Annotated in this window: 50 protein-coding genes, 4 tRNA genes, 1 pseudogene and 1 riboswitch; of the genes and pseudogenes, 37 read left to right on the plus strand and 18 right to left on the minus strand. The window is 59.7% G+C overall.

Annotated features, from left to right (window positions below; genetic code table 11):
* The 5 genes and pseudogenes from FJD34_RS06605 to FJD34_RS06625 all read right to left on the minus strand — a co-directional run.
* Positions 1-367 (minus strand): annotated as a pseudogene (locus FJD34_RS06605) (ribonucleotide-diphosphate reductase subunit beta); the annotation flags it as partial.
* Between the two features lie 479 nt (positions 368-846).
* Positions 847-2,130 carry an ABC transporter substrate-binding protein gene (locus tag FJD34_RS06610; protein WP_032861590.1) on the minus strand — a complete coding sequence of 428 codons (1,284 nt, stop codon included), beginning with the start codon at positions 2,128-2,130 and terminating at the stop codon, positions 847-849.
* 39 nt (positions 2,131-2,169) lie between these two features.
* Positions 2,170-3,435 carry a DUF1479 domain-containing protein gene (locus tag FJD34_RS06615; protein ID WP_090291776.1) on the minus strand — a complete coding sequence of 422 codons (1,266 nt, stop codon included), beginning with the start codon at positions 3,433-3,435 and terminating at the stop codon, positions 2,170-2,172.
* 139 nt (positions 3,436-3,574) lie between these two features.
* The gene (locus tag FJD34_RS06620) at positions 3,575-4,435 is read right to left on the minus strand and encodes a helix-turn-helix domain-containing protein (protein WP_032861588.1); all 861 of its coding nucleotides are present in this window, start codon (positions 4,433-4,435) and stop codon (positions 3,575-3,577) included.
* Positions 4,436-4,583: 148 nt separating this feature from the next.
* Positions 4,584-4,853 (minus strand): DUF2790 domain-containing protein, encoded by a 270-nt coding sequence (locus FJD34_RS06625; RefSeq protein ID WP_032861587.1) that lies wholly within the window; start codon positions 4,851-4,853, stop codon positions 4,584-4,586.
* 394 nt (positions 4,854-5,247) lie between these two features.
* Here FJD34_RS06625 and acs point away from each other — a divergent pair, with 394 nt between their 5' ends.
* From acs to astE, 14 genes are all read left to right on the plus strand, one after another.
* Positions 5,248-7,203 (plus strand): acetate--CoA ligase, encoded by a 1,956-nt coding sequence (gene acs / locus FJD34_RS06630; RefSeq protein WP_029294430.1) that lies wholly within the window; start codon positions 5,248-5,250, stop codon positions 7,201-7,203.
* Positions 7,204-7,829: 626 nt separating this feature from the next.
* Complete coding sequence (locus FJD34_RS06635; RefSeq protein WP_090291774.1) at positions 7,830-8,615, plus strand: ABC transporter substrate-binding protein; 786 nt, start codon at positions 7,830-7,832, stop codon at positions 8,613-8,615.
* A gap of 91 nt (positions 8,616-8,706) precedes the next feature.
* Complete coding sequence (locus tag FJD34_RS06640) at positions 8,707-9,396, plus strand: ABC transporter permease (RefSeq protein ID WP_029294434.1); 690 nt, start codon at positions 8,707-8,709, stop codon at positions 9,394-9,396.
* On the plus strand, positions 9,393-10,091 hold the full coding sequence (locus tag FJD34_RS06645; protein ID WP_032861585.1) for an ABC transporter permease: 699 nt from the start codon (positions 9,393-9,395) through the stop codon (positions 10,089-10,091). The genes FJD34_RS06640 and FJD34_RS06645 overlap by 4 nt, the downstream gene beginning before the upstream one ends.
* Position 10,092: 1 nt before the next feature.
* Positions 10,093-11,205, plus strand: a complete 1,113-nt coding sequence (locus FJD34_RS06650; protein ID WP_090291772.1) for a succinylglutamate desuccinylase/aspartoacylase family protein — start codon at positions 10,093-10,095, stop codon at positions 11,203-11,205.
* 27 nt (positions 11,206-11,232) lie between these two features.
* Positions 11,233-11,997 carry an ABC transporter ATP-binding protein gene (locus tag FJD34_RS06655; RefSeq protein ID WP_029294441.1) on the plus strand — a complete coding sequence of 255 codons (765 nt, stop codon included), beginning with the start codon at positions 11,233-11,235 and terminating at the stop codon, positions 11,995-11,997.
* Between the two features lie 218 nt (positions 11,998-12,215).
* Entirely contained in the window at positions 12,216-13,196 is a 981-nt protein-coding gene (gene argR, locus FJD34_RS06665) for a transcriptional regulator ArgR (protein ID WP_032861583.1), read from the plus strand.
* A 233-nt stretch (positions 13,197-13,429) separates the two neighbouring features.
* Positions 13,430-14,650 (plus strand): aspartate aminotransferase family protein, encoded by a 1,221-nt coding sequence (locus FJD34_RS06670; RefSeq protein WP_032861581.1) that lies wholly within the window; start codon positions 13,430-13,432, stop codon positions 14,648-14,650.
* 160 nt (positions 14,651-14,810) lie between these two features.
* Positions 14,811-15,830 carry an arginine/ornithine succinyltransferase subunit alpha gene (gene aruF / locus FJD34_RS06675; protein ID WP_032861580.1) on the plus strand — a complete coding sequence of 340 codons (1,020 nt, stop codon included), beginning with the start codon at positions 14,811-14,813 and terminating at the stop codon, positions 15,828-15,830.
* 52 nt (positions 15,831-15,882) lie between these two features.
* Positions 15,883-16,908 (plus strand): arginine N-succinyltransferase, encoded by a 1,026-nt coding sequence (astA, locus tag FJD34_RS06680; RefSeq protein WP_032861579.1) that lies wholly within the window; start codon positions 15,883-15,885, stop codon positions 16,906-16,908.
* Positions 16,905-18,374 carry a succinylglutamate-semialdehyde dehydrogenase gene (gene astD, locus FJD34_RS06685; protein WP_162276357.1) on the plus strand — a complete coding sequence of 490 codons (1,470 nt, stop codon included), beginning with the start codon at positions 16,905-16,907 and terminating at the stop codon, positions 18,372-18,374. The genes astA and astD overlap by 4 nt, the downstream gene beginning before the upstream one ends.
* A 152-nt stretch (positions 18,375-18,526) precedes the next feature.
* Positions 18,527-19,873 (plus strand): N-succinylarginine dihydrolase, encoded by a 1,347-nt coding sequence (gene astB, locus FJD34_RS06695; protein WP_065943573.1) that lies wholly within the window; start codon positions 18,527-18,529, stop codon positions 19,871-19,873.
* Between the two features lie 23 nt (positions 19,874-19,896).
* Positions 19,897-20,187: a hypothetical protein gene (locus tag FJD34_RS06700; RefSeq protein ID WP_003214319.1), complete on the plus strand. Its 291-nt coding sequence runs from the start codon at positions 19,897-19,899 to the stop codon at positions 20,185-20,187.
* A 12-nt stretch (positions 20,188-20,199) separates the two neighbouring features.
* Positions 20,200-21,204: a succinylglutamate desuccinylase gene (gene astE / locus FJD34_RS06705; protein WP_032861576.1), complete on the plus strand. Its 1,005-nt coding sequence runs from the start codon at positions 20,200-20,202 to the stop codon at positions 21,202-21,204.
* Between the two features lie 69 nt (positions 21,205-21,273).
* On the opposite strand, the gene FJD34_RS06710 is transcribed toward astE, so the two are convergent.
* Positions 21,274-21,783 (minus strand): 6,7-dimethyl-8-ribityllumazine synthase, encoded by a 510-nt coding sequence (locus FJD34_RS06710; RefSeq protein ID WP_032861575.1) that lies wholly within the window; start codon positions 21,781-21,783, stop codon positions 21,274-21,276.
* 115 nt (positions 21,784-21,898) lie between these two features.
* A riboswitch (FMN riboswitch) is annotated at positions 21,899-22,068 on the minus strand.
* A gap of 296 nt (positions 22,069-22,364) precedes the next feature.
* On the opposite strand from FJD34_RS06710, the gene ltaE reads away from it, so the two are divergent.
* From ltaE to mgtE, 8 genes are all read left to right on the plus strand, one after another.
* Entirely contained in the window at positions 22,365-23,369 is a 1,005-nt protein-coding gene (gene ltaE / locus FJD34_RS06715) for a low-specificity L-threonine aldolase (RefSeq protein WP_032861573.1), read from the plus strand.
* A 146-nt stretch (positions 23,370-23,515) separates the two neighbouring features.
* The gene (gene alaS, locus FJD34_RS06720) at positions 23,516-26,134 is read left to right on the plus strand and encodes an alanine--tRNA ligase (protein WP_032861572.1); all 2,619 of its coding nucleotides are present in this window, start codon (positions 23,516-23,518) and stop codon (positions 26,132-26,134) included.
* A 97-nt stretch (positions 26,135-26,231) separates the two neighbouring features.
* On the plus strand, positions 26,232-27,473 hold the full coding sequence (locus tag FJD34_RS06725; protein WP_032861571.1) for an aspartate kinase: 1,242 nt from the start codon (positions 26,232-26,234) through the stop codon (positions 27,471-27,473).
* A gap of 183 nt (positions 27,474-27,656) precedes the next feature.
* Entirely contained in the window at positions 27,657-27,845 is a 189-nt protein-coding gene (gene csrA, locus FJD34_RS06730) for a carbon storage regulator CsrA (protein WP_003178872.1), read from the plus strand.
* A 62-nt stretch (positions 27,846-27,907) separates the two neighbouring features.
* Positions 27,908-27,998 (plus strand) — tRNA-Ser (locus FJD34_RS06735).
* 108 nt (positions 27,999-28,106) lie between these two features.
* Positions 28,107-28,183, plus strand: a tRNA-Arg gene (locus tag FJD34_RS06740).
* A gap of 72 nt (positions 28,184-28,255) precedes the next feature.
* Positions 28,256-28,332, plus strand: a tRNA-Arg gene (locus FJD34_RS06745).
* A gap of 380 nt (positions 28,333-28,712) precedes the next feature.
* Entirely contained in the window at positions 28,713-30,155 is a 1,443-nt protein-coding gene (mgtE, locus tag FJD34_RS06750; protein WP_032861570.1) for a magnesium transporter, read from the plus strand.
* A 157-nt stretch (positions 30,156-30,312) separates the two neighbouring features.
* Here the strand turns inward: mgtE and FJD34_RS06755 are convergent, their stop codons facing one another.
* The 3 genes from FJD34_RS06755 to FJD34_RS06770 form a co-directional block, all read right to left on the minus strand.
* Positions 30,313-30,639, minus strand: a complete 327-nt coding sequence (locus tag FJD34_RS06755; RefSeq protein ID WP_029294475.1) for an Arc family DNA-binding protein — start codon at positions 30,637-30,639, stop codon at positions 30,313-30,315.
* 412 nt (positions 30,640-31,051) lie between these two features.
* Positions 31,052-31,231: a PA3371 family protein gene (locus tag FJD34_RS06765; protein WP_090291770.1), complete on the minus strand. Its 180-nt coding sequence runs from the start codon at positions 31,229-31,231 to the stop codon at positions 31,052-31,054.
* Between the two features lie 11 nt (positions 31,232-31,242).
* Positions 31,243-31,467 carry a hypothetical protein gene (locus FJD34_RS06770; RefSeq protein ID WP_032861566.1) on the minus strand — a complete coding sequence of 75 codons (225 nt, stop codon included), beginning with the start codon at positions 31,465-31,467 and terminating at the stop codon, positions 31,243-31,245.
* Positions 31,468-31,796: 329 nt separating this feature from the next.
* Between FJD34_RS06770 and FJD34_RS06775 the strand changes: the two genes are divergently transcribed.
* A tRNA-Arg gene (locus tag FJD34_RS06775) sits at positions 31,797-31,873 on the plus strand.
* Between the two features lie 373 nt (positions 31,874-32,246).
* Positions 32,247-33,626, plus strand: a complete 1,380-nt coding sequence (locus FJD34_RS06780) for an MFS transporter (RefSeq protein WP_090291768.1) — start codon at positions 32,247-32,249, stop codon at positions 33,624-33,626.
* Between the two features lie 62 nt (positions 33,627-33,688).
* Here FJD34_RS06780 and FJD34_RS06785 read toward each other — a convergent pair whose 3' ends face one another.
* The 4 genes from FJD34_RS06785 to flgA all read right to left on the minus strand — a co-directional run bounded on the left by FJD34_RS06785 (position 33,689) and on the right by flgA (position 36,279).
* Positions 33,689-34,438: a flagellar brake protein gene (locus tag FJD34_RS06785; RefSeq protein ID WP_032861564.1), complete on the minus strand. Its 750-nt coding sequence runs from the start codon at positions 34,436-34,438 to the stop codon at positions 33,689-33,691.
* Positions 34,439-34,533: 95 nt separating this feature from the next.
* Positions 34,534-35,001 carry a flagella synthesis protein FlgN gene (locus FJD34_RS06790; RefSeq protein ID WP_032861563.1) on the minus strand — a complete coding sequence of 156 codons (468 nt, stop codon included), beginning with the start codon at positions 34,999-35,001 and terminating at the stop codon, positions 34,534-34,536.
* Between the two features lie 48 nt (positions 35,002-35,049).
* Positions 35,050-35,367 (minus strand): flagellar biosynthesis anti-sigma factor FlgM, encoded by a 318-nt coding sequence (flgM, locus tag FJD34_RS06795; RefSeq protein WP_032861562.1) that lies wholly within the window; start codon positions 35,365-35,367, stop codon positions 35,050-35,052.
* A gap of 141 nt (positions 35,368-35,508) precedes the next feature.
* Positions 35,509-36,279 (minus strand): flagellar basal body P-ring formation chaperone FlgA, encoded by a 771-nt coding sequence (gene flgA / locus FJD34_RS06800; RefSeq protein ID WP_032861561.1) that lies wholly within the window; start codon positions 36,277-36,279, stop codon positions 35,509-35,511.
* Positions 36,280-36,360: 81 nt separating this feature from the next.
* Between flgA and FJD34_RS06805 the strand changes: the two genes are divergently transcribed.
* The 7 genes from FJD34_RS06805 to FJD34_RS06835 all read left to right on the plus strand — a co-directional run bounded on the left by FJD34_RS06805 (position 36,361) and on the right by FJD34_RS06835 (position 42,641).
* The gene (locus FJD34_RS06805; RefSeq protein WP_065943568.1) at positions 36,361-37,293 is read left to right on the plus strand and encodes a chemotaxis protein CheV; all 933 of its coding nucleotides are present in this window, start codon (positions 36,361-36,363) and stop codon (positions 37,291-37,293) included.
* Positions 37,294-37,336: 43 nt separating this feature from the next.
* Positions 37,337-38,164, plus strand: a complete 828-nt coding sequence (cheR, locus tag FJD34_RS06810) for a protein-glutamate O-methyltransferase CheR (RefSeq protein WP_032861559.1) — start codon at positions 37,337-37,339, stop codon at positions 38,162-38,164.
* A 317-nt stretch (positions 38,165-38,481) separates the two neighbouring features.
* Positions 38,482-38,889, plus strand: a complete 408-nt coding sequence (gene flgB / locus FJD34_RS06815) for a flagellar basal body rod protein FlgB (protein ID WP_032861558.1) — start codon at positions 38,482-38,484, stop codon at positions 38,887-38,889.
* Positions 38,890-38,892: 3 nt separating this feature from the next.
* Positions 38,893-39,336 carry a flagellar basal body rod protein FlgC gene (gene flgC, locus FJD34_RS06820; protein WP_032861557.1) on the plus strand — a complete coding sequence of 148 codons (444 nt, stop codon included), beginning with the start codon at positions 38,893-38,895 and terminating at the stop codon, positions 39,334-39,336.
* Between the two features lie 16 nt (positions 39,337-39,352).
* Positions 39,353-40,084, plus strand: coding sequence for a flagellar hook assembly protein FlgD (gene flgD / locus FJD34_RS06825; protein WP_032861555.1), 732 nt, complete (start codon positions 39,353-39,355; stop codon positions 40,082-40,084).
* A 31-nt stretch (positions 40,085-40,115) separates the two neighbouring features.
* Entirely contained in the window at positions 40,116-41,435 is a 1,320-nt protein-coding gene (gene flgE / locus FJD34_RS06830; protein ID WP_032861554.1) for a flagellar hook protein FlgE, read from the plus strand.
* A 177-nt stretch (positions 41,436-41,612) separates the two neighbouring features.
* Complete coding sequence (locus tag FJD34_RS06835) at positions 41,613-42,641, plus strand: hypothetical protein (RefSeq protein ID WP_090291766.1); 1,029 nt, start codon at positions 41,613-41,615, stop codon at positions 42,639-42,641.
* An 86-nt stretch (positions 42,642-42,727) separates the two neighbouring features.
* Here the strand turns inward: FJD34_RS06835 and FJD34_RS06840 are convergent, their stop codons facing one another.
* Positions 42,728-45,619, minus strand: coding sequence for a ribonucleoside-diphosphate reductase subunit alpha (locus FJD34_RS06840; RefSeq protein ID WP_065943566.1), 2,892 nt, complete (start codon positions 45,617-45,619; stop codon positions 42,728-42,730).
* Positions 45,620-46,424: 805 nt separating this feature from the next.
* On the opposite strand from FJD34_RS06840, the gene FJD34_RS06845 reads away from it, so the two are divergent.
* Together FJD34_RS06845 and FJD34_RS06850 are read left to right on the plus strand one after the other, a co-directional pair.
* Positions 46,425-47,150, plus strand: a complete 726-nt coding sequence (locus FJD34_RS06845; protein WP_029300726.1) for a response regulator — start codon at positions 46,425-46,427, stop codon at positions 47,148-47,150.
* Entirely contained in the window at positions 47,147-48,757 is a 1,611-nt protein-coding gene (locus tag FJD34_RS06850) for an ATP-binding protein (protein WP_032861551.1), read from the plus strand. Before FJD34_RS06845 ends, FJD34_RS06850 begins: the two co-directional genes overlap by 4 nt.
* A gap of 98 nt (positions 48,758-48,855) precedes the next feature.
* Here FJD34_RS06850 and FJD34_RS06855 read toward each other — a convergent pair whose 3' ends face one another.
* A complete protein-coding gene (locus FJD34_RS06855) occupies positions 48,856-49,572 on the minus strand; it encodes a 4'-phosphopantetheinyl transferase family protein (RefSeq protein WP_090291764.1) in 717 nt (238 codons plus the stop codon).
* Positions 49,573-49,719: 147 nt separating this feature from the next.
* On the opposite strand from FJD34_RS06855, the gene FJD34_RS06860 reads away from it, so the two are divergent.
* Both FJD34_RS06860 and FJD34_RS06865 read left to right on the plus strand, forming a co-directional pair.
* Positions 49,720-50,397, plus strand: a complete 678-nt coding sequence (locus tag FJD34_RS06860; protein WP_032861548.1) for a response regulator transcription factor — start codon at positions 49,720-49,722, stop codon at positions 50,395-50,397.
* Positions 50,394-51,740, plus strand: a complete 1,347-nt coding sequence (locus FJD34_RS06865; protein ID WP_032861547.1) for an ATP-binding protein — start codon at positions 50,394-50,396, stop codon at positions 51,738-51,740. The genes FJD34_RS06860 and FJD34_RS06865 overlap by 4 nt, the downstream gene beginning before the upstream one ends.
* A 55-nt stretch (positions 51,741-51,795) precedes the next feature.
* On the opposite strand, the gene FJD34_RS06870 is transcribed toward FJD34_RS06865, so the two are convergent.
* Positions 51,796-52,794, minus strand: a complete 999-nt coding sequence (locus FJD34_RS06870; protein ID WP_090291762.1) for an AraC family transcriptional regulator — start codon at positions 52,792-52,794, stop codon at positions 51,796-51,798.
* A 334-nt stretch (positions 52,795-53,128) separates the two neighbouring features.
* Here FJD34_RS06870 and FJD34_RS06875 point away from each other — a divergent pair, with 334 nt between their 5' ends.
* Positions 53,129-54,460 (plus strand): dicarboxylate/amino acid:cation symporter, encoded by a 1,332-nt coding sequence (locus FJD34_RS06875; RefSeq protein WP_057439678.1) that lies wholly within the window; start codon positions 53,129-53,131, stop codon positions 54,458-54,460.
* A 150-nt stretch (positions 54,461-54,610) separates the two neighbouring features.
* Positions 54,611-55,792 (plus strand): CaiB/BaiF CoA transferase family protein, encoded by a 1,182-nt coding sequence (locus tag FJD34_RS06880; protein WP_090291760.1) that lies wholly within the window; start codon positions 54,611-54,613, stop codon positions 55,790-55,792.
* 113 nt (positions 55,793-55,905) lie between these two features.
* On the opposite strand, the gene FJD34_RS06885 is transcribed toward FJD34_RS06880, so the two are convergent.
* Together FJD34_RS06885 and FJD34_RS06890 are read right to left on the minus strand one after the other, a co-directional pair.
* Positions 55,906-56,400: a SprT family zinc-dependent metalloprotease gene (locus FJD34_RS06885; protein ID WP_032861595.1), complete on the minus strand. Its 495-nt coding sequence runs from the start codon at positions 56,398-56,400 to the stop codon at positions 55,906-55,908.
* 129 nt (positions 56,401-56,529) lie between these two features.
* Positions 56,530-57,132 carry a Yip1 family protein gene (locus FJD34_RS06890; RefSeq protein ID WP_032861542.1) on the minus strand — a complete coding sequence of 201 codons (603 nt, stop codon included), beginning with the start codon at positions 57,130-57,132 and terminating at the stop codon, positions 56,530-56,532.
* Positions 57,133-57,196 lie beyond the last annotated feature (64 nt).

The raw sequence follows: 57,196 nt of genomic DNA on the forward strand, positions 1-57,196 counted from the left end.
CCTCTTGCGGCATCCAGTGGTTGGCGCAGCCGTCGAGGTATTTCTGCCAGGCCCAGTCGTACTTGAACGGCACGAGTTGGTTGAGGTCGGCGCGGCAGTTGATCATGCGTTTTTCGTCAACGGCGACCCGGGCGGAAGCGCCTTCGAGCTCGGCGAGGCCTTCGGCGACGTCGAGTTTGTCCAGGGCAGCCTTGGCCCGCACGATGGCGGCGGAGTCATTGGCGGTCACGGCGCGGGCTTCGATGGCGGCGGCAGCGCCGGCACCGTCGAGGCGGTCCATGTTGGCTTCGGTGGCGTGGCCGGCGTTGGCGCCTTTAGCGGCTACTTCGCCTTCTTCTTCTTTGTCGAATTCGTCCCAGCTCAGCATGACGTGTCGTCTCCTGCGTGAGGGCCAATGGTGCCCGTGTGAAACCGGATGGTTGGGTGTTCACACGGCCCAGGGGCCGCGGTGGATCTTTAAGGAATCGTTTGTTGCAACAGCTCGCGCAGGCATTAAACGCAATGGGCTACGGGTGTTCTGCTTGAGGCCTGAGGGGCGGAGCGACGGTGTCGTACTCCTGCGGGGCCTCAGGTCTGGCTCGTGATCCCATGTAAAGGGATATTGCAGGCCCGATTTACCCGCGCATTATAGGGAAAAATTTGGCTTTGTGTTGCGGCGGATGGCCTCAGTCGAAGGTCAAAATGACGGCATTTGAGGCCAGAGCGCGAGTTTACGGGGGTTTATCAGGCTAGGATTTTTTTGACAGGCGATAGCCGGCGTTTCTGAAGGCCCGGCCTTAAACAATCGGAGTGTGGATTGGACACAAAGCCCTTGCGCCAAACGGCGCAAGGAGCGGGCGGCCAACGCTACTGGGCAGCCGCTTTGATACTGGCAAACAGCTGGCTGCCCGCTTTGGCCGGATCGGCGTTTTTGTCGCTCATAAAATGGCTGATCACATCGAAGACCGCGCCTTGCACAGCCTGCGAGGTGGACATATTGAATGCCATGCTGGGCGCCAGGGTGCCGGCTTTTTCAGCGTCGGCAAAATCCTTGGCCGAAGCCTGGGCGCAGCTATCGAACTGGCTCATGTCCAGGCCCTTGACCACTGGGATAGAGCCTTTGTTCTGATTGAAGATGTACTGGAATTGCGGCTCCAGCGCGATCTTGGCCAAGTCATCGCGCGCAGCATTATTGCCGGGCGTGTCATTTTTGCTCGACAGCTTGAACATGGCCAGCGAGTCGATGGTGTAGCTGTAGACCCCTTGTGAACCGGGGAAGGGCACGCATTCGTAGTCGATGCCAGCCTTTTTGCCGGCCGCCGTCCATTCACTCTTGGCCCAGTCGCCCATGATCTGCATGCCGGCCCGACCGTTGATGACTTTGGCCGTTTCGAGATTCCAGTCCTGCCCGGCGCCGTCGGGGTCCATATAGGACTTCAATCTGCGCAGGGCGCTAAACACGTCTGTCATTTTTGCGCCGGTCAATGTGGCTTCGTCATGGTCAATGAAGGCTTTCTTGAAGCCGTCTGCGCCGAGGATACTCAGCACCAACCCTTCAAATACCGTGGTGTCCTGCCAGGGTTGGCCACCATGGGCAATCGCGATAAAACCCGCCGCCTTGAGTTTGTCGCCTGCGGCATACAGTTCTTCCAGGGTGGTGGGGGCTTTGGCGACCCCGGCTTTTCTGAGTACCTCGGGGTTGGTCCATAGCCAATTGATGCGGTGGATATTCAGCGGCACGGCAACATAGTGCCCGTCATATTTCATGAGACTGGCGATGCTTTCGGGCAGCAGGCTATTCCAGTTGTTCGCCTTGGCCACCTCGTCGATGCTGGTCAGCAAGCCCAAGTTGCCCCATTCCTGGATATCCGGGCCCTTGATCTGCGCGGCAGAGGGCGGGTTGCCGGACACGGCGCGGGTCTTGAGTACGGTCATGGCGGCTGCACCACCGCCACCGGCCACGGCACTGTTTTGCCAGGTGAAACCATCTTTTTCGATCAGTTGCTTGAGCACGTCCGCCGATTTGGCTTCCCCGCCCGAGGTCCAGTAATGCACGACTTCAACGCTGCCTTTGCTCTCGGCGCCATGGGCGGCGAATGTGCAGAGGCTGGCGAGGGAGATGGCAACGGCAAGGTGATTGAGGGTTTTCATGGGGTGACCCTTTTTGTTTTTGTGGTGAGAAGGAGGAGGTTATTCCAGCCCCAGTCCTTTGCGGCCAAAGGCGTTCAGTTGCGATTTCATGAAGCGATCGTTCCAGTGTTTTTCGTAGTCCTCACGGGGGAAGTCATCTGGCGAGATGCCTTGTTCGAATGCCCGCAGTACATCCTTGGCATAACGCAGGTTTTTCGGACACATGGGCGCGGCAGGTACGTACATCACGTTGCCCCAGCCCTGTTGGTTTTCAACGGGGGCGACGCTGTGGACTACATCGCAGTGCCACCACACCGAATCGCCGGCCTGCACGTCCGGGATTGGCGTCATGCCCTGGACCAGCAGCGGGTGCCATTGCTCCAGGATGGGCAGCACCTTGCCCGGCGCAACGCCGCACAGTTCATCTTCGGGGACGTCTTCCAATAGTGGGCGCAGCAGCAAGTAGGCCATGGCCTTGGGGATCGGCAGGGTATGCAGCACGCCTTGATCGGCGCTCATGTCACACAACGCGGTCCAGCCCTGGAAGGTACGGAAGGCCGAACATTTGGTGCCCGGGTAGGCATATTCATCGACTTCGGTGCGATAAGCGGCGTCCCACGGGTCGTAGGACTTGAAGTCGTTGTGGTAAATCTTTTCGAACACTTTCAGGTAGGCCGGGTGCAGCCAGCGTTCCAGCGCTCCGGAATCGGTGTGCGGGCCCAGGCCCTTGGACGTGGTGCCGGGCGGGCGACGTCGTACGCGATCCGGATACAGGGCGTTGGTATCTGGGTCGAACCACTGCTGGCCATGGGAGTCGACCGTCCACAGGCGGTTCAGGAATGACTGGGCGCTGCCCATGCGTTCGTGCTGGCGCAGTTGCATCTGGGCGTCGGACCAGTAGATCGGGAAAATTTCCGGGCGCGAGGCCTCAAGGTTGCCGAAAAAGTTGTCGCCAGGCCCGCGGTAAACCGCGTCGAACAGGTTGTTATCCAGGTAATCCAGCAGGCTTTTGTCCCACCCCAGCACTTGCTGCCTGGGGAAATGATTGCGGATAACCAGGCAGCCTCGGCGCTTGATCAGCGCGCGTTGTGCTTCGCTGACCTGGCCGTTGGCGATGGTGGCGAAGTCGAGTTCGGGCCAGGCGGAGCCGGTCAGGGCTTGCTGGGCCTTGATCGAAGCAATTTCCGTGGCGATAAAGGTGCTGACTTCGGCAAATAGCGCCGGCACGTCGCCGATCTGCGCGCGCAGCGCCTTTTTCATGGCGACGATGTTGCGCTTGTGGTCGGCTGGCAGTTCGGCGCTTGCGAAGGTCTGGTAGTTGCTCATGGGCTGGCCTGCATTTTTATTATTCATGCAGGTATGGAATCACTTTGGCCTGCCTGAGCGGCAGCCTCATTTGCAGCGTTGAGTAATACGATTGTGGCGTTTATTTAAGGTGAGGCAGAAGAATCAGGCTGGTCCGCTGTTACTGGAAGTGATGCCCGTGCCGGCCACGGAAGTCTGAAGGTGTCATGCCTTTGTGGGCCTTGAACTGCCGGTTGAACAGGGCCTGGGACGCGTAACCCACCTGTTCGGCGATGGTGCTGACGGCCAGGTTGCCTTGCATCAGCAGGGCACAGGCGTGTCCGATGCGTAGCCGGACGATGTAGTCCAAAGCTGTGCATCGTGTGTGTCGACGGAACATGCGATGGAAGGCCGAAACGCTGACGCAGGCCATTTGTGCCAGCTCAGGAATGCTCAGGGGCTGGGCATAGTGGCCGTGCAGGTAGTCCAGGACCCGGCGGATGCGCGCATCTTCAATAATATGAGGCGTGTTTTGCACGGCGATACGCTGCGCTGCGACATCCCGCGACAGGGTGTTGAGCACGGTCAACAGCGAGATCAGGCGCTGGGAAGCGTCTTGCTCCACCATGGCCTCGATCACCGGGCGCAGTGCGCGCGAGGTAGCGTCACTGAAACTCAGTGCATGCTGCGCGGCCGTGAGCAAGGCACGGGTCGCGGCCATTTCCGGGAATAGTTTCACCAATGAATCGGCCCAGGCTTCGGAAAACCAGATGACCAGGGCGATGTGCGGTTTGGCCGGGTCGATCGTCTCGGCCGAAGACCAGCTATGGGGAACGTTCGGACCCACCAGTACCAGGTCGCCATCATCGTACAGCGCCACGTCATTGCTGATATAGCGGTGCCCACGGCTGTTGAGGGTGAGGGTCAGTTCGTACTCGGGGTGGTGATGCCATTCAAACGGGATCGCCTGCGCCAGGCGCCTGTTCAACAGGGTCCAGGAGGTATTGGCCTCGGTGGGGATTTTCTCGAAACTGGCTCTCATGAACCTATCCTGCCTTGCGGCGGAGGTGGCGACGCCACAATCGTAGCATTCGGTTCAAGCGAGAGGGGAGGAGCGAATACCTGACTTTGCCGCAAGAACGATTCCTTGCGGCGAACAGTGCCTGGATAGTTTTTAACTAACTAAGTCATTAACCGTTAGAGCAACCATTGCCCATGACTTTGTAATTAAGAATATGCCGCTGGCCTTGGTGGTCTTCATATTCCATGCGAGCTGGAACAACTTCGCAAACATTCGGGATGGAACTCATGGACACGACCTTGGCAATATCCAGGTCAGTGGTGTAGGTGTATTCCTCAACAATAGCGGTGCTCTGGCTGGCTACGTCAGTCGGGATCTCGTCGGCCAGGGCTGCGGTAGCGCACAGGCTGGCAAGGGCCATAACTAATAAAGCTTTCATTTCCAATTTACCTTTTTACAGTCGAAGGGGGGGCACGGGGCCCTTGTGAGGCCACGTGTGTAACTTGAGTAGAGAGTTCGGATTAACGTGCCTTCGTGGGGGCTGTAACTTGGTTAATCGCGGTGCCTGGTTGGCGAGGTTGATTTTAGGCGCCTGGGTTATATTCATATACCCGTACTTTTGATAAACACTTTTGGTGGTTTTCGTAACAATCCACGACAGAGGTTTTTTCCTGCACAGCAAAACGCGCTACAGGCCACGGGCCAGAGCGTTTAAAGGGCATATCAGGGCAATTTGTAGGGGCTTGTTACTACCATCGTCGAATGGTTCTATAGGCCTGCCCCGGCTACAACAGGGCCATACAACAACAACTATAGTCACCGAGGTAAGAAAGATGAGTGCGGCTTCCCTGTACCCCGTTCGCCCCGAAGTAGCAGCCAACACGCTGACTGACGAGGCGACCTACAAGGCCATGTACCAGCAGTCGGTGGTCAACCCCGACGGCTTCTGGCGCGAACAAGCCAAGCGTCTTGACTGGATCAAGCCTTTCACCACGGTCAAGCAGACCTCGTTCGACGACCACCATGTCGATATCAAGTGGTTTGCTGACGGTACCCTCAACGTTTCCTACAACTGTCTGGACCGTCACCTCGCCGAGCGCGGCGACCAGGCAGCGATCATCTGGGAGGGCGACGACCCTTCCGAGAGCCGCACCATCACCTACCGCGAGCTGCATGAACAAGTCTGCAAGTTCGCCAACGCCCTGCGTGGCCAGGATGTGCATCGCGGCGACGTGGTGACCATCTATATGCCGATGATTCCCGAAGCCGTGGTCGCCATGCTGGCCTGCACCCGCATCGGTGCGATTCACTCGGTGGTGTTTGGCGGTTTCTCGCCAGAGGCCCTGGCCGGTCGCATCATCGACTGCAAATCCAAAGTGGTGATCACCGCCGACGAAGGTATTCGTGCTGGCAAGAAGGTGCCGCTCAAGGCCAACGTCGACGACGCGCTGACCAACCCGGAAACCAGCAGCATTCAGAAAGTCATCGTGTGCAAGCGCACCAATGGCCAGATCAAGTGGAACCAGCATCGCGACATCTGGTACGAAGACCTGATGAAAGTGGCGGGCACCGTCTGCGCGCCAAAAGAGATGGGCGCCGAAGAAGCGTTGTTCATCCTTTATACCTCCGGTTCCACCGGCAAGCCCAAGGGTGTGCAGCACACCACCGGCGGCTACCTGTTGTACGCGGCCCTGACCCACGAGCGCGTGTTCGACTACCGCCCGGGCGAAGTCTACTGGTGCACCGCCGACGTCGGCTGGGTCACTGGCCACACCTATATCGTCTACGGCCCGCTGGCCAATGGCGCGACCACGCTGCTGTTCGAAGGTGTGCCGAACTACCCGGATATCACGCGGGTGGGGAAAATCGTCGATAAGCACAAGGTCAACATCCTCTACACCGCACCGACCGCGATCCGCGCGATGATGGCTTCCGGCACCGCCGCCTGCGAAGGCACCGATGGCAGCAGCTTGCGCCTGTTGGGTTCGGTGGGTGAGCCGATTAACCCGGAAGCGTGGGACTGGTACTACAAGAACGTCGGCCAATCCCGTTGCCCGATTGTCGATACCTGGTGGCAGACCGAAACCGGCGCAACCCTGATGAGCCCATTGCCGGGGGCCCACGCCCTCAAGCCGGGTTCGGCGGCACGTCCGTTCTTCGGCGTGGTACCGGCGTTGGTGGATAACCTGGGCAACATCATCGAGGGCGCCGCCGAAGGCAACCTGGTGATCCTCGATTCGTGGCCGGGCCAGGCGCGTACGTTGTATGGAGACCATGACCGGTTCGTCGACACCTACTTCAAGACCTTCCGCGGTATGTATTTCACTGGCGACGGTGCGCGTCGCGACGAAGATGGCTACTGGTGGATCACCGGCCGCGTGGATGACGTGCTCAACGTTTCCGGGCACCGCATGGGCACCGCCGAGATCGAAAGCGCCATGGTTGCCCACCCGAAAGTCACCGAAGCGGCCGTGGTCGGTGTGCCGCACGACATCAAGGGCCAGGGCATCTATGTGTATGTCACCCTGAAAAACGGTGAGGAGCCGACCGAAGCGCTGCGCCTGGAACTGAAGAACTGGGTGCGCAAGGAGATCGGCCCGATTGCTTCGCCGGATGTGATCCAGTGGGCGCCCGGTTTGCCGAAGACCCGTTCGGGGAAAATCATGCGCCGCATACTGCGCAAGATTGCCACCGCCGAGTATGACGGGTTGGGTGATATCTCCACCTTGGCCGATCCAAGCGTGGTGCAGCATTTGATTGATACCCACAAGACCATGAACGTCGCGTAAGCGGGTTTGTGGGACCAAGCCCCATTCGGTGTAGGCCGGGTGGGGCTTTTTTGTGGGAATTTGAATATGAAATAGGATCGATGTGGGAGCTGGCTTACCTGCGATAGCGGTGGGTCAGTTTCAAATGGGGTGGGGTAGCTGACAGACCGCTCTCAGCGCCAAGCCAATAAATATCGGTTTATCTCGTAGGGCATTTCTGAATGTTACCCAGCGGTGCAAATGTGTAACCTTGCGCCCAAACATGAGGCAAAGTGCTACATCAGCGCCCTGAAAACACCCGTTTTAGACACCCGGCAAAATAAGATCAAACGCTACACTTGCCGGAATAGAAGGGTTTGCGAATAATAGGCCCGCAATTTGCAGCGTTAATAGGTTTAATATCTTTTGTCTCTGCATAAAAAGCAGAGGCTGTCAATGTGTTGGAGTCGCTTTCTCGGTGCTTCTGTAAATTGTTGTCGCATTGAGGAAATATCGGCTTCCGGCCTGTCGTTAGAATGCCGATCACTCGCTCGTCGTCGCCGTGTTGAACTGGTGTAGGACGCAGCACCGCTATTCGGTTTCACTCAGTCGCATCGTGGGCCATGGCTCATACTGCTGTTTTTGTCCTATACCGATGGAGTCCCAAGATGAAGAAACTCGTGCTGTTGGGCGCCCTGGCGCTGTCCGTGCTGTCCATGCAGGCCTTCGCTGAAGAGAAGCCGCTGAAAATTGGTATCGAAGCAGCCTACCCTCCGTTTGCCTCGAAGGCGCCGGACGGCAACATCGTCGGTTTTGACTACGACATCGGCAACGCCCTGTGCGAAGAGATGAAGGTCAAGTGCACCTGGGTCGAGCAAGAATTCGACGGCCTGATCCCGGCCCTCAAGGTGCGCAAGATCGACGCGATCCTGTCGTCCATGTCCATCACTGATGACCGCAAGAAGTCCGTGGACTTCACCAACCGCTACTACCTGACCCCGGCACGCCTGGTGATGAAGGACAGCGTGACCGTCAGCGACAGCCTGGTTGAGCTCAAGGACAAGAAGATCGGCGTACAGCGCGGTTCGATCCACGATCGTTTCGCCAAGGAAGTCCTGGCGCCTAAAGGTGCGACCATCGTTCCTTACAGCACGCAGAACGAAATCTACCTGGACGTGGCTGCCGGTCGCCTTGATGGCACCGTGGCTGATGCGACCCTGCTCGAAGACGGTTTCCTGAAGACCGACTCAGGCAAGGGCTACGCGTTCGTAGGTCCTGCGTTCACCGACGCCAAATACTTCGGCGACGGCATCGGTATTGCGGTACGTAAAGGCGACAAGGCCAACCTGGACCGCATCAACGCGGCCATCGCCGCGATCCGCGCCAATGGCAAGTACAAAGAAATCGAGAAAAAGTATTTCAACTTCGATATTTACGGCGCTGACGCCAAGTAAACCTTCGCAGTTGTCTGTCCAGAATGGCGCAAGCACCAGGGTCTCTGAAGTTTGCGCCATTTTTTCATCCGCCTTTTCGAGGACCTGAATCATGTTGAAAGGCTACGGGGCCGTTATCCTCGATGGCGCATGGTTGACGCTTCAGCTCGCCTTGTCGTCCATGGCCTTGGCCATTGTTCTGGGTCTGATCGGGGTCGCATTGCGCCTGTCGCCGGTACGCTGGCTGGCTTGGCTGGGTGACCTGTACTCCACGGTGATCCGCGGGATCCCCGACCTGGTGCTGATCCTGCTGATTTTCTACGGCGGCCAGGACCTGCTCAACCGCGTCGCGCCGCTACTGGGCTACGACGACTATATTGACTTGAACCCCTTGGCCGCCGGTATCGGCACCCTGGGTTTCATCTTTGGCGCGTACCTGTCGGAAACCTTCCGTGGTGCGTTCATGGCCATCCCCAAGGGCCAGGCCGAAGCGGGCATGGCCTATGGCATGAGCCCGTTCCAGGTGTTTTTCCGGGTGATGGTGCCGCAGATGATTCGGCTGGCAATCCCCGGTTTTACCAACAACTGGCTGGTATTGACCAAGGCCACTGCGCTGATTTCGGTGGTGGGCCTGCAAGACATGATGTTCAAGGCCAAGCAGGCGGCAGATGCCACCCGCGAACCTTTTACCTTCTTCCTCGCGGTGGCGGCGATGTACCTGGTGATCACCAGCGTCTCGTTGCTGGCCCTGCGTTATCTTGAGAAGCGCTACTCGGTAGGCGTAAAGGCGGCTGATCTATGATCTTCGACTACAACGTCATCTGGGAGGCCATGCCGCTGTACCTTGGCGGCCTGCTGACCACCCTCAAATTGCTGTTGATCTCGCTGTTCTTCGGCTTGCTCGCCGCCGTGCCCCTGGGGCTGATGCGGGTTTCCAAGCAGCCTTTGATCAATGGCGCGGCCTGGCTCTATACCTACGTGATCCGCGGCACGCCGATGCTGGTGCAGTTGTTCTTGATCTACTACGGCCTGGCCCAGTTCGAAGCGGTGCGCGAGAGTTTCCTCTGGCCATGGCTGTCCAGCGCGACCTTCTGTGCGTGCCTGGCCTTTGCCATCAACACCAGCGCCTACACCGCCGAAATCATCGCCGGCAGCCTCAAGGCCACGCCCCATGGCGAGATTGAAGCAGCCAAGGCCATGGGCATGTCGCGCTACAAGCTGTATCGCCGGATCCTGCTGCCATCGGCCCTGCGCCGGGCGCTGCCGCAGTACAGCAACGAAGTGATCATGATGTTGCAGACCACCAGCCTGGCCTCCATCGTCACCCTGATCGACATCACCGGCGCCGCGCGTACAGTGAACGCGCAGTACTACTTGCCGTTCGAAGCCTATATCACCGCCGGCGTGTTCTACCTGTGCCTGACGTTCATCCTGGTGCGCCTGTTCAAGCTGGCCGAGCGTCGCTGGTTGAGCTACCTGGCGCCACGGAAGCATTGATATGGAACGCATCGATCACGTACTGCCCTGGGGGCACCTGGGTTGCGAGCGCCAGCTGACGGTATTCCGTTTCGGTCACGGCGAGCGCAAGGCGTATATCCAGGCCAGCCTGCATGCCGATGAGTTGCCGGGGATGCGCGCGGCCTGGGAGCTGAAAAAACGCCTGGCCGAACTGGAGCAGCAGGGTGCCCTCAACGGGGTGATCGAGCTGGTGCCGGTGGCCAACCCGATGGGCCTGGGCCAGTTGCTGCAAGGCGCGCACCAGGGGCGTTTCGAGGTGGGCACGGGCAAGAACTTCAACCGCGATTTCGTTGAGTTGAGCGAGCCGGTTGCACGACTGCTCGAAGGCCGCCTGGGCGATGATCCTCACGCCAATGTGCGCATGATCCGCCAGGCAATGACCGATACGCTCAATGCACTGCCCGAGCCGAGCAGCCAACTGCAAGGCATGCAGCGGGTATTGCTCGGCCATGCCTGTACTGCCGATATCGTCCTCGACTTGCACTGCGACGCCGAAGCCGCGCTGCACATGTACGCGCTGCCCCAGCACTGGCCGCACTGGCGTTCGTTGTCGGCGCATTTGCATGTGAAAGTCGGCCTCTTGGCGGAAGACTCGGGCGGCAGCTCGTTTGATGAGGCTTGCTCGCTGCCATGGCTGCGCCTGTCTCGGGCGTTCCCCGGGGCGCAGGTTCCCCTGGCGTGCCTGGCGACGACCCTGGAGCTGGGTGGCCAGGCCGATACGGGCCGCGATGAGGCGATCTTCCACGCCGAAGGCATTCTTGCGTTCCTTGCCGAGCAAGGCCTGATCCGTGGTGAGTGGCCGGCACCGCAACACGAGCCCTGCGAAGGCGTGCCCTTCGAAGGCACTGAGCTGCTGTTTGCACCCCACGCCGGGGTGATCAGTTACCTGCGTAAAGCGGGTGACTGGGTAGAAACCGGCGAGCCGATTTTTGAAGTGATTGATCCCCTGGCCGACCGCGTCAGCATCGTCTGCGCCGGCACGTCGGGGGTGTTGTTTGCCGTTGAACGGCTACGTTATGCCCAAGCGGGTTTCTGGCTGGCCAAGGTGGCGGGGCGCGAAGCGCTGCGTCACGGGCGCTTGCTCAACGACTGACCAACTGTTTTTGTGAGAACCGACCGCATGTACAAACTTGAAGTCCAAGACCTGCATAAACGCTATGGCAGTCATGAAGTGCTCAAAGGGGTGTCCCTGGCCGCCGCGGCCGGTGATGTGATCAGCATCATCGGCTCCAGTGGTTCGGGCAAAAGTACCTTTTTGCGCTGCATCAACCTGCTGGAGCAGCCGCATGCCGGCAAGATCCTGCTCAATAACGAAGAGCTGAAGCTGGTGGCCAACAAGGACGGTGCCATGAAGGCTGCCGATCCGAAACAGCTGCAGCGTATGCGTTCGCGCCTGTCGATGGTGTTCCAGCATTTCAACCTGTGGTCGCACATGACTGCGCTGGAAAACGTCATGGAAGCACCCGTGCATGTGTTGGGTATGTCGAAAAAAGACGCCCGTGAGAAGGCCGAGCACTACCTGGCCAAAGTTGGCGTGGCCCATCGCAAGGATGCGTTCCCCGGCCATATGTCCGGTGGCGAGCAGCAGCGTGTGGCGATTGCCCGTGCGTTGGCGATGGAGCCTGAGGTGATGCTGTTTGACGAGCCAACCTCGGCCCTTGACCCGGAGCTGGTCGGCGAAGTCTTGAAAGTCATGCAGGACCTGGCCCTGGAAGGTCGGACCATGGTGGTAGTTACCCACGAAATGGGCTTTGCCCGTGAAGTGTCCAACCAGTTGGTGTTCCTGCACAAAGGCATTGTCGAAGAGCGAGGCAACCCGCGCGAAGTGCTGGTCAACCCGCAGTCCGAGCGGTTGCAGCAGTTCCTGTCCGGTAGCTTGAAATAACCAGCGCTGCTTTTGCGCACTGAAATAGTGCATGCTTCACCCCCCTGTAGGAGCGAGCTTGCTCGCGAAGAGCGTTAACGATAATGCGGGGCGCCTGATACCCCGTGGCGGTCTTGGGTTTTTCGCGAGCAAGCTCGCTCCTGCAGTGGATTATGTTTGTTTACGGGCTAGCATTGGCCCTTGTCTTCATTGCCGTTTTTCGTTTCGGATAGCCTTCCATGACAGCCCATCGCATCGGTTTCCTGATTTGGCCCAGCACTAAAGCCCTGACGCTTGCGCTGGCTGAGGAGGCCTTGCGCGTTGCCCAGCGGGTGCATCCGGATGTGGTCTACGAGGTGTCGTTCCTGCAAGCCGAGCCACCGGTCGAGGGTGAGTGGAAATTGCCTGGCGAACCCTGGGCCGGCAAGCTGGAAGGTTTTCAGAAACTGTTCCTGCTGGCCGATGAGCCGCCTACCGTCATCGCCTCGCAACTCGGTTCCGCCCTCAAGCAACTGGTGCGTGCCGGGTGTGTCATTGGTGGTTTGTCGGCCGGGGTCTACCCGTTGGCGCAGCTGGGTCTGCTCGATGGTTATCGCGCCGCCGTGCACTGGCGCTGGCAGGACGACTTTGCCGAGCGCTTTCCCAAGGTCATCGCCACCAGTCATCTGTTTGATTGGGACCGTGACCGCCTGAGCGCCTGCGGCGGCATGTCGGTACTCGACCTGTTGCTGGCGGTCCTGGCCCGTGATCACGGCGCCGAACTGGCCGGCGCGGTCTCCGAAGAGCTGGTGGTGGAGCGCATCCGAGAAGGCGGCGAGCGCCAGCGTATTCCGCTGCAAAACCGCCTGGGCTCCAGCCATCCGAAGCTGACCCAGGCGGTGTTGCTGATGGAAGCCAATATCGAAGAGCCGCTGACCACCGACGAAATTGCCCAGCATGTGTGCGTGTCGCGACGCCAACTGGAGCGAATCTTCAAGCAATACCTCAACCGCGTTCCCAGCCAGTACTACCTGGAACTGCGCCTGAACAAGGCCCGCCAGATGCTCATGCAAACCAGCAAGTCGATCATCCAGATTGGTCTGTCATGCGGCTTCTCCTCGGGGCCGCATTTCTCCAGTGCCTACCGCAACTTCTTTGGCGCCACGCCACGGGAAGATCGCAACCAGCGACGCAGCAGTAGCCCGTTTGAATTGTCGTCGGTGCCGTCCGAGCGCGGCTAAGCCCTTGGTTTGCCCATTGGGCGAAAAATCCCACGGCACTGCCGCAAACCCCTGTCATCTGTTTAAACTGCGCCTTTGCGAAGCTATTTGTCGCATTGGCGTAAACCCGCGAAAAACGCGGGTTGGCGCTATAAGAAGTTGTCGCTTGGCGGCAAGGCCGCGCTGAAAACTGTCCTTACAATCCCTGCATCGCCCGCCAGTTCCAGGCAGGCGTTCCTCTTCAGGAGACTCCGATGTCCGTTGAGCAAGCCCCGGTGCAACGTGCCGATTTCGACCAAGTCATGGTGCCCAACTACGCACCTGCCGCATTCATCCCTGTGCGTGGCGAAGGTTCGCGCGTGTGGGACCAGGCGGGTCGCGAGCTGATCGACTTTGCCGGCGGCATCGCAGTTAACGTGCTGGGCCATGCCCACCCGGCGCTGGTGGGTGCACTGACCGCACAGGCCAACAAACTGTGGCACGTCTCCAACGTCTTCACCAACGAGCCGGCCCTGCGCCTGGCCCATAAGCTGATCGACGCCACCTTTGCCGAGCGTGTGTTCTTCTGCAACTCCGGCGCCGAAGCCAACGAGGCCGCCTTCAAGCTGGCCCGTCGCGTGGCGTTCGACCGTTTCGGCAGTGAGAAATACGAGATCATCGCCGCGCTCAACAGCTTCCACGGCCGTACCCTGTTCACCGTCAACGTGGGTGGCCAGTCCAAGTACTCCGATGGCTTCGGTCCTAAAATCACCGGCATTACCCACGTTCCTTACAACGACCTGGCTGCGCTGAAAGCCGCCGTGTCGGACAAGACCTGCGCCGTGGTGCTGGAACCGATCCAGGGCGAGGGCGGCGTACTGCCGGCAGAGCTTGAGTACCTGCAAGGTGCTCGCGATCTGTGCGATGCCAACAATGCGTTGCTGGTGTTCGACGAAGTGCAGACCGGCATGGGCCGTACTGGCAACCTGTTTGCTTATCAGCATTACGGCGTGGTGCCGGACATCCTCACCAGCGCCAAGAGCCTGGGCGGTGGTTTCCCGATTGCGGCGATGTTGACCACTGAGGCACTGGCCAAGCACCTGGTGGTCGGTACGCACGGCACCACCTATGGCGGTAACCCGCTGGCGTGTGCCGTGGGCGAAGCGGTGATCGACGTGATCAACACCCCTGAGGTGCTGGCCGGCGTCAATGCCAAGCACGACCTGTTCAAGGCGCGCCTGGAGCAGATTGGCGAGAAATACGGCATCTTCACCCAGGTACGTGGCATGGGCCTGTTGATTGGCTGCGTATTGAGCGATGCCTTCAAAGGCAAGGCCAAGGACGTGTTCAACGCCTGTGAGCGTGAAAACCTGATGATCCTGCAAGCCGGCCCGGACGTGGTGCGTTTTGCCCCGAGCCTGGTGGTGGAAGATGCGGATATCACTGAAGGCCTGGATCGTTTTGAACGTGCTGTAAAAACACTCACGCAAGCCTGATTTGCCCTTCTGTAGGAGCGAGCTTGCTCGCGAAAATCGTTAACGATAACGCGGGGCACGTGATGCCCCGCGGTGTTCTTGGGGTCTTCGCGAGCAAGCTCGCTCCTACAGAGGTTTTGAGCCCCCCTGTTTTTAATTATGGATTTTAAGGAGTGACACCATGCTGGTGATGCGCCCCGCGCAAATGGCTGATCTGGGCGAGGTACAGCGTCTGGCTGCGGACAGCCCGATTGGTGTCACTTCCTTGCCGGATGATGTCGAGCGCCTGAGCGACAAGATTGCGGCAAGCGAAGCATCCTTCGCCGCCGAAGTGAGTTTCAACGGTGAAGAAAGCTATTTCTTTGTCCTTGAAGACACGGTTGCCGGCAAGCTGGTGGGCTGTTCGGCCATCGTTGCCTCTGCGGGTTATTCCGAGCCGTTCTACAGCTTTCGCAACGAGACCTTCGTCCATGCGTCCCGCGAACTGAAGATCCACAACAAGATCCACGTCCTGTCCCAGTGCCATGACCTGACCGGCAACAGCTTGCTGACCAGTTTCTATGTGGTGCCGGAGCTGGTGGGGTCGGCCTGGTCCGAGCTCAACTCCCGTGGCCGCCTGTTGTTTGTCGCCAGCCACCCCGAGCGCTTTGCCGACTCGGTGGTGACCGAGATTGTCGGCTATAGCGACGAGAATGGCGATTCGCCGTTCTGGGACGCCATCGGCCGCAATTTCTTCGATCTCAACTACGCCGCCGCCGAGCGCCTGTGCGGGTTGAAGAGCCGGACCTTCCTCGCCGAACTGATGCCCCATTACCCGATCTACGTGCCGCTGCTGCCGGACGAAGCCCAGGAAGCCATGGGCCAGGTACACCCGCGAGCGCAGATCACCTTCGACATCCTGATGCGCGAAGGCTTTGAGACTGACCACTACATCGACATCTTCGATGGCGGCCCGACGCTGCATGCACGGGTCTCGGGGATTCGCTCGATTGCCCAGAGCCGCGTGGTGCCGGTGAAGATCGGCGAGATGGTCAAGGGCGTGGGCCGCCAGTACCTGGTGAGCAACGCGCAGTTGCAGGATTACCGTGCGGTAATGCTGGAACTGGACTACGCGCCAGGCAAGCCAGTGACCCTGGACCTGGAAGCAGCCGAAGCCCTGGGCGTCGGCGAAGGCGCCAGTGTGCGTCTGGTAGCGGTTTAAAAAGCAGAGTTTCGCGGGTGGCTGGAACCAGCGGCCCGTCTGAGGAGATAGCATGATCGTTCGTCCTGTACGCAGCAGCGATTTACCGGCCCTGATTGAGTTGGCGCGCAGCACCGGCACCGGTCTCACCACTTTGCCGGCCAACGAAGAGCGCCTGACCCACCGGGTGGGCTGGGCTGAAAAGACCTTTCGCGGCGAAGCCGGGCGTGGTGATGCCGACTACCTGTTCGTGCTGGAAAACGACGAAGGCCGCGTGGTGGGGATTTCCGCCATTGCCGGCGCCGTCGGCCTGCGTGAGCCGTGGTACAACTTCCGGGTCGGTTTGACGGTCAGCGCCTCCCAGGAGCTGAACATCTATCGCGAGATCCCTACGCTGTTCCTGGCCAACGACCTGACCGGCAACTCCGAGCTGTGCTCGTTGTTCCTGCATGCTGACTACCGCAACGGCCTCAACGGACGCATGTTGGCCAAGGCGCGGATGCTGTTCATTGCCGAGTTCCCGCAGTTGTTCGGCAGTAAGATCATTGCCGAGATGCGCGGCGTGTCCAACGATGCCGGGCGCTCGCCGTTCTGGGAAAGCCTGGGCCGGCACTTCTTCAAGATGGAGTTCAGCCAGGCCGACTACCTCACCGGTGTAGGCAACAAGGCGTTTATCGCCGAACTGATGCCCAAGTTCCCGCTGTACACCTGCTTCTTGTCCGAGGACGCGCGCAACGTGATCGGCAAGGTCCACCCGGACACCGAGCCGGCCTTGAGCATGCTCAAGAGCGAAGGCTTCAGCTACCAGGGTTACGTCGATATCTTCGACGCGGGCCCTGCGGTGGAATGTGAGACCAGCAAGATCCGCGCGGTGCGTGACAGTCAGGCGCTGGTGCTGGCCATCGGCACGCCGGGGGACGACGCCACGCCGTTCCTGATGCATAACCGTAAACGTGAAGAGTGCCGCATCACCGCCGCACCGGCGCGCCTGGCTGCCGGCACCCTGGTGGTCGATCCGCTGACCGCCAAGCGCCTGCAACTGGTGGCGGGTGATCAAGTGCGTGCCGTACCGTTGTCTGCTGCCCGGGAGTCGAAATAATGAATTCGTTGTATATCGCAGGGAACTGGCTGGCGGGTCAGGGGGAGCATTTTGAGTCGCTGAACCCTGTGACCCAGCAAGTGATCTGGGCCGGCAATGGCGCCACTGTCGAGCAGGTTGAGTCCGCCGTGCAGGCCGCCCGCCAGGCATTCCCGGCCTGGGCCACGCGCTCGCTGGACGAACGCATCAGCGTGCTGGAAACCTTTGCCGCGACCTTGAAAAGCCGCGCCGAAGAAATCGCCCGTTGCATCGGCGAGGAAACCGGCAAGCCGCTGTGGGAATCGGCCACCGAAGTCACCAGCATGGCCAATAAAATCGCGATCTCGGTGCAGAGCTACCGTGAACGTACCGGCGAGAAGAGCGGCCCGTTGGGCGACGCCACCGCCGTGTTGCGCCACAAGCCCCATGGCGTGGTCGCGGTGTTCGGCCCTTATAACTTCCCTGGCCATTTGCCTAACGGGCATATCGTCCCGGCGTTGCTGGCGGGTAATACCGTGTTGTTCAAACCGAGCGAGCTGACCCCTAAAGTGGCCGAGCTGACGGTGCAGTGCTGGGTCGAAGCCGGCCTGCCTGCGGGCGTGTTGAACCTGCTGCAAGGCGCGCGGGAGACCGGGATTGCCCTGGCTTCCAACCCGGGCATCGACGGTCTGTTCTTCACTGGCTCCAGCCGCACCGGCAACCACTTGCACCAGCAATTCGCCGGGCGTCCGGACAAGATCCTGGCGCTGGAGATGGGCGGCAATAATCCGCTGGTGGTGGATGAAGTGGCGGATGTTGACGCGGCGGTCTACACCATCATTCAGTCTGCGTTCATCTCTGCCGGCCAGCGCTGCACCTGTGCCCGGCGCCTGTTGGTGCCGGAAGGTGCCTGGGGTGATGCCCTGCTGGCGCGCCTGGTTGCTGTCAGCGCGACGATTGCAGTGGGTGCATTCGACCAGCAGCCGCCGCCGTTCATGGGCTCGGTGATCTCCCTGGCTGCGGCCAAGGCCTTGATGGATGCCCAGGAACTGATGCTGGCCAACGGTGCTGTGGCGCTGCTGGAAATGACCCAGCCCCAGGCGCAGGCGGCGTTGTTGACGCCGGGCATTATCGACGTGACAGCTGTGACCGAACGCGAAGACGAAGAGTTGTTCGGCCCGTTGCTGCAAGTGGTTCGCTACGCCGGTTTTGAAGCGGCGATTGCCGAGGCCAACAACACCCAATACGGTCTGGCCGCGGGTCTGTTGTCGGACTCCGAGGCGCGCTACCAGCAGTTCTGGCTGCAAAGCCGTGCCGGTATCGTCAACTGGAACAAACAACTGACCGGCGCGGCGAGCACTGCGCCATTTGGTGGGGTCGGGGCGTCGGGCAATCATCGCGCCAGTGCTTATTACGCGGCGGATTACTGCGCGTACCCGGTGGCGTCGTTGGAGACCCCGAGTTTGGTGCTGCCAGCAACCCTCACCCCTGGCATTACGCTGATCTAAAAATGTGGGAGCGGGCTTGCTCGCGAATGCGGTCTGTCAGTTGATAGATTAGGTAACTGGTCCGCCGCCTTCGCGAGCAAGCCCGCTCCCACATTCGATCTGTGGTGTGATGAAGATTGTTTATAAAAACAGATGTTCGTGGAGCCTCGCCGATGAAATCCTGTGAAGTCAATTTTGACGGTCTCGTGGGGCCGACCCATAACTACGGCGGTCTGTCCTACGGCAACGTCGCCTCCCAGAGCAACAGCCAGCAGTCTTCCAACCCCAGGGAGGCGGCGCTGCAGGGCCTGGCGAAAATGAAAGCCCTGATGGAAATGGGGTTTGTGCAAGGCGTGCTCGCCCCCCAGGAACGTCCTGACGTCGCCGCACTGCGCAGCCTTGGCTTTGCCGGTACCGACGCCCAGGTGATCCAGCAGGCGGCCAAGCACGCCATGCCGTTGCTGGTGGCCAGTTGCTCGGCATCGAGCATGTGGGTGGCCAACGCCGCGACCGTCAGCCCGAGTGCCGACACAGCGGATGGCCGCGTGCATTTCACCGCCGCCAACCTCAACTGCAAATACCACCGCAGCATCGAACACCCGACCACCAGCCGCGTGCTGGGGGCGATGTTTGCCGATCAGCAGCACTTCGCCCACCACGCCGCGTTGCCGGCGGTGGCGCAGTTCGGTGATGAAGGCGCGGCCAACCACACGCGTTTTTGCCGCGAATATGGCGAGGCGGGCGTAGAGTTTTTCGTGTTCGGCCGCAGTGCGTTCGACACCCGTTACCCGGCGCCACAAAAGTACCCGGCGCGCCAGACCCTCGAAGCGTCCCAGGCCGTTGCGCGCTTGCACGGCCTGCAGGATGGCGGGGTGGTCTACGGTCAGCAGAACCCGGCCGTGATCGACGCCGGAGTGTTCCACAACGATGTGATCGCGGTGGGCAACGGCGAAGTGCTGTTCTATCACGAGGATGCGTTCCTCAATACCGAGCAGATGCTCGCCGAGCTGCAGGCCAAGCTGGGCCAGGTCGGCGGCAACTTCCAGGCGATCTGCGTGCCACGGGCCCTGGTCAGCGTGGAAGACGCGGTGCGTTCCTACCTGTTCAACAGCCAGTTGCTGACCCGCGCCGACGGTTCGATGCTGTTGATCGTGCCCGAGGAGTGCCGCAACAACGAGCGCGTCTGGCAGTACCTGCAAGGCCTGACCAGCTCTGGCGGACCGATCGCTGAAGTGAAAGTCTTCAACCTCAAGCAAAGCATGCAGAACGGCGGTGGCCCGGCATGCCTGCGCCTGCGCGTGGCGTTGAAGGAAACCGAACTGGCGGCGGTCAATCCAGGGGTTATCATGACAGCACCGCTGTACGAAACGTTGACCCAATGGGTCGGCAAGCACTACCGCGACAGCCTGCGCGAAACCGACCTGGCTGACCCGCAGTTACTGCTTGAGTGCCGTACGGCATTGGATGAACTGACGCAAATCCTTAAACTGGGCTCGGTTTATCCTTTCCAGATCAATTAACGCCACACGGCTGAGACCTCTATATGACCACCGATACCCTGAAGCTGATCCTTGAAGACACCGACGGCACCCAGCTGGAAACTTCCTGCACCCGCGTCGCGGTGGTGTGGCAGGGCAAGGAAATCTGGATCCAGCACGACGGCCGCGGTCAACTGCTGATCGGCGTGGACGTGGAAGAAGGTGACGCCGAATACGCCAACCTGCTGATGCGCCCCCTGGCCACCAACCTGATGAGCCTGCAACTGGAAATGGAACCGGCCGACGTTGAAGGTGATGACGACGATCACGTCCACGGCCCAGGCTGCAACCACTAAGGAAGCTGCTTTATGCTCGCCCTCGGCAAACTGCTTGAACTGACCCTCGCCGGTCGCGAACCGGCGCAAAAAATTCAACTGACTGTCGACGGCGTGCAGATGCGCTGGCTCAGTGAGGGCGCACTTGAAGTGCGGCCTGCGCAAGCCCGGGACAACGGCGCCGATGTGCTGCTGTCGTCCGGTATCCATGGCAACGAAACCGCGCCGATCGAATTGGCCGACCGCTTGCTGCATGGCATTGCCCGTGGGGAGATCAAGCCCCGCACCCGTATTCTGTTCCTGTTCGGCAACCCCGAGGCCATGCGTCGCGGCGAGCGTTACCTCGAACAGGACGTCAACCGGCTGTTCAATGGCCGTCACGAACAAAGCATCGGCCCGGAAGCGATGCGCGCGGCCGAGCTTGAACAGTTGGCGCGTACCTTCTTCAGCGTGCCTGAGCGGAGTCGTTTGCACTACGACCTGCATACGGCGATTCGTGGCTCGAAGATCGAGCAGTTCGCCCTGTACCCTTTCAAGGAAGGGCGCCAGCACTCCCGCGCCGAACTGGCCCGTCTGCGGGCGGCGGGGATGGAAGCGGTGCTGTTGCAGAACAAGACCTCCATCACCTTCACGGCTTTTACCTACGAACAGTTGGGTGCCGAGTCGTTCACCCTGGAGTTGGGCAAGGCCCGGCCATTCGGGCAGAACCAGGGCGTGGACGTCTCGCGCCTGGAAACCCGCCTCAAGCAGATCATTGAAGGCAACGAGCCGGCGACCGAGGGCCTGGACGGTCTGAAGTTGTTCAGCGTGGCCCGGGAAATCATCAAGCACAGCGACGCCTTCACCCTGCACCTGCCGGCGGATGTGGAGAATTTTTCGCAGTTGGAGAAGGGCTATCTGCTGGCGGAAGACATCGCCAAGACCCGCTGGGTGATCGAAGAGGAGGGCGCACGCATCATTTTCCCCAACCCCAAGGTCAAGAATGGCTTGCGCGCGGGCATCCTGATTGTGCCAACCACGGATGTTGGCCTGGCCTGAATCCCGAGACTAACTCGGTCGAATGTGGGAGCGAGCAAGCCCGCTCCCACATTTGCTTTGCAGTGTCGCTTAAACCGCTACCGCCCGCGGCTCATTGCGGCGGATCGCACGGATCTTGTGCAGGGTATCGGCACAGGTCTGTGCAGCTTCCTTGCCCTTGTGCACAAAGTGCTCAAAGAAGAAGTTGTGGTGCTCGCTGCCTGCGTGGAAGTGGTGCGGGGTGAGGGACACGGAGAACACCGGTACTTCGGTTTCCAGCTGCACCTGCATCAGGCCGCTGACCACCGATTGCGCGACGAACTCATGGCGATAGATCCCGCCGTCCACCACCAGGGCAGCCGCGACGATACCGGCGTAACGGCCGGACTTGGCCAGCAGCTTGGCGTGCAGGGGCATTTCAAAGGCGCCGCCGACTTCAAAGAAATCGATATCCGACTCCTGGTAGCCCTGGGCGATCATTTCGGCGAGGAAGCCTTTACGGCTTTGATCAACAATATCTTTGTGCCAGCAAGCCTGGATAAACGCGACGCGCTCACCGTGGTGGTTTTTGCTCTTGCTGTCGATTGCGGTGGGTTGCATGTTCTGACTCCTGTTTATGAAAAAAACAGGGCGTTATGAATCGAATGGGATTTAAGGGTACGGCCGAATCGATCATGCCAGGCATGACTTCTCGCGCACGGCCCTTAGGCGCCAATCCCGTTCTCTCTTCATCCGGACTATGACCGTCGGCCCCGGGATCACACCGGGTCTGCTGACCTTGGCGCCGTCCTGCGTGAGCAGTTCGAGGCGCCAAGCGCTCGCGGGCTATGCGCATTGCGCGCAATTACCGCCGGTGGGGAATTGCACCCCGCCCTGAGAACGTTGCCACCAGAACCCTGGCGGCGGAGAGTTTTTACCATACATTTCGAAAAACTGCATAGCTACGTTTTTGATAGTCAAAATCGATGTGTATCGCTGGACATGCATCTCGATTGCAGGGGCGAGCTTGCTCGCGAAGAATCCGAGGGCAGCACGTTCATTCAGCATGTACGCGTCATCGTTAAGGTTTTTCGAGAGCAAGCTCGCTCCTACAGTAAATGGGTTTTCGCCTTGATATTTTCGGCAGATGCCCGCAGTAATCGGTTACAACAGGGAATCCCCCACTCGCAGAGGCACACTTGATGTCTGTTATTGATCTTCGTAGTGACACCGTGACCCAACCCACCCCTGGCATGCGAGCTGCCATGGCCGCTGCACCGAGCGGTGATGATGTCTACGGTGAAGACCCCAGCGTCAACCACCTGGAAGCCGAACTGGCCAAGCGCCTGGGCTTTGCCGCCGCGCTGTTCGTGCCTACCGGCACCATGAGCAACCTGCTCGCGTTGATGGCTCACTGCGAGCGGGGCGAGGAATACATCGTCGGCCAGCAGGCCCACACCTACAAATACGAAGGCGGCGGCGCGGCGGTGCTGGGCTCGATCCAGCCGCAGCCCCTGGAAGTCCAGGCCGATGGTTCGCTGGACCTGGCCCAGGTCGCAGAAGCGATCAAACCGGATGACTTCCACTTCGCCCGCACCCGGTTGTTGGCCCTGGAAAACACCATGCAGGGCAAAGTGCTGCCCATGAGCTACCTGGCTGCCGCACGCGCGTTTACCCGTGAGCATGGCCTGGCCCTGCACCTGGATGGCGCGCGGCTGTACAACGCAGCGGTCAAGCTGGGTGTCGATGCTCGGGAGATCACCCAGCACTTCGATTCGGTCTCGGTATGCCTGTCCAAGGGCCTTGGCGCGCCGATTGGCTCGGTGCTGTGTGGCTCCAGTGCGTTGATCGCCAAGGCCCGTCGTTTGCGCAAGATGGTCGGCGGTGGCATGCGCCAGGCGGGCTCGCTGGCGGCGGCGGGGCTGTATGCCCTGGACCATCAGGTGGCGCGCCTGGCCGAAGACCACGCCAATGCGCTGTGGCTGGGCGACGAACTGCGCAAGGCCGGCTATAGCGTGGAGCCGGTACAGACCAACATGGTCTACGTGCAGATCGGCGAGCAGGCCCAGGCCCTGAAGGCCTTTGCCGAGGAGCGCGGGATCAAGTTGAGTGCTGCGTCGCGCCTGCGCATGGTCACGCATCTGGACGTCAGTCGGGCACAGATCGAACAAGTGTTGGCGACATTTGTCGAGTTTTCCCGGAAATGACAGTGCTGGCCGTCTAATTGACTGTTTCTATCGTATAAACACGCTGTACCACGGGCAAAGGGCCGATATAATGCGGCCCTTTGCCGTCGCTCCGTCTGATGATGTTGCGCACTGGCCTTTGGCCGCAGCCTCCGTGGAAGAACCTAATGAAAAGCGCAGAAATCCGTGAAGCCTTCCTTCGCTTCTTCGAAGAGCAAGGTCACACCCGTGTCTCCTCCAGCTCTTTGATCCCAGGCAATGACCCAACCCTGCTGTTCACCAACGCGGGGATGAACCAGTTCAAGGACTGCTTCCTGGGCCAGGAAAAACGCGCCTACACCCGTGCTACCAGCAGCCAGAAGTGCGTGCGGGCCGGCGGTAAGAACAGCGACCTGGAAAACGTGGGCTACACCGCTCGCCACCACACCTTTTTCGAAATGCTGGGTAACTTCAGTTTCGGCGATTACTTCAAGCGCGATGCCATTACCTTTGCCTGGACCTTCCTCACCGGCGTGTTGCAACTGCCCAAGGAAAAACTCTGGGTGACGGTCTATGCCACCGATGACGAAGCCTACGACATCTGGACCCAGCAGATTGGCGTGCCGGTCGAGCGCATGATCCGCATTGGCGACAACAAGGGCGCGCCGTACGCTTCCGATAACTTCTGGACCATGGGCGATACCGGCCCGTGCGGCCCTTGCACCGAGATTTTCTACGATCACGGCGCCGACATCTGGGGTGGCCCGCCGGGTTCGCCAGAGGAAGACGGCGACCGCTACATCGAAATCTGGAACAACGTGTTCATGCAGTTCAACCGCACCGCCGATGGCGTGTTGCATCCGTTGCCAGCGCCGTCGGTCGACACCGGCATGGGCCTGGAGCGGATCAGTGCGGTGATGCAGCACGTTCACTCCAACTACGAAATCGACCTGTTCAAGAACCTGCTCAGCGCTTCAGCGGCGGCCATTGGTTGCGCCAACGAAAGCCAGTCTTCGCTCAAGGTGGTGTCGGACCATATCCGCTCCTGCGGCTTCCTGATCGCCGACGGTGTGCTGCCGTCGAACGAAGGTCGTGGCTATGTGCTGCGTCGCATCATCCGTCGCGCCTGCCGCCACGGTAACAAGCTGGGCGCCACTGGCAGCTTCTTCTACAAGATCGTGGCCGCATTGGTTGCCGAGATGGGCGAAGCCTTCCCGGAACTCAAGCAGCAGCAGGACAACATCGAGCGCGTGCTCAAGGCTGAGGAAGAGCAGTTCTCCAAGACCCTGGAACACGGCCTGAAAATTCTGGAACAGGACTTGGCTGAGCTCAAAGGCACTGTGGTGCCGGGCGATGTGGTGTTCAAGCTGTACGACACCTACGGCTTCCCGATGGACCTGACCGCCGACATCGCCCGTGAGCGCGAGCTGACCATCGATGAGGCTGGTTTCGAGCGTGAGATGCAAGCCCAGCGCGTGCGTGCGCGTTCCGCCAGTTCGTTTGGCCTGGACTACAACACTCTGGTCAAGGTTGACGTGGCCACCGAGTTTACCGGTTACAACGCCACCGCCGGTGCGGCCAAAGTCGTTGCCATCTACAAGGACGGCAAGTCGGTCGACGTGTTGAGCGAAGGTGAAGAGGGCGTAGTGGTTCTGGACCAGACGCCGTTCTACGCCGAGTCCGGTGGCCAGGTCGGCGACTGTGGCTTCTTGAGCTCGACGTCCGGCCGCTTTGACGTGCGCGACACCACCAAGACCGGCGGGGCATTCCTGCACCACGGCGTGCTGGTGCTGGGCAGCCTCATCGTTGGTGCGCCGGTGGACGCGCAGGTTGATGCCAATGTGCGTCATGCCACCGCGTTGAACCACTCGGCCACCCACTTGCTGCACGCAGCATTGCGCCAGGTATTGGGCGAGCACGTCCAGCAGAAGGGTTCGTTGGTCGACAGCCAGCGCCTGCGCTTCGACTTCAGCCACTTTGAAGCGATCAAGCCTGAGCAGATCAAGGCCCTGGAAGACATCGTCAACGCCGAGATTCGCAAGAACACCCCGGTGGAAACCGAAGAAACCGACATCGAAACCGCCAAGGCCAAAGGCGCGATGGCGCTGTTCGGCGAGAAATACGGCGACAACGTGCGTGTACTGAGCATGGGCGGCAGCTTCTCCGTAGAGCTGTGCGGTGGTATCCATGCCAAGCGCACCGGCGACATCGGCCTGCTGAAAATCATCAGCGAAGGCGGCGTGGCCTCCGGTGTACGGCGTATCGAGGCGGTGACCGGCGCTGCGGCCCTGGCCTATCTCAATGCAGCCGAAGAACAACTCAAGGAAGCGGCGACCCTGGTCAAGGGCAGCCGTGACAACCTGATCGACAAGCTCTCTGGCGTACTGGAACGCAACCGCCAGCTGGAAAAACAGCTGGAGCAATTGCAAGCCAAGGCAGCCAGTGCGGCGGGCGACGACTTGTCGGCCTCGGCACTGGACATCAAGGGCGTGAAGGTTTTGGCCGTACGCCTGGATGGTCAGGACGGCAAGGCGTTGCTGGCCTTGGTCGATCAGTTGAAGAACAAGCTCGGCCGCGCAGTGATCCTGCTCGGCAGTGTCCATGAGGAAAAGGTCGTATTGGTTGCCGGTGTAACCAAAGACCTGACTGGCCAACTCAAGGCCGGTGATTTGATGAAACAAGCCGCCGCGGCAGTGGGCGGGAAGGGCGGTGGTCGTCCGGACATGGCGCAAGGCGGTGGTGTTGACGCTGGTGCCCTGGACGCGGCCCTGGCCCTGACCGTGCCGTTTGTCGAGGCCGGCATTTAAGGCGCTGTTAATGAGCCCATGGTCTAGTCATGGGCTTGCTGAGGTGCTGGAAGATTTGTTTATTGGGCGCCCCTTTACGGGCTGAGGCGGCTTAGAAATGGCTTTGATCGTACAGAAATTTGGAGGCACCTCGGTCGGCTCTGTCGAAAGAATCGAGCAGGTCGCCGACAAGGTTAAGAAATTCCGCGATGCCGGCGACGACCTGGTAGTGGTGCTGTCGGCCATGAGCGGCGAGACCAATCGCCTGATCGACCTGGCCAAGCAAATCAGTGGCGACCAGCAACCGGTTCCGCGTGAACTGGATGTGATCGTTTCCACCGGTGAGCAGGTAACGATTGCCCTGTTGGCCATGGCGCTGAACAAGCGTGGCGTGCCTGCTGTGTCCTATACCGGCACCCAGGTGCGGATCCTGACGGACAGCGCGCACAATAAAGCGCGCATCCTGCAGATTGACGACCAGAAGATTCGTGCCGACCTGAAGGCCGGTCGCGTGGTGGTTGTCGCCGGTTTCCAGGGTGTTGATGAGCAAGGCAACATCACGACACTGGGGCGTGGTGGCTCCGACACCACCGGTGTGGCGCTGGCGGCAGCCCTGAAGGCTGACGAATGCCAGATCTACACGGATGTTGATGGCGTCTATACCACCGATCCGCGCGTCGTGTCCGTGGCCCAGCGCCTGGACAAGATCACCTTCGAAGAGATGCTGGAAATGGCCAGCCTCGGGTCCAAGGTGTTGCAGATTCGTGCGGTGGAGTTCGCCGGCAAGTACAACGTACCGCTGCGCGTATTGCACAGCTTCAAAGAGGGTCCGGGCACCCTCATTACTATTGATGAAGAGGAATCCATGGAACAGCCGATCATTTCCGGCATCGCCTTTAATCGCGATGAAGCCAAGCTGACCATCCGTGGCGTGCCAGACACCCCGGGCGTGGCCTTCAAGATCCTCGGCCCGATCAGTGCCGCGAATATCGAAGTCGACATGATCGTGCAGAACGTTGCGCACGATAACACCACCGACTTCACCTTCACCGTGCACCGCAATGAGTACGACGCGGCGGAACGTATCCTGCAGAACACCGCGAAAGAGATCGGTGCCCGTGAAGTGGTGGGTGACACCAAGATCGCCAAGGTATCGATCGTCGGTGTTGGCATGCGCTCCCATGCGGGTGTTGCCAGCCGCATGTTCGAGTCCCTGGCCAAGGAAACCATCAATATCCAGATGATCTCCACTTCGGAGATCAAGGTGTCGGTGGTGATCGAAGAGAAGTACCTGGAGCTGGCTGTGCGTGCATTGCACACCGCTTTCGAACTGGACGCGCCGGCCCGACAGGGCGAGTAACGCGTTGCCAGAAAGGCGCGGTTGACCCGCGCCTTTCTTTTTTGTCGGGCGAGGGCGCAGGCCTGTTCTTTTGCCCGTGCTCGACAATACTTAGGCATGCAGGGCCATGGCCGCAGGGTTATGGGCTCAAGGCCTTTTTTTGCAGACTGTTGTTCCCGAAATGAAATGCGTGAGGAGAAAGGTATGCTGATTCTGACTCGCCGATGCGCAGAAAGCCTGATTATTGGTGATGGCGAAATCACCGTGACCGTGCTCGGCGTCAAAGGCAATCAAGTACGGATTGGGGTCAATGCCCCCAAAGAGGTGGCTGTCCACCGTGAGGAAATCTACTTGCGGATCAAGAAAGAGAAGGACGACGAACCAAGCCATTAATTTTTATCGTTTTTTATGTTTGCAAACGGGGAAGAAGCTGGTTAATATACGCCCCGTGTTGCGGAGAGCTGGCCGAGTGGCCGAAGGCGCTCCCCTGCTAAGGGAGTACACCTCAAAAGGGTGTCGGGGGTTCGAATCCCCCGTTCTCCGCCATTATTTGCTTAGTACGTTGCAATCTGGTTTTTTCGCTAAGTTGTTGAAATTAAACGAAAAAATAGCTTTACATAGAGATTGAACGGCCTATAATGCGCGGCAACAAATGCACTCGTAGCTCAGCTGGATAGAGTACTCGGCTACGAACCGAGCGGTCACAGGTTCGAATCCTGTCGAGTGCACCATTTAAGAGTTAGTTGCAGCGATGCAGGTAGCTTGGCTCCAACCAGTTGTGATCTGGTCTAAAAACACAATCTGCACTCGTAGCTCAGCTGGATAGAGTACTCGGCTACGAACCGAGCGGTCACAGGTTCGAATCCTGTCGAGTGCACCATACAAACAAAAAGCCCGCCTAGTGCGGGCTTTTTGCCGTCTGGGGTTTTTGTTTTCGAGCTGTCGGGCAGGCATTGTTCTGTAGGATTTGTCTCGGCTTGGTATGTTTTTCTCTCGCCCATGTGTTTTCTTTTCTGTCGGTGTCGTCGCAGTTTCATACGTGCGGCCAATACTCAGCTTTGTGGCGCAAGCACTTGTTCTTTCCAGTTTTTTAACGTTTGAAGCGGCCGGGCGTGTATCATTGCGCCCGTCAGCCCCGCCGGGGCTTGTGGAATACCTCCATGGACTTACCCAGTAGTTACTCAGTACCCCGCTTTACCAATCATGAATTGACTGATTGATCCTTCCGGCGTGCCCCGCTGCTGGGAGTGGAGTTCGCCTATGACCGAAGTAGAAGTAAAGAAAACACAAGAAAGCCTGCAGGATCGCCTGGCGCAAGTTGTCGAGCTGCTGCATCGCCAGCGCGTGGTCGAAGATCTGACCCATCGCCAGGAAGGCCCTCATCAAGACCGGGTCGAGAACCTGGTCCATCGGCAGAATCTCGTCGAATTGCAGCGCAAGCTCGATGACCTGCACTCTGCCGACGTTGCCTACATCCTTGAAGCCCTGCCGCTGGACGATCGTCTGACGCTTTGGCAGTTGGTCAAGGCTGATCGCGATGGCGACATCCTCCTCGAAGTCTCCGACTCGGTGCGTGAAACCCTGATCGCCGACATGGACGATCACGAGCTCCTGGCTGCGGCCAAGGAGATGGACGCCGACGAACTGGCCGACCTGGCCCCTGAACTGCCCCGTGATGTTGTCCATGAGCTGATGGAGACCCTCGACGGCCAGCAGCGTGAGCGAGTGCGCTCCGCGTTGTCCTATGACGAGGAGCAGGTCGGTGCGCTGATGGACTTCGAAATGGTGACCATCCGTGAGGATGTCAGCCTGGAAGTGGTTCTGCGTTACCTGCGGCGCCTCAAGGAGCTGCCGGGGCACACCGACAAGCTGTTTGTGGTCGACTACGAGGGCATCCTCAAGGGCGTGCTGCCGATCAAGCGTCTGCTGGTCAATGATCCGGACAAACAGGTCGCCGAGGTCATGGCCAGCGACCCGGTGAGCTTTCATCCTGATGAAGACGCCTACGATGCCGCCCAGGCATTTGAGCGTTATGACTTGATTTCGGCCCCGGTGGTCGACAAGAACGGCAAGCTTATTGGCCGTTTGACCATCGACGAGATGGTCGACCTGATCCGTGAAGAAAGCGAAAACGAAGTCCTCAACATGGCGGGTCTGCGTGAAGAGGAAGATATTTTTGCGTCAGTCTGGCGATCCCTGAGCAACCGTTGGGCGTGGCTGGCGGTCAACCTGGTCACTGCGTTCATTGCATCGCGGGTGATCGGCCTGTTTGAAGGTTCTATCGAGAAGTTGGTGGCGCTGGCAGCGCTGATGCCTATCGTGGCCGGTATTGGTGGCAACTCGGGTAACCAGACCATCACCATGATCGTGCGGGCGATGGCCCTGGATCAGGTGAGTACGGGTAATACCTCGCGCCTGATGCGCAAGGAATTGGCGGTGGGCCTGATCAATGGTCTGGTGTGGGGGGGTGTCATCGGCATAGTGGCCTACCTGCTATATGGCAGTTGGTCCCTGGGCGTGGTGATGACGGCGGCCATGACCCTCAACCTGTTGCTGGCGGCGTTGATGGGGGTATTGATCCCCATGACCCTGGCGCGACTTGGGCGCGACCCGGCGATGGGCGCCAGTGTGATGATCACGGCCATGACCGACAGTGGTGGTTTCTTCATCTTCCTGGGGCTGGCGACGATCTTCCTGCTCTGATCTGCGGCTCGCTTCCCCTTGCTCGCGAAAAGCGTTGACGATAACGCGGGGCACCCATAGAAAATCGGTGCCCTTGAGTTTTTCGCGAGCAGGCTCGCTCCTACATTCCAGGCAAAAAAAAGCCAGCGCAAGGCTGGCTTCAGCTTTCAGTTGCCGATTATTCGGCTTCTGCAGCTGCCTCAACGTCATGGGCAATCAGCGACACAAGCGCATTTTGCTGACGGTGGGACAGTTGGCGAAACCGCTGCAGCAGCTCGCGCTCGTGCAGTGACAGCTCCGGGCTGTCCATGCGCATGCTCAGTTCGTCACCCAGCGCGCCTTCCTGAATAAGGCTTTGCTCCATGCGCGCGATGATTTCAGAGTTCATGCTGCGGTGATGATTGCGAGCCACCTCGGCAATGCGTTCCCGCATTCCGTCTGGCAGACGTACGACGAACTTGTCAGCCGTACGGCTGGAATAAATTGCCTGTTTCAATGGGCGCATATATTTAACCGGTTAGTTCAGGGGAGCGGTTTTTGGAATTGGCCGCAAGATGTGTGTTAGGACAAGGCTTGCGGACAAATGTTCAACCTGAATTGCAAAGAGGCCGCATCATGCCTCAAATTTGCCAGTTACTTGGCGTCAATTCTGTGACAAATATTGAACTTCCTACAGGCGTTATGCCAGTACTCATTTTCAAATTTGCGGACTGGTTGGAAAACTTTTCTGCGGGGTAATCTGGTTGTTGGTCAGCCCGCAGGCTCTCGATGCAAGAGGGGTTTCGGGCGCACATCCTATAGCAATATGGCCTTTTGCCCTTAATTTTAAGACTAGTGGCAAATGGCCGATTTGCGAGCCGAGGCGACATAAGGTCGAGGGAATATTGGCAGGGTGTCAATCTGTCGTCGCGGGGTGTTCAGCGCAGGATGGGGTCGAATTTGAAGCGGCGTCCGACGATCACGGCTATCGCCAGCGCGGTTGCAAATACAGCGCAGGCGCCCAGGCAAAGGGCTTGCCAGTCGGTCGATGAGGTATTGAGCCCCAGGATGCCCGTGGAAAGGGTCAGGATGAGAAACAGCCAGGCGGGCTTGGTCATGATGGGTTCGCTTAGAAAATCAAGTGTTCAGAAGAACCGGCAGCCTGTGCATCCTGTGTCAGTTGAACCGAGGGTTGGCCGTTGGCTGTCATGACGGCCAGTTGAGGTCGTTGCTGGGTCTGGTGGCTGCCCGTGTGGCTGAACTGTGCAGTATCACTGTCGTTGCTGGGTTGGAAGTGGAACGTCACCAGCACGGCCAAGGCCAGGGCGTTGAGGATCAGGAGTGTACTGTTCATGGGTGTTTCCCCGTGTTCATTGGCAGGACAGTGTTATAAGCATAAAGAGTGCAGTCATCGTGCCAGCTAGTATTTTGAGTAAAGTACTTTAAAAACAAATGCTTAGGTTGATCTCAAAAGTATGGCTCATTGCAATATGCAATGATGGCATTTCGCACTGATGCATTTTGCACGATAGGGTGTCAGACCTGTGGACGAAGGCTTATCGCTGGCGGGGCGGGAAGAGGGCTTGCGCCTAAAAAGCTGACGGACGACATGACAAAACTCACCTCGGCCGTTAACATGCACGCCGTCCGTCGCAACGCCACTTGGCTGCGTGCCTGTCATTAGTCCCAGTAGCTCAATTGGATAGAGCATCCCCCTCCTAAGGGGAAGGTTGGCCGTTCGAACCGGCCCTGGGACACCATTTGCAGTCTCGTCTCCACCCCGACCGAGATGTTGAAAAACCCCGATCAGAATGTTCTGGCGGGGTTTTTTTATGGGTGGCTGTTTTCTTGGCCGTTTGGCCAGTGCTTTCGGGCTGGCTGGCGAGATATATTGTCAGGACCTGTATCTGTCCCTTGTCGGAGTGCGTCAGACACTCGCTTGCAGGCGAAGGAACTGTTGGGTGTCGAGTTCATCGAAGGCTGCATGCTTCGAAGATCCCGAGGTTTTCCTGTTTGTCGGATCAAAATACCCCCGGGTGCCTGTGTCGTTGGGTGCCTGGGTTTAACGACGCTTTGTCCTCAGGCTAGTGTGAATAGCCTGACACCCACCGCAAGGAGCCGCTCGGACCGCCGATGCGCCAGATCTGGAAATCTTTTCGAGCCCTTTATTTCGCCTCCTTGATGATGCTGATTGGCTCCGGCTTGCTCAGTACTTACCTGGCCTTGCGCCTGGCGGCTGATAATGTCGACAGCCTGTGGGTCGGTGCGCTGATGGCGGCCAACTATTTTGGCCTGGTGCTGGGGGGCAAGATCGGGCATCGCCTGATCGCCCGCGTGGGGCATATCCGGGCCTACGCCACCTGTGCCGGGATTGTCGGTGCCGCGGTGCTGGGGCATGGCCTGGTGGATTGGCTGCCGGCCTGGATCGTGCTGCGGATCATCGTCGGCCTGGGCATGATGTGCCAATACATGGTTATCGAGAGCTGGCTTAACGAGCAGGCGGATGCCAAGCAGCGCGGCGTGGTCTTCAGCGGTTACATGATCGCGTCCTACCTGGGGCTGGTGCTGGGCCAGTTGATTCTGGTCATGCATCCCCAGTTGGGGCTTGAGCTGCTGATGCTGGTGGCGTTGTGTTTTGCCCTGTGCCTGGTGCCAGTCGCCATGACCCGGCGTATTCACCCCGCGCCGTTGCATCCGGCGCCCATGGAGCCGCGCTTCTTTATCAAGCGGGTACCGCAATCCCTGAGTACGGTGTTGGGTGCTGGCCTGATTGTGGGCTCTTTCTACGGTTTGGCGCCGTTGTACGCGTCCCAGCAGGGGTTGAGTACCGAGCAGGTCGGTCTGTTCATGGGTAGCTGCATTTTTGCTGGCCTGTTGGTGCAATGGCCATTGGGCTGGCTGTCGGATCGCTATGACCGGGCGTTGCTGATTCGCTGTTTTGCCCTGTGCCTGGCCGTGGCGGCATTGCCGCTGGCGATCATGACCCGGGTGCCGCTGGAAGTGCTGTTTGTGGCCGGCTTCCTGTGCTCGCTGGTGCAGTTCTGTCTCTATCCGTTGGCCGTGGCTTTTTCCAACGACCACGTCGAGGGTGATCGCCGGGTGTCGCTCACTGCGATGTTGCTGGTGACCTATGGGGTGGGCGCGAGTATCGGGCCGTTGCTGGCTGGTGTGGTGATGAAGCTGTTTGGCAACCAGATGCTCTATGCGTTCTTCAGCTTGTGCGCATTGATCCTGGTCTGGCGCATTCGCCCCAAGGCTGTGACCAACCTGCATCAGGTGGACGACGCGCCGCTGCATCACGTGGCGATGCCCGACAGTATGTCCAGCTCGCCCTTGGTGGCGGCCCTCGACCCGCGTGTAGATGAGCAGGTGGTCCAGGACCAGATGCAAACGACCGTGCCTGAACCTGCGCCCGAAGCTGAGCCTGAGGTAGAGCCACAACCTGAATCCGAGCCGCCGGAGCATCCCGACCCGGATGATCATCCGCATGACCTGAGCCGGGCCCGTCCCTGAAACAAAAAAAACGGGCAGTTCCCCAAGGAACTGCCCGTTTTTTTGTGCCGCGCGTTTGGCGCTTACATGTCGTCGTCTTTATCGAACCGTCGCGCCTCGCGCTGCAGTTGGTAGACAAAACGCTCGACTTGGCGCTGCACCAGGCCACTCATGTTGTGGAAGCGCACACCGGCAAAGGTGGTGTTGATCTTTTCTTCGAAGTGCAGGTAACGCAACTCCACCGCGGTGGTCATGCTGCCGAAGGGCAGGGCGGCGATAAAGCGGTCATAGACCTGGCCCAGTTGCAGGCGCTCGGAGATGTCACCTTCAAAACGCAACTTGCAGCCGGTGGCGGAAATATCCAGCAACTTGCCGCTGATAGGCGCCTTGAGTTTATCGCCGCCCATTTCGATATTCACCAGTTGCGCCAGTTTCAGCGCCGCACGAAAGGCGTTGCGGCGCTGATGGTAGACCACTTCTTCAGGCAGGCTGCCCTTGTAGATGCGGTGGCCGTCCAGGGCGCCGATGGTCAGGGCGCCATTGCTCTCCCAGGCCACGCGCACGCCTTCGTGAAAGCCTTCGATGCGAAAGGCTTCGCCATTCTCCAGGTAGCGTTCACCTTCGGGTGGAATCATCTCGTCCAGGCTCAGCGTCTTGCTGTCCTTGTCGACATCCACCAGGTAGCTCTGGAAGCGCTGGTTGCGTTCGTGGAAGGTGATGATCAGGGGGTCGTGGCTCTCTTGCAGCAGCCGCAAGGTGCCGGCAATTTCCAGAGGTGTGGTAAGGACCTTGGGTGGCTGCGGAGCATCTTCCGCGCTAAGGGTGTTGAACACGGCTCTTCCATCTCCAGACAAAATACGACTACACGCAAGAACCGGCATTTTGCCAGCATGTGGCGCGCCTTGATAGGGCGCGCGATAAACCGGCGTCAGGCTTGGCTGAGGGTGCTGGGCTTGACCAGCCGGGAAGTGGAACCCTGGGCGTTGTACAGTGCTGGAGGTTCGCCGCCATGCAGGATGCGCAACTGGTTGGCGGTGGTAGCTTGTTGCAGTTGGATCGACTGGCCGTTGAGTACATTGGCCTCTTGGCAGTTGATCAACAACTGATTGAGCGCGGTGCTCTGGGCCAGCAACTGGTCACCGACCGAAGAATGGCTGGCCAACTGCTCCAGGCCGCTGTGGTCGGCGGGCAGGCCCAGGCTGAGCAGGATCTGGCTGCGTTTCTGGCCGTGTTGTTCAAGCAGGATGATCAGCGATTGCTTGCGTGCCAGGATGTCTTCCAGCAGGCGCATGTCGCGCCCGCACAGGGCCACGAATTCGTCTTGAAGCAGCTCCAGCAGGTGTTGCGCGGGAGCCAGGTCTTCAGTGATCAGTTGCAGCAGATTTTCGTCGTGCATGGCTGGCCTTGGGTTTTAAGCGTCCAAAAGCCCGGCGCAGGCCTTTGCCTAGCGCTCGGCTTTGATGATTTTGCTGGCTAAACGGTCGTTGTCGATCTGATAGCTGCCATCGGCAATCGCCTGCTTCAACTCGGCCACACGGGCTTTATTGACAACCGGCTGATCGCGCAGCGAGTCCGTGATCTTCTGCAACTGTTGAGCCTCATTGCTCAAATGCACCGATTCGCCACTTTGGGTCGATGCGGTTTGTTCTGCCTTGGCGGGCAGCGCCGGGGCCTTGGCTTCAACGCTGTCCTTGGCCGCGCTGGTGCGCGTGCCGCCGGGCGTTGGCTGGGCGTTATTCAATCGGCTGAAATCAATGACCATGTTAAAAAACCTCTGGGTATTTGGACGCTTGCCATGTTTTCGGCCATACCCGGACAAACTTTAGGCTCGATCGACAATAAACCTATGCACAGCGACATCGTGTGCACAGTGTAGGAAAAGCCAGCGTCCCACGCCAGTGATCTATAGCGCGACCTCCACTTGGCCCGGGGCCGTTACCCGGGCTTTGATCACGCGCTTGGAATTGAGGTTTTTCACGCGGATCTGCTCGCTCATCCCGCCATTGGCCAGGGCTTCCCCCGGCATTTTCACGTTCAGGCCGCCACTGCTGGCGGATATCACCACATGGTCACCTTTGCGCACGACTTCAGCCTGTTCCAGGTGAACCAGGGTGATGACTTGGTCGGTGACCATTGGTCGGGTCAGTTTTTGCCCCACGGCCTGGTCCACCGAGGTGAGGTAGCCCTGGCTGATCTGGCTGATGTCTCGTTCACGCAGGGCAACGTCTTCAAAACCGATGATGCCGGTGCGCTTGAGTGGGCGGGTGACGGTCACTACGTCGCGAAACAGTCGGACCTGAGCTGGTACGAACACGGTCCAGGGCGAGCTGCCGTCGCAGCGTACGCGCACGGTCACACGGCCAATGGGTTGGGCCGGGCTTTCCAGGGAACCTGTCAATTCCTTGTCGCACATGGGCATGCGCAAGCGTGGGTCCAACTGGTTGACCTGGATTTCATAACGGCCCGGTGTCTGGGTGGTCGCCAGATAATCTTCTACAGTGAACTCAAGAAAGCCTTGAGTGACGCCGATAAGCAGATCAGGCAAGGTGACGTTGTCGGCACGGGCCTGATGGCCTGTGCCCAAGGCAAGCAACGCCAACGCCATCCAGGCGCAGAGTAATCTGCGGTACTGTGGCGAGCGAAGGCGTCGGGAAACTGTCGTTTTGATGTCCATGGCCAATAAAAAGCAAAGCGCGTGCCGTTTCGTGTTGGGTGCGCGTCGTACCCGTAAGTTTTGTAGCGTAGGAGTCTGGGCATGGCGGGTGTAATGGATTCAGTGAACCAGCGCACACAGCTGGTAGGGCAGAATCGCCTGGAGTTGTTGCTGTTTCGACTCGATGGCAAGCAGCTATATGGCATCAACGTCTTCAAGGTGCGGGAGGTGCTGCAATGCCCCAAGCTCACCATAATGCCCAAGTCCAACCCGGTCGTGTGTGGCGTGGCCAACATCCGTGGTGCGACGATTCCAATTCTTGACCTGGCGATGGCCACCGGTTCGCCTGGCTTGCAGGATCGCGAAAACCCGTTTGTGATCATCACCGAATACAACACCAAGACTCAGGGTTTCCTGGTGCGCTCGGTGGAACGTATCGTCAACATGAACTGGGAAGAAATCCATCCACCACCCAAGGGCACCGGGCGCGATCACTACCTCACGGCAGTGACGCGGGTCGATAACCAGTTGGTGGAAATCATCGACGTGGAGAAGATCCTGGCGGAAGTGGCGCCGACTTCGGAGCATATTTCGGTAGGCGTCGTGGATGAACAGACCCAGCAAAAGGCCGTGTCCTTGCGGGTGTTGACGGTGGATGACTCCTCGGTGGCGCGCAAGCAGGTGTCCCGTTGCCTGCAGACCGTCGGTGTGGAAGTGGTGGCGCTCAATGATGGTCGCCAGGCCCTGGACTATCTGCGCAAGCTGGTCGATGAAGGCAAGAAGCCGGAAGAAGAGTTCCTGATGATGATTTCCGACATCGAGATGCCGGAAATGGACGGCTACACCCTCACGGCCGAGATACGCAACGACCCACGCATGCAAAAATTGCATATCATCCTGCATACTTCATTGTCCGGTGTATTCAACCAGGCAATGGTCAAGAAGGTCGGTGCCGATGACTTCCTGGCCAAATTCCGTCCTGATGACCTGGCCTCCCGGGTCGTCGAACGGATCAAATCTGCAGATCACGGCTAGGGGCTTTCTCCCTGGCGGTCACACGAGTTAAGAGGCGGTTTCATTGTCTACGGGTAATTTGGATTTCGAACAGTTCCGGGTATTCCTGGAAAAAGCCTGTGGCATATTGCTCGGTGAAAACAAGCAATATCTGGTATCAAGCCGTCTCAACAAATTGATGGAACAGCAGGGCATCAAGTCCCTGGGCGAGCTGGTGCAGCGCATCCAGGGCCAGCCGCGCAGCGGGCTCAAGGAAATGGTGGTCGACGCCATGACCACCAACGAAACCCTGTGGTTTCGTGACACCTATCCCTTTGAGGTGCTCAAGAACAAGGTCTTGCCCGAGGCAATCAAGGCCAGCCCTGGCCAGCGCTTGCGCATCTGGTCGGCGGCGTGTTCGTCGGGGCAGGAACCATATTCGCTGTCGATGTCCATCGATGAGTTCGAGCGGACCAACATGGGTCAGTTGAAGGCCGGGGTGCAAATTGTTGCCACTGACTTGTCCGGCACCATGCTGACCAACTGCAAGACCGGTGAGTACGACAGCCTGGCCCTGGGGCGCGGTTTGTCCCAGGAGCGCCTGCAGCGTTACTTCGACCCCAAGGGCGCCGGCCGCTGGGCGATCAAGGCGCCGATCAAGAGTCGCGTGGAGTTCCGCTCGTTCAACCTGCTGGACAGCTACGCCAGCCTCGGCAAGTTCGACATCGTGTTTTGCCGCAACGTTTTGATCTACTTCTCGGCTGAAGTGAAGAAAGACATCCTGTTGCGCATCCATGGCACGCTCAAGCGTGGTGGTTATCTGTTCCTCGGTGCGTCCGAGGCGCTGAACGGCTTGCCGGATCATTACCAGATGGTGCAGTGCAGCCCGGGCATTATCTACCAGGCCAAATAGCGTCCAACCCAAAATGTGGGAGCGGGATTGTGTGGGAGCGGGCTTGCTCGCGAAGGCGGTGTGTCAGTCAAGTATCAACCAACTGATCTACCGCCTTCGCGAGCAAGCCCGCTCCCACATTTGTTTGTGTCACACCTTGGATAGCGGCAACGCTCGTTGCCGCTTTACTGGCGCTTCGCGGAAAGCGCTTGCCGCTTTTCCGCCATTGCCGCCGGCAATACCTCCCTAACCCCCTGATTTATTAGGCCTGACAAAGCTGGCATGGCGCTTGCTATATCCCTGTTACGAAAAGCAGGTCAGCCCTAAAGGTCTCCGCCATGAGCATCAGCTTCGATAAAGCGCTCGGTATCCACGAACAAGCCCTGGGCTTCCGCGCCCAGCGTGCCGAAGTCCTGGCTAACAACATCGCCAACGCCGATACCCCGAACTACAAGGCTCGGGACCTGGACTTTGCTGCCGTGCTCGCCGCACAGAGTGACAAGACCAAGAACGGTTCCTTCGCCTTGAACATGACCAATAACCGTCATATCGAAGCGCAGGGCCTGAGCAATGGCGACGAGTCGCTGATGTATCGCACGCCGATGCAGCCGTCGATCGACCAGAACACGGTCGATGCGCAGTTGGAGCAATCGAACTACGCCGAGAACTCGGTGAACTTCCAGGCCAGCTTCACCCTGCTCAACAGCAAATTCAAAGGGCTGATGTCAGCCCTGCGCGGAGAGTAAGTCATGTCTCTATCCAGTGTTTTCAATATTGCCGGTAGTGGCATGAGCGCCCAGACCACGCGTCTGAACACGGTCGCCAGTAACATTGCCAACGCCGAAACGGTGTCGTCGAGCATCGACCAGACCTACCGTGCCCGGCACCCGGTCTTCGCCACCATGTTCCAGGGCGCTCAGAGCGGTGGCAGCGAATCGTTGTTCCAGAATCAGGATGCTGCGGGCCAGGGCGTCCAGGTGTTGGGTGTGGTCGAAGACCAGAGCAACCTCGATGCGCGCTACGAACCCAATCACCCCGCCGCGAATGAAAAGGGGTACGTGTACTACCCCAACGTCAACGTGGTCGAGGAAATGGCTGACATGATTTCCGCCAGTCGCTCGTTCCAGACCAACGCGGAAATGATGAACACCGCCAAAGCCATGATGCAGAAGGTCCTGACCCTGGGTCAGTGATAAGGGGCGCTAAAGAATGTCCGTCACTAACGATGTGTCGAGTCAGTCGACGATCCAGAGTCTGTTCGACTCCAAGGTCAAGGATGCCAAGGCCAACCAGGGCAACCTGGCCGATACCGCCAAGGCCGCCTCGGGTAACCAGTCCCTGGGCAAGGATGCGTTCCTGCAACTGCTGGTTACGCAGTTGAAGAACCAGAACCCGCTGTCGCCCCAGGATAACGGCGCGTTCGTGGCGCAACTGGCGCAGTTCAGCAGCCTGGAAGGCATCAACACGTTGAACGACTCGGTGAACACCATCACCGGCAACTACAAGTCGTCGCAGGCACTGCAAGCGTCGTCGCTGGTAGGGCGCTCGGTCATTATCGAAACCGGCAAGGCCATGGTCGATACGAGCAAGAGCTTCACCGGCTCGGTCGCCGTGGGTTCGTCGGTGGGCAACGTCACCGTCAAGGTCACCGACAAGGACGGCAAGCTGGTCAAGACTATCGAGCTGGGCGCCCAGAGCGCCGGCAAGTCGGACTTTATCTGGGACGGCAAGAACGAAGCGGGCGAGAAGCTTGATTCCGGCACCTACACCTTCGCGGCAAGCACCAAGAATGATGCTGGTGATTCGGTTGCCCTGAAAACCTCGCTGCCGGCCACGGTCACCAGTGTGACCTTGAGCCAGACCGGCGGCGAAATGCTGCTCAATCTTTCTGGCGGCATGGGCAGCATCAAGCTGTCGCAAATTCAGACTATCGGTACATAGAGCCGGCTAAATACGGCAAGAGGAGAGAAACATGTCTTTTAATATCGGCCTTAGCGGCCTCTATGCGGCCAACAAACAACTGGACGTGACCGGCAACAACATCGCCAACGTCGCGACCACCGGCTTCAAGTCGTCCCGTGCAGAGTTCGCTGATATCTACGCGGCGTCCCGGTTGGGCACTGGCAACAAAACCATCGGTACAGGCGTCAACCTGGCCGCCGTTTCCCAGCAGTTCACCCAGGGTGAAGTGACCAGCAGCGGTGGCTTGCTGGACATGGGCATCCAGGGTGGTGGCTTCTTCGTGCAGAAGGGCAGTGACGGTTCGCTGGAATATACGCGTAACGGCTCGTTCAAGCCGGACAAGGATGGCTACATCACCAACAACACCGGCACTTCGCGCCTGCAGGGCTATGCGGCCGATGAAGACGGCAAGATCACCAAGAGCGGCCTGACCGATCTGCGGATCAACCTGTCCAACTTGCCGCCGAAAGCGTCGACCAAGGTTGATTCGACCAGCAACCTGAACTCTTCGAAGCCGGTGATCGACCAGGCGACCAGTCCTTTTGATCCAACGGTAGCGACCTCGTTTACCGAGCAATACGGCACCACGTTGTATGACACTCAAGGCAACGCCCATGAGATGGTGCAGTACATGGTGAAAACCGGCTCCAACACCTGGAAGTCCTACACCCTGATCGATGGCCGCAACCCTGACGGTACACCGGTCAAGGGCACTGGCGCGGTTGCTCCGGTGGCCTCGACGGTGACATTTGATACCGCGGGTGCGTTGAAGGGGATTGTCACCCCGCCAAGTACCGTATCCAACACCACCCTGACCATCAGCAACTGGAAGCCGGGCGTCATGGATAATGGCGTATGGAACCCGGACAACGGCGCTGCCGCCAACCCGGGTGGTATTGCGATCAATATGTCCAGCATCACCCAGTACAACTCGGCCAGCTACCGCAACCCGCCGATTACCGATGGCTACGCCACCGGCGAAATCACCGGGCTGAAAATCGACGGCAGCGGCGTACTGTTCGCCACCTTCAGCAACCAGCAAAGCAAGGCCATTGGTCAGATTTCCTTGGCCAGCTTCAACAACGAACAAGGCCTGCAGCCTGCCGGTGGCACCACCTGGAAAGAAACCTTCGCCTCGGGCCAGCCTGGCTACGATGCACCAGAAGCCGGAACTCTGGGGTCGATCGTGGCCAACTCCCTGGAGAACTCCAACGTCAACCTGACCAATGAGCTGGTGGACCTGATCAAGGCCCAAAGCAACTACCAGGCGAACGCCAAGACCATCTCCACCCAGAGCACCATCATGCAGACCATCATTCAGATGACGTGATGCGCTAGCGCTGCACAAGAAGCCCCTCTTCGGAGGGGCTTTTTTGTGGGCACAGGAAAAGAGTCCGCCGTGGATTGAGTTACGCGCAGAAAAATGTGAGGAGGAACGCCTTGGCCCCGACGCACCAATGATTGGACAAGAGCCCATGAGGCTCATCCATCAAGAGGAGGGCTTGGTATGTGGGGAGCAGGAGTGTCCGCGCCAGATGCTGGGCGCATTAACTTTGTACCGGCAGTTGCGCGTAAGGAGTCTGCTCCTGCCGGGCCTGTTGGCGAATTGCCTGCGGTCAAGACCTTGCTCGGTCAGCTGTTTGATGCCGAGCAAGCAGGCAAGACCCAGACGGCTCAGGATCTGCGCGATAAGTTGAATGATCTGCGTCAGAAACTGGGTGATGAGAAATTCAAGGAAACGCTTAACAAGCTGACTCAGGAAGCGGATGACAAGTTTCTTGAGTTTCTCAAACGGATGTTGGACGAATGGTTTCCCAGTGATGGTGTAACGCCACCACCACCCAAGGGCGGCGGTGGCGGTGGCGGTGGCGGTGGGGTGAAGCCGGGAGGGTTTGGTCCCTCCGAGGCCATGGGTAATAAGCCGGTTACCGAAGGCTCCAAGCATTTCAACTACAAGCCCGATAACAGCAAGCCAGGGGAAAAACCGAACAACATCTGGAGTGGTTTCAGCCAGGGCCCAGATGGCAACTGCGTTACCGTTTCGTCGATAAAGGCCGCAATGATGCGGTATGGCCAGAAGCCCACGGACGTCTTCAAAACGGTGAACGAGACGAGCGCAGGTTATGACGTAACCATGCGTGACGGCTTCAAGCTTTCTTTGTCCAAAGATGAGTTGAGGCAAGCGGCCACGCACGCGCACTTCAAGGGTGATGATCCGGCGATGATGACTGATGCCAACGTTCTGTACGCTGCGAGTGCCAAGCGGGCGCAGATGGAAAACAACGACGGTACGGCTGGACACAGTTTCATGGCGGCGATGAACAGCCTCAACGATGGTGAGCACTCTCGTGAGGGCCTGGATCGCTTGGGGCTGAAGGGGCTTTACAGGCCGGCTACGGATGCCGACTTGAGAAGCAGTAAGGTGGGGACGGTTGAATATAATGGTCATTCGATGGCCGTGATCGACGGTCGCATCGAGTTGTGGGGGAAGCGAGGCAGCGTGCCTCAGTCGGGTATAGCGACCGTATTGATCTAGCCAGGCCAGGCAAAAAAAGCCCCCGATACGCTAGGCATATCGGGGGCTCTTTAGCCTTGAGAGGTTAAACCCAAGGCGGGCTTAGCTTATTGGCAAGCTTCGCAATCCGGCTCGTCAATCGCGCAGGCCTTTGGCACTGGTGCCGGACCGGCTGGCGCAGCAAGCACCGAATCATCACCATGGTTGCCGCTGGACACAGCGTTCAGCTTGCCGGTGTTGATGGTCGACTTCTCGGTGCTGGTCGCGGCCAGGGCACGGAGGTAGTAAGTGGTTTTCAGGCCACGGTACCAAGCCATGCGGTAGGTCACGTCCAGCTTCTTGCCCGAAGCGCCGGCGATGTACAGGTTCAGGGACTGGGCCTGGTCGATCCACTTCTGACGACGGCTGGCGGCGTCAACGATCCACTTGGTGTCCACTTCGAAGGCGGTCGCGTAGAGCTCTTTGAGTTCTTGCGGGATGCGCTCGATCTGCTGCACCGAACCGTCGTAGTACTTCAGGTCGTTGATCATGACCGAGTCCCACAGGCCGCGGGCTTTGAGGTCGCGAACCAGGTACGGGTTGATCACGGTGAATTCGCCCGACAGGTTCGATTTCACATACAGGTTCTGGTAGGTCGGTTCGATCGACTGCGAGACGCCGGTGATGTTGGCGATGGTCGCGGTCGGTGCGATGGCCATGATGTTGGAGTTACGAATGCCTTTCTGCACACGGGCACGTACCGGCGCCCAGTCCAGGGATTCTTCCAGGTCGACGTCGATGTACTTCTGGCCACGTTGTTCGATCAGGATCTGTTGCGAATCCAGCGGCAGGATGCCCTTGGACCACAGCGAACCCTGGAACGTCTCGTAGGCACCGCGCTCGTCGGCCAGGTCGCAGGAAGCCTGGATCGCGTAGTAGCTGACCGCTTCCATGGACTTGTCGGCGAACTCGACCGCAGCATCCGAACCGTAAGGAATGTGCTGCAGGTACAAAGCGTCCTGGAAGCCCATGATCCCCAGGCCGACCGGACGGTGCTTGAAGTTGGAGTTCTGCGCCTGTGGCACCGAGTAGTAGTTGATGTCGATCACGTTATCGAGCATGCGTACGGCGGTGTTGACGGTGCGTTCCAGCTTGGCGGTGTCCAGCTTGCCGTTGATGATGTGGTTCGGCAGGTTGATCGAGCCCAGGTTGCAAACGGCGATCTCGTCCTTGTTGGTGTTCAAGGTGATCTCGGTGCACAGGTTCGAGCTGTGAACCACGCCCACGTGCTGCTGCGGGCTGCGCAGGTTGCATGGGTCTTTGAAGGTCAACCATGGGTGGCCGGTTTCGAACAGCATCGACAGCATCTTGCGCCACAGGTCTTTGGCCTGGATGGTCTTGAACAGCTTGATCTTGCCTGGATACTGGGACAGGGCTTCGTAGTACTCGTAGCGCTCTTCGAAGGCCTTGCCGGTCAGGTCGTGCAGGTCTGGCACTTCCGATGGCGAGAACAGGGTCCACGGGCCGTCGTCGAAGACACGCTTCATGAACAGGTCAGGGATCCAGTTGGCGGTGTTCATGTCGTGGGTACGACGACGATCATCACCGGTGTTCTTGCGCAGCTCGATGAACTCTTCAATGTCCATGTGCCAGGTTTCCAGGTACGCACATACAGCGCCTTTGCGCTTGCCGCCCTGGTTGACCGCAACGGCGGTGTCGTTCACTACTTTGAGGAACGGTACGACGCCTTGGGACTTGCCGTTGGTGCCCTTGATGTAGGAGCCCAGTGCACGCACCGGTGTCCAGTCGTTGCCCAGGCCGCCGGCGAATTTGGACAGCATGGCGTTGTCGTGGATCGCGTGGTAGATGCCCGACAGGTCATCCGGCACGGTGGTCAGGTAGCAGCTCGACAGCTGTGGACGCAGGGTGCCGGCGTTGAACAGGGTCGGGGTCGACGACATGTAGTCGAAGGACGACAGCAGGTTGTAGAACTCGATCGCACGGTCTTCTTTGTGCTTCTCTTCGATCGCCAGGCCCATGGCCACGCGCATGAAGAACACTTGCGGCAGTTCGAAGCGGATCCCGTCCTTGTGGATGAAGTAACGGTCGTACAGGGTTTGCAGGCCCAGGTAGGTGAACTGCTGGTCGCGCTCGTGGTTGATCGCCTTGCCGAGTTTTTCCAGGTCAAAGGTGGCCAGGATCGGGTTCAGCAATTCGAATTCGATACCCTTGGCGATGTAGGCCGGCAGTGCCTTGGCGTACAGATCGGCCATTTCGTGGTGGGTAGCGCTTTCGGCGACTTTCAGGAAGCCCAGGCCTTCGGCACGCAGGGTATCCATCAGCAGGCGCGCGGTCACGAACGAGTAGTTCGGCTCACGCTCGACCAGGGTACGGGCGGTCATCACCAGGGCGGTGTTGACGTCGGTCAGGGCCACGCCGTCGTACAGGTTCTTCAGGGTTTCGCGCTGGATCAGGTCGCCGTCGACTTCTTCCAGGCCTTCGCAGGCTTCGGTGATGATGGTGTTCAGGCGGCCCAGGTCCAGCGGCGCGAACGAACCATCCGCCAGGGTGATGCGGATCGACGGGTGCGCTTGCACGGCTTCGGCGGACGGCGCGTGTACGGCACGTTCCTTGGCGCGCGAATCGCGGTAGATCACGTAGTCGCGGGCCACTTTCTGCTCGCCGGCACGCATCAGGGCCAGTTCGACCTGGTCCTGGATTTCTTCGATGTGGATGGTGCCGCCCGATGGCATGCGACGCTTGAAGGTCGCGGTGACTTGTTCGGTCAGGCGGGCAACGGTGTCGTGGATACGCGACGAAGCGGCAGCGGTGCCGCCCTCAACTGCAAGAAACGCTTTGGTGATGGCGACGGTGATTTTGTCATCGGTGTAAGGAACGACAGTGCCGTTACGCTTGATCACACGCAATTGGCCGGGCGCGGTGGCGGACAGATCCATATTCGAATCGGCGGCCTGCGGCACGGAGCCTTGCGGGTTCTCGCGAGTTGTGTCGGTTTGCATGGGGGGTTGTCTCCACATTCTATATTTATTTGGGCACCATCACGGTGCCCACCGTTCCGTCCTGAAGCACTTACAACAGGCCTTGGCCTGGCATAACAACTTCGGGACAGGAGGAAGGGAGCTGTTCGCGCCGCTTCCATGCCGAAGTCTTTGGTTCGGGGCCGGGGCCCTTCACCGTATTCCTGATGGGTGACAGTGTTTGCACTGCAACACCCGTACCGCTTTCTCCCGTTCGGGCTGGAAAACAGCAGCCATCCGCGTGCGCGGTTTGGGCTTTCGAAAAAGGTTTAAGTTCAACCAAACAGGAGCAAGAAAGCGCTTGAGTTTCTTGTCTGAATTGTGTTTGGTCTTTTCGCTTGAAACCCTACATGTAGGGTTTTTTCAGCGCCGAGCTACAAGATAATGCGTTTTGGGGGGCTTAGCAACGCACTACCTGTGGATAACGCTGTGGGTAAAATGTGTATGAAAGGTGGAATAGCCGTGTAGGCCGCAGTACTGCTGCATCGCACCGTTTGTCACCGAATATTCCAAGCTGAAAACACCCGGTTGGATTTTTGCGGGCGCGAACCCTATCACAAAAAAACACGATTACCGAATGCATTTCCTGGCTTGTGTTGCAGGGTCAGGCCATGGCTACAATCGGCCTTTATTCGTGCGATATATTGCTCACTCCACATGACAACTGTAGGAGCGAGCTTGCTCGCGAAGGGCGTCAACGATAACGCTGACTTGCTGAATGAACGCGGCGCCCTTGGTTTCTTCGCGGGCAAGCCCGCTCCTACAATAATTAGAGTTGAGGTAGCGCATGGAGCAAGAAGCCTGGCAGGTATTGATTGTCGAGGACGACCAGCGTCTGGCTGAGCTGACCCGTGACTACCTGGAAAGCAACGGCCTGCGGGTCTCCATAGAGGGCGACGGTGCCCTGGCAGTGGCGCGGATCATTGCCGAGCAGCCAGACCTGGTGATTCTTGACCTGATGCTGCCTGGCGAAGACGGCCTGAGCATCTGCCGCAAGGTGCGCGAGCGCTACGACGGAGTGATCCTGATGCTCACCGCACGTACCGACGACATGGACCAGGTCCTGGGCCTGGACATGGGCGCCGACGACTATGTGTGCAAACCCGTGCGCCCGCGCCTGCTGCTGGCGCGGATCCAGGCCTTGCTGCGGCGCAGCGAAAGCGCCGAGCCCGCCGCCCCGGAAAAACAGCGCCGGCTGCAGTTCGGCCCGCTGGTGGTGGACAACGCCTTGCGCGAAGCCTGGTTGCACGACGGTGGCATCGAACTGACCAGCGCCGAATTCGACCTGTTGTGGCTACTGGTGGCCAATGCCGGGCGCATCCTGTCCCGAGAAGAGATCTTCACCGCCCTGCGCGGGATTGGTTACGACGGCCAGGACCGCTCCATTGACGTACGCATCTCGCGGATCCGCCCGAAAATCGGCGACGACCCGATCCACCCGCGGCTGATCAAGACCATTCGCAGCAAAGGCTATTTGTTCGTCCCCGAAGCTGCCGCCGACATGCTGTCGTGAACTCGATCTTCCTGCGCATCTATGGCGGCATGTGCGCGGCGCTGATCCTGGTGGCCCTGCTCGGCGTACTGGCCCTGCACCTGCTTAATGAAGTGCGCAGTGGCCAGTACCGTGAGCGCCTGGCCCACGGCACCTTTGCCCTGATGGGTGACAACCTGCAACCGATGAGCAGTATCGAGCGCCAGCGCGCCCTGGCGGTATGGGAGCGCTTGCTGGGGATTCCCCTGGCGTTGCAGAAAGTATCCGATGCCCAGTTGGACCTGAGCCAACGCAACCGCCTGCAACGGGGCCAGGTCCTGGTGGAGCAGACCGGGCCCCATGCGGCCAGGGTCTTGCGCCTGGTCAGTGAAAAAGAGCAACTGCTGCTTACCGGCGAAGTGCAGCAGATCAGCGAGCAATTGGCCCGGGCCACCATTTATTTGCTGGCCGATGAGCTGGTGCGTTTCCCGGTGGCCGAGCAGCCACAGCGTCTGGCCGACTTGAAACACGCCAAGGGCTTTGGCTTTGAAATGCACCTGCTCAAGCTCGACGAAGCCGACATGGATGAAGACCAGCGGCGGCGCGTGGCCGAGGGCGACACGGTGATGGCCCTGGGCAAGGGCGGTGATTCAATTCGCGTGTTTGCCGGCATGGTCGGCACGCCGTGGGTCCTGGAAATCGGCCCGCTGTACCAGATGAATCCTTACCCCGCGCAATGGCTGGTGCTGATTGCATTGATTGGCCTGACCCTGATCGGCTTGATCGTGTACCTGCTGGTGCGCCAGCTGGAGCGCCGCCTGCGCGGGCTCGAAGCGGCTGCTACGCGTATCGCCAAGGGCAACCTGGAAGCGCGGGTGCCGGCGCGCGGTGCTGACTCGGTAGGGCGGCTGGCGGCGGCCTTCAATGGCATGGCCGAGCACCTGCAACGCCTGCTGGCGATCCAGCGTGAACTGGTGCGCGCGGTGTCCCATGAGCTGCGTACCCCGGTGGCGCGCCTGCGGTTTGGCCTGGAGATGATCGGCGACGCCGCCACTCCTGAAGCCCGGCGTAAATACATGGAAGGCATGGACAGCGACATCCAGGACCTCGACGGCCTGGTGGATGAGATGCTCACCTATGCGCGCCTGGAGCAGGGCTCGCCGGCCTTGAGCTTTCAAAGGGTCGACCTCAGTGCCTTGCTCGACCAGGTGATCGACGAACTCGCGCCGCTGCGGCCGGCAATTGAAGTAGCGCGCGGGGTATGCCTGTCATCGGCGCACCTGGATGCGGCCTGGGTCGACGCCGAGCCGCGCTACCTGCACCGCGCCCTGCAAAACCTGGTGAGCAATGCCATGCGCCATGCGCAGTCGCGGGTGCTGATCAGTTACCAGGTGGGCCAGGTGCGCTGCCGTATCGATGTTGAAGACGATGGCCCGGGAGTGCCGGAAAGTGCCTGGGAACGGATCTTTACGCCATTCCTGCGCCTGGACGACAGCCGTACACGCGCCTCGGGCGGGCATGGCCTGGGCCTGTCGATTGTGCGGCGGATTATCTACTGGCACGGTGGTCGGGCCTTGATCAGCAAGAGCAACAACCTGGGCGGTGCGTGTTTCAGCCTGAGTTGGCCAAGGGACCAGGACAAGGCTTGAGATAGTCATTGCAGGCAAGCCAGTTCCTACAGTTGACCGAGTACATCCTTTGGAATGCAGTCAAATGTGGGAGCGGACTTGCCCGCGATAGCTATCTATCAGGCGCCGACAGCTACCAGGCTCAACAACTGCCCCTCATTCACCGCAAACTGCCCCTCCAGCTCCTTTCCATAACACCACTCACTGGACAAATCCGTCAGCAATCGTAAGCGTAAAAATCCTGAGTCAGACCACTCCACCACCTCGGCATGCTCAAAGTAGAAGCGCTTGCGCACGATCGGGTAGAGCGCCTTGAACAGGCTTTCCTTGGCCGAAAACGTCAGGGTCACCCACTGCGCAATCTGCTCCCGTGGCCCGGCAGCCATGCGTTGCATCTCATCCGGGGTAAGGATTTCCCCGGCCAGGCGCTCGGCCCGTTCAAGTGACAGCAGGTTTTCCAGATCCATACCCAGCCCGCGCCATTGCGCCTTATGCCCGACAATGGCCGCGGCATGCCCGGTGCTGTGGGTGATCGAACCGCTGATATGGCCGGGCCACACCGGGGCGCGGTCTTCGCCGATGGCGGGGATAAAGTCCAGGCCTTCGAGCCGTTGCAAGGCACTACGGGCGCACAGCCGGCCGGCGAGAAACTCGGCCTGGCGCTTGGCTACCGAACGTTGGATGCTCGCCGGCGGCGGCACGGCGCAGCGCTGGAAGTCACTGGCCTCAAGCAGTTTTGGCTCGAAGCGCGTGCTCAGGAACACCGTGCCGGGCAAGGCGTCAGGCAATGGCCAATGGTCATCAAGTGGGGTGCAGCAGGCGGGTATTGGGTTCATGCCGGCTATTCTGCACGGGGCGGGACATACCTGGGTAGCCCGCCGGTTCAGACTGTGTTCAGTTCAACCGCCGTAAACTGCGCAAGCATACCTTCAGGGCCGCTATGATATTCCCTGCGGGACAGTGGATTGGCCTTGGAGAGTGTTATGAAATTGCTGGTTGTCGAAGATGAGGCGTTGTTGCGCCATCACCTGTTGACCCGTCTTGGCGACAGCGGTCACGTGGTCGAAGCCGTGGCCAACGCCGAAGAAGCGCTGTACCAGACCGGGCAATTCAATCATGACCTGGCGATCATCGACCTGGGCCTGCCGGGCATGGGCGGCCTGGACCTGATCCGCCAACTGCGCACCCAGGAAAAGACCTTCCCGATCCTGATCCTCACCGCACGCGGCAACTGGCAGGACAAGGTCGAAGGCCTGGCTGCCGGGGCCGATGACTACGTGGTCAAACCCTTCCAGTTCGAAGAGCTGGAAGCGCGGATGAACGCACTGCTGCGCCGCTCCAGCGGTTTTACCCAATCGACCATCGTTGCCGGCCCCTTGTTGCTGGACCTCAACCGCAAACAGGCGTCCCTGGATGAGCAACCCCTGGCGCTGACGGCCTATGAGTACCGGATCCTGGAATACCTGATGCGTCACCACCAGCAAGTGGTGGCCAAGGATCGGTTGATGGAACAACTCTATCCCGATGACGACGAGCGCGATCCGAACGTGATCGAAGTGCTGGTCGGCCGCCTGCGCCGCAAGCTCGAAGGCCCGGCCGGGTTCAAACCCATCGACACCGTGCGTGGCCTGGGCTATCTGTTTAACGAGCGCTGCCGTTGATTCGTTCTCTACGTGTACGCCTGATGCTGGCGGCCACCACCCTGGCCGTGTTGTTCATGCTCGGGCTGTTGCCGGCGATGCAGGGCGCGTTCAGCCTGGCGTTGCAGGACTCCATCGAGCAGCGCCTGGCGTCGGATGTGACCACGCTGATCTCGGCCGCACGGGTCGAAAACAACCGTTTGCTGATGCCGGCGCAGTTGCCCGACGAGCGCTTCAACCTGACCGATAGCCGCCTGCTGGGCTATATCTATGACCGCGAAGGCCACCTGGTCTGGCGTTCGCGGGCGACCCGTGAAGAAAACATCAACTACCGCCCGCGTTACGACGGGCGCGGTAACGAGTTCGCGAAGATCCGCGAGGCCAACGGCCAGGAATTCTTCGTCTATGACGTCGAGGTCAAGCTGCTGGGAGGCAAGAGCGCGGCGTTCAGTATTGTCGCGCTGCAACCGGTGCGCGAATACCAGGTGACCCTTGAAGGCCTGCGGGAAAACCTCTACCTGGGTTTCGGCGCGGCCTTGCTGGTGTTGTTGAGCCTGCTGTGGATCGGCCTGACCTGGGGCTTGCAGGCCTTGCGCCGGCTGAGCCAGGAACTGGATGAAATCGAAGGCGGCACCCGCGAGAGCCTCAGCGAGCAACACCCACGGGAGCTGCTGCGCCTGACCGGTTCCCTCAACCGTCTGTTGCACAGCGAGCGCGAGCAGCGCACCCGTTACCGTGACTCCCTGGACGACCTGGCCCACAGTCTGAAGACCCCGCTGGCGGTCTTGCAAGGCGTGAGTGAAGACATGGCCCAGCGCCCCCAGGACCTTGAGCAGGCGCGGGTCTTGCAGTCGCAGATCGAGCGCATGAGCCAGCAGATCAGCTACCAACTGCAGCGCGCCAGCCTGCGCAAAAGCGGCCTGGTGCGCCACCAGGTGCGCCTGCGTCCGGTGCTGCAAAGCCTGTGCGACACTCTGGACAAGGTCTACCGCGACAAGCGCGTGCGGGCGTCTTTTGCGTTGCCAGAGCAATGTGACGTACCCATCGAACAGGGCGCCTTGCTGGAATTGCTCGGCAACCTGCTGGAAAACGCCTACCGCCTGTGTTTGAGCGAGGTGCGCATTACCCTGGATGAAAGTCCGGATGGCGTGCGCTTGTGCATCGAAGACGATGGCCCCGGCGTGCCACCCGACCAGCGTGCGCGGATCCTGCAGCGCGGCGAGCGCCTGGATCGCCAGCATCCGGGGCAGGGGATTGGGTTGGCGGTGGTCAAGGACATCATCGAGAGCTATGGCGCGCGGCTGACCCTGGGGGATTCGCCTCTAGGGGGGGCGGCGTTCAGGATTCATTTTCCGGCTGTTTGATCTTTATTGGATTCACTGGCCTCATCGCGAGCAAGCCCGTCCAAACACCACATCCTCAACTTTCCTGTGCCCGATAAGCCCCCGGGGTCACCCCCGTCCACTTCTTGAACGCCCGGTGAAACGCCGAGGGCTCGGAAAAACCCAACTGCTCGGCAATCTCCTGCAACGACAGATCCGCCCGCCCCAGATGAAAAATCGCAATATCCCGGCGCAGCTCATCCTTGAGGGCCTGGAAGTTGGTGCTTTCCTCACGCAAATGCCGGCGCAGGGTCTGCGGGCTGATGTGCAGGTGCTGCGCCACGGCCTCCAGGTCCGGCCAGGGTGTGCGGTCGCGGCTCAGCAAGCGGCGGATCTGGCTGCTCAGGCTATGGCCTTCGTCCGGCCGGGACAGCAGGTCGGCGGGGGAACGTTCGAGGAAGTGCTTGAGGGTGCGTTCGTCCTGCAGCAGTGGCAGGTTCAGGTAGCGACTGTGGAACACCAGGCTGCTGCTGGCCGCGCTGAACACCAGCGGGCAGGGGAACAGCAGGTCGTATTCGCTGGCATGGACTGGTATCGGGTAGCTGAAGGTGGCCTGCTCCAGGCGGATGCGCTGGCCAATCAGCCAACTGCCGAGGCGATGCCAGATCACCAGCAGGGATTCGCTCAAAAAGTGGTCCGGGTCCCACAACTGCGAATCATCCAGGCTCAGGCGCGCCATGTCGCCTTCACGGCTCAGCCGCCAGCGCGGCCCCTGGGGGAACAGGCTGTAGAACAACAAGCCGCGTTGCAGCGCCTTCTCCAGCGTGCGGCAATGAATCAGCGCATGGCACATCATGGCGAAGGTGCCGCGCTTGCTCGGCCCATCGGCGAACCCCAGGTATTCGTCATCCAGGGCCTGCCACAACATCTGCAACAGCCGCGTGAACTGCTCTGGCGCAATGCGCGCGCGTGGCTCCGCCAGCAGTTCGGGGGTAATGCCCAGTTGCTGCAACAGCGTCGAGCAGTCGTAGCCGGCCCGACGCGCTCCGCCCAAGGCTGCACGGGCGTAATGACTGGCGATGGTGCGTTCGCGCATGCAGGGGCCTCGTCCATTGAGTGGCCGATGGTAGCCATCAGACCTTGGGTGGACAAGGCGGATATCCGCCAAATTGTAGGACGAGATCAGGGTGCTGGGCGGATATCCGCCACCGTTTCCAACCAGGCAAACAACCCTGAAAAGGCGTCAGCCCCCTTGGTCCAAGGGCTCCAGGGCTTTTAAGGAAAGTGGCACGCCGTTTGCGATAGGGAGTACAGACCTGCCAGCCAGCAGCTCGCCAAAACAAATCCCTCCAGTGCAGGAGGGTTCGCAATTCAAGTGTCGTGGGCAATGGCGGATATTTGCCCCACGGGACTCTTGAGGAAACTTTGCAATGACGACTCGTCAGCCGTTCTACAAAACCCTGTACTTCCAGGTAATCGTTGCCATCGTTATCGGTATCCTGCTCGGTCACTTCTACCCGCAGACCGGCGTGGCCCTCAAGCCACTGGGTGACGGCTTTATCAAGCTGATCAAAATGGTCATCGCCCCGATCATCTTCTGTACCGTTGTCAGCGGCATCGCCGGCATGCAGAGCATGAAGTCGGTGGGCAAGACCGGTGGCTACGCGCTGCTGTACTTCGAAATCGTGTCCACCATCGCCCTGTTGATCGGCCTGGTCGTGGTCAACGTGGTGCAGCCAGGCGCTGGCATGCACATCGACGTCGCTACCCTGGACGCCTCGAAAGTCGCGGCCTACGTCACCGCCGGTAAAGACCAGAGCATCGTCGGCTTTATCCTCAACGTGATCCCGAACACCATCGTCGGCGCCTTCGCCAACGGCGATATCCTGCAAGTGCTGATGTTCTCGGTGATCTTCGGTTTCGCCCTGCACCGCCTGGGTGCCTACGGCAAGCCGGTGCTGGACTTCATCGATCGCTTCGCCCACGTGATGTTCAACATCATCAACATGATCATGAAGCTCGCGCCAATCGGTGCCCTGGGCGCCATGGCGTTCACCATCGGTGCCTACGGTGTGGGCTCGCTGGTGCAACTGGGTCAGTTGATGATCTGCTTCTACATCACCTGCATCCTGTTCGTGCTGGTCGTACTGGGTGGCATCTGCCGCGCCCACGGTTTCAGCGTGCTGAAGCTGGTGCGCTACATCCGTGAAGAACTGTTGATCGTACTGGGTACTTCGTCTTCCGAATCCGCACTGCCGCGCATGCTGATCAAGATGGAGCGCCTGGGTGCGAAGAAATCGGTGGTTGGCCTGGTTATCCCGACTGGCTACTCCTTCAACCTCGACGGTACTTCGATCTACCTGACCATGGCTGCTGTGTTCATCGCCCAGGCGACTGACACCCACATGGACATCACCCACCAGATCACCCTGTTGCTGGTGCTGCTGCTGTCCTCCAAAGGCGCTGCTGGCGTGACTGGTAGTGGTTTCATCGTACTGGCCGCGACCCTGTCGGCTGTTGGCCACCTGCCGGTTGCCGGTCTGGCGCTGATCCTCGGTATTGACCGCTTCATGTCCGAAGCCCGCGCCCTGACCAACCTGGTCGGTAACGCTGTAGCGACCATCGTCGTGGCCAAGTGGGTCAAGGAACTGGACACCGACAAGCTGCAAAGCGAGCTGGCTTCCGGCGGTACCGGTATCTCCGAAACCCGCGAACTGGATGACCTGGGCGTGGCCGAAGGCCCGGCGCCAGCGCTCAAGTAAACGCTGACGCGGTACTGAAAAAACCATCTTCGGATGGTTTTTTTGTGGGCGGGCGAGCGCAACGGTCACTGTCGATGATGGTTCCGGTAATTGCCGCTGGCGCCCAAGGCTGACTACTCTGTGCCCCATCGAACTGGAATCGGAGCTCCCATGTCAGGCCCCTTGGCGTCCCTCAAAGTGCTGGATTTCTCGACCTTGTTGCCGGGGCCTTTCGCTTCGCTGCTGTTGGCGGACATGGGCGCCGAAGTCTTGCGCATCGAATCCCCCACGCGCATGGACCTGCTGCGGGTGTTGCCGCCCCACGACCGTGGCGTGTCGGCCAGCCATGCCTACCTCAATCGCAACAAGCGCAGCCTGGCCTTGGACCTCAAGCAGCCCGAGGCGCTGGAGATCGTGCGGCAACTGGTGGCCGACTACGACATCGTGCTGGAGCAGTTCCGCCCCGGGGTCATGGAGCGCCTGGGCTTGGGTTACGAAGCGTTGAAGGCGATCAACCCGAAGCTGATCTACGTGTCCATCACCGGCTATGGCCAGACTGGCCCCTACAAGGACCGTGCCGGGCATGACATCAATTACCTGGCACTGTCCGGCATCGCCAGCTACACCGGGCGCCAGGACAGCGGGCCGCTCCCCTTGGGCGTGCAAGTGGCGGATGTGGGCGGCGGTTCGTTGCATGCAGTGGTCGGCTTGCTGGCGGCGGTGATTGCACGGCAGCACAGCGGTGTGGGCCAGTATCTGGATGTGAGCATGACCGACTGCGCCTTCAGCCTCAACGCCATGTCGGGCGCGGCCTACCTGGCTTGTGGCGTGGCGCCGGGGAGGGAAGACCAGGTGCTCAATGGCGGCAGTTTCTACGATTACTACCGCTCGCGGGACGGGCGCTGGTTATCCGTCGGCAGCCTCGAACCTGGGTTTATGCAGCAACTGTGTATCGCGCTGGGGCGCCCTGAGCTGGCGGCCCAGGGGTTATCGCCCAAGCCCGAGCAGCAGAAGGCACTCAAGCAGGCGTTGCAGGTGGAGTTTGAACGGCACAGTTTTGAAGAGCTGTGTGCAATGTTTGCCGGGGTCGATGCCTGCGTGGAACCGGTGCTCAGTGTGGGCGAAGCCCTGGAACACCCGCAATTGCAGGCCCGGGAGCTGGTGAGCCAGGTGCCGCGTGGGGATGGCTCGTTCCAGGCGCAGATGGCGTGCCCGCTGAAGTTTTCCGAGGGGTTGCCGGAGCCGAGGCATATTGGGGTGGCGGTGGGGGCGCATAGTGAGCAGGTATTGGATGAGCTGGGGTTCAGCGCTCAGCGGATAGCCGAGTTGCGGGGTGCCAAGGTGGTTGGATAACGCCTGTTCGGGCCCCATCGCAGGCAAGCCAGCTCCCACATTGAAGGTATTCACAAATCAAAATGTGGGAGCGGGCTTGCCCGCGATGGGGCCAGTGAAACCACCCCAAAACCTCACTCGACCCGAGTCTCCCCAGTAAACACCAACGTCTCCCGGCAGCGCCGGCACAAATACCGCCGCCCCTGATTCACCAACCCATGACGCTGGGCTGAGAACGGAAAGTCACTCTCGGCACACGGGCACCGGTAGATATAGCGCGTCACGCGCCGCCGCTGGATCTCATAGGTGTGGCACCGATCCGGCGGCAGTTCGTAGACCCCGCGCATGATCAACTGCCATTCCTCACCATGGGGCTGGATGCGTTCGCCAAACAATTGGTGGGCAATCAAGTGCGCCACTTCGTGGGCGACCGTCTGTTTGAGGAAATGTTGGCTGTTTTCCCGGTACAGCTGGGGGTTGAAGCGCAGCAGGTTCTCGTGCAAATGCGCGACACCGGCTTTCTGGCCGCGGAGCTTGAGGCTGACCTTGGGGCGTTTGAAACTTCGTTTGAAAAAGGATTCGGCTTGCAGGAAACAATCTTCGACGCGGGTATTGAGTTGCTCGGGCATGCTGTACATATCTCCAGAGATGTCCAGTATGCCGCATCCAGGGGTGTTTCCGAATCTGTCAGGCGCCGAATGGTCATGCATAACGCACAAAGCCACCTTGCGGTGGCTATTCCTGCGGTTGAAAGCGTGTCAGTTGGTGTAGATCGGTCCTACGCCCAGGCCCCAGACAATCACGGTAAACGCCATGATCGCCACCAGTACCACCAGGCCTACCGCCAGCACCGAGCTGGAAAACAGGAAGCCTTCGTCCGGGTCGATGCTCATGAAGGTCGGTAGCCCCACATACAGCAGGTAAACGGTGTAGCAAATAGCCGCCGTGCCCACCACCATTCCCAGCCACATATGCGGATACAGCGCCGCCAGCCCGCCGATAAACAAGGGAGTCGCGGTGTAGGTGGCGAATGCCACGCAGCGCGCCATGCTCGGATTGGCGTCATAAGTGCGCGCCATCCAGTGAATGAAGGCGCCCATTACCGCAACGCCGCCGAGCATTGCCAGGTACGACATGATGGTCATCCACAACGCACTTTCCTGGGTCAGCATGACCGGGGCGCGACTGCCGATGACCCAGCCGACCTGGGTCGTGCCGATAAAGGCTGATACGGCGGGGATCGCCGCGAGAATCAGCGTGTGAGTGAGGTACATGTGGCTGATGCTTTCTTCTTTATCGCCACGAATTTCCCGCCATTCCTGGTCGGGATGGGTGAAAAGCCCCACGACGTGATGGATCATGCCAGTCACTCCTGTCGTTATTACCATCGCCCCCCAAGCGGAGCGCCCGCCGGCCAAGTGGCCT

It is taken from the genome of Pseudomonas brenneri (assembly GCF_007858285.1).
Lineage (GTDB): Bacteria > Pseudomonadota > Gammaproteobacteria > Pseudomonadales > Pseudomonadaceae > Aquipseudomonas > Aquipseudomonas brenneri.

Excerpts from the sequence above, each read along its gene's own strand:
- FJD34_RS06610 (WP_032861590.1), bottom strand. The coding sequence starts at position 2,130 with ATGAAAACCCTCAATCACCTTGCCGTTGCCATCTCCCTCGCCAGCCTC.
- FJD34_RS06615 (WP_090291776.1), bottom strand. The coding sequence starts at position 3,435 with ATGAGCAACTACCAGACCTTCGCAAGCGCCGAACTGCCAGCCGACCAC.
- FJD34_RS06620 (WP_032861588.1), bottom strand. The coding sequence starts at position 4,435 with ATGAGAGCCAGTTTCGAGAAAATCCCCACCGAGGCCAATACCTCCTGG.
- FJD34_RS06625 (WP_032861587.1), bottom strand. The coding sequence starts at position 4,853 with ATGAAAGCTTTATTAGTTATGGCCCTTGCCAGCCTGTGCGCTACCGCA.
- acs (WP_029294430.1), top strand. The coding sequence starts at position 5,248 with ATGAGTGCGGCTTCCCTGTACCCCGTTCGCCCCGAAGTAGCAGCCAAC.
- FJD34_RS06635 (WP_090291774.1), top strand. The coding sequence starts at position 7,830 with ATGAAGAAACTCGTGCTGTTGGGCGCCCTGGCGCTGTCCGTGCTGTCC.
- FJD34_RS06640 (WP_029294434.1), top strand. The coding sequence starts at position 8,707 with ATGTTGAAAGGCTACGGGGCCGTTATCCTCGATGGCGCATGGTTGACG.
- FJD34_RS06645 (WP_032861585.1), top strand. The coding sequence starts at position 9,393 with ATGATCTTCGACTACAACGTCATCTGGGAGGCCATGCCGCTGTACCTT.
- FJD34_RS06650 (WP_090291772.1), top strand. The coding sequence starts at position 10,093 with ATGGAACGCATCGATCACGTACTGCCCTGGGGGCACCTGGGTTGCGAG.
- FJD34_RS06655 (WP_029294441.1), top strand. The coding sequence starts at position 11,233 with ATGTACAAACTTGAAGTCCAAGACCTGCATAAACGCTATGGCAGTCAT.
- argR (WP_032861583.1), top strand. The coding sequence starts at position 12,216 with ATGACAGCCCATCGCATCGGTTTCCTGATTTGGCCCAGCACTAAAGCC.
- FJD34_RS06670 (WP_032861581.1), top strand. The coding sequence starts at position 13,430 with ATGTCCGTTGAGCAAGCCCCGGTGCAACGTGCCGATTTCGACCAAGTC.
- aruF (WP_032861580.1), top strand. The coding sequence starts at position 14,811 with ATGCTGGTGATGCGCCCCGCGCAAATGGCTGATCTGGGCGAGGTACAG.
- astA (WP_032861579.1), top strand. The coding sequence starts at position 15,883 with ATGATCGTTCGTCCTGTACGCAGCAGCGATTTACCGGCCCTGATTGAG.
- astB (WP_065943573.1), top strand. The coding sequence starts at position 18,527 with ATGAAATCCTGTGAAGTCAATTTTGACGGTCTCGTGGGGCCGACCCAT.
- FJD34_RS06700 (WP_003214319.1), top strand. The coding sequence starts at position 19,897 with ATGACCACCGATACCCTGAAGCTGATCCTTGAAGACACCGACGGCACC.
- astE (WP_032861576.1), top strand. The coding sequence starts at position 20,200 with ATGCTCGCCCTCGGCAAACTGCTTGAACTGACCCTCGCCGGTCGCGAA.
- FJD34_RS06710 (WP_032861575.1), bottom strand. The coding sequence starts at position 21,783 with ATGCAACCCACCGCAATCGACAGCAAGAGCAAAAACCACCACGGTGAG.
- ltaE (WP_032861573.1), top strand. The coding sequence starts at position 22,365 with ATGTCTGTTATTGATCTTCGTAGTGACACCGTGACCCAACCCACCCCT.
- alaS (WP_032861572.1), top strand. The coding sequence starts at position 23,516 with ATGAAAAGCGCAGAAATCCGTGAAGCCTTCCTTCGCTTCTTCGAAGAG.
- FJD34_RS06725 (WP_032861571.1), top strand. The coding sequence starts at position 26,232 with ATGGCTTTGATCGTACAGAAATTTGGAGGCACCTCGGTCGGCTCTGTC.
- csrA (WP_003178872.1), top strand. The coding sequence starts at position 27,657 with ATGCTGATTCTGACTCGCCGATGCGCAGAAAGCCTGATTATTGGTGAT.
- mgtE (WP_032861570.1), top strand. The coding sequence starts at position 28,713 with ATGACCGAAGTAGAAGTAAAGAAAACACAAGAAAGCCTGCAGGATCGC.
- FJD34_RS06755 (WP_029294475.1), bottom strand. The coding sequence starts at position 30,639 with ATGCGCCCATTGAAACAGGCAATTTATTCCAGCCGTACGGCTGACAAG.
- FJD34_RS06765 (WP_090291770.1), bottom strand. The coding sequence starts at position 31,231 with ATGACCAAGCCCGCCTGGCTGTTTCTCATCCTGACCCTTTCCACGGGC.
- FJD34_RS06770 (WP_032861566.1), bottom strand. The coding sequence starts at position 31,467 with ATGAACAGTACACTCCTGATCCTCAACGCCCTGGCCTTGGCCGTGCTG.
- FJD34_RS06780 (WP_090291768.1), top strand. The coding sequence starts at position 32,247 with ATGCGCCAGATCTGGAAATCTTTTCGAGCCCTTTATTTCGCCTCCTTG.
- FJD34_RS06790 (WP_032861563.1), bottom strand. The coding sequence starts at position 35,001 with ATGCACGACGAAAATCTGCTGCAACTGATCACTGAAGACCTGGCTCCC.
- flgM (WP_032861562.1), bottom strand. The coding sequence starts at position 35,367 with ATGGTCATTGATTTCAGCCGATTGAATAACGCCCAGCCAACGCCCGGC.
- flgA (WP_032861561.1), bottom strand. The coding sequence starts at position 36,279 with ATGGACATCAAAACGACAGTTTCCCGACGCCTTCGCTCGCCACAGTAC.
- FJD34_RS06805 (WP_065943568.1), top strand. The coding sequence starts at position 36,361 with ATGGCGGGTGTAATGGATTCAGTGAACCAGCGCACACAGCTGGTAGGG.
- flgB (WP_032861558.1), top strand. The coding sequence starts at position 38,482 with ATGAGCATCAGCTTCGATAAAGCGCTCGGTATCCACGAACAAGCCCTG.
- flgC (WP_032861557.1), top strand. The coding sequence starts at position 38,893 with ATGTCTCTATCCAGTGTTTTCAATATTGCCGGTAGTGGCATGAGCGCC.
- flgD (WP_032861555.1), top strand. The coding sequence starts at position 39,353 with ATGTCCGTCACTAACGATGTGTCGAGTCAGTCGACGATCCAGAGTCTG.
- flgE (WP_032861554.1), top strand. The coding sequence starts at position 40,116 with ATGTCTTTTAATATCGGCCTTAGCGGCCTCTATGCGGCCAACAAACAA.
- FJD34_RS06835 (WP_090291766.1), top strand. The coding sequence starts at position 41,613 with ATGTGGGGAGCAGGAGTGTCCGCGCCAGATGCTGGGCGCATTAACTTT.
- FJD34_RS06840 (WP_065943566.1), bottom strand. The coding sequence starts at position 45,619 with ATGCAAACCGACACAACTCGCGAGAACCCGCAAGGCTCCGTGCCGCAG.
- FJD34_RS06845 (WP_029300726.1), top strand. The coding sequence starts at position 46,425 with ATGGAGCAAGAAGCCTGGCAGGTATTGATTGTCGAGGACGACCAGCGT.
- FJD34_RS06855 (WP_090291764.1), bottom strand. The coding sequence starts at position 49,572 with ATGAACCCAATACCCGCCTGCTGCACCCCACTTGATGACCATTGGCCA.
- FJD34_RS06860 (WP_032861548.1), top strand. The coding sequence starts at position 49,720 with ATGAAATTGCTGGTTGTCGAAGATGAGGCGTTGTTGCGCCATCACCTG.
- FJD34_RS06870 (WP_090291762.1), bottom strand. The coding sequence starts at position 52,794 with ATGCGCGAACGCACCATCGCCAGTCATTACGCCCGTGCAGCCTTGGGC.
- FJD34_RS06875 (WP_057439678.1), top strand. The coding sequence starts at position 53,129 with ATGACGACTCGTCAGCCGTTCTACAAAACCCTGTACTTCCAGGTAATC.
- FJD34_RS06880 (WP_090291760.1), top strand. The coding sequence starts at position 54,611 with ATGTCAGGCCCCTTGGCGTCCCTCAAAGTGCTGGATTTCTCGACCTTG.
- FJD34_RS06885 (WP_032861595.1), bottom strand. The coding sequence starts at position 56,400 with ATGCCCGAGCAACTCAATACCCGCGTCGAAGATTGTTTCCTGCAAGCC.
- FJD34_RS06890 (WP_032861542.1), bottom strand. The coding sequence starts at position 57,132 with ATGATCCATCACGTCGTGGGGCTTTTCACCCATCCCGACCAGGAATGG.